This window comes from Kitasatospora purpeofusca (assembly GCF_042691725.1).
Lineage (GTDB): Bacteria > Actinomycetota > Actinomycetes > Streptomycetales > Streptomycetaceae > Kitasatospora > Kitasatospora purpeofusca_B.
In genome coordinates, this window is the sequence record NZ_CP170484.1 from 53,529 (window position 1) to 109,551 (window position 56,023).

The 56,023-nt window shown below is 71.0% G+C and carries 50 protein-coding genes, 2 pseudogenes and 2 CRISPR repeat arrays (2 of these 54 only partly in view); of the genes and pseudogenes, 21 read left to right on the top strand and 31 right to left on the bottom strand.

Annotated elements, in window-relative coordinates; translation table 11 throughout:
* From ACFCLZ_RS38275 to ACFCLZ_RS38345, 15 genes are all read right to left on the bottom strand, one after another.
* A protein-coding gene (locus ACFCLZ_RS38275) for a helicase HerA-like domain-containing protein (protein ID WP_380286552.1) crosses the window boundary here: on the bottom strand, window positions 1-209 show its start. It extends 2,104 nt beyond the left edge of the window; only the first 209 of its 2,313 coding nucleotides appear in the window; its start codon is at window positions 207-209; its stop codon lies off the left edge, out of view.
* Between the two features lie 10 nt (window positions 210-219).
* Window positions 220-594 (bottom strand): hypothetical protein, encoded by a 375-nt coding sequence (locus tag ACFCLZ_RS38280; RefSeq protein ID WP_380286553.1) that lies wholly within the window; start codon window positions 592-594, stop codon window positions 220-222.
* Between the two features lies 1 nt (window position 595).
* Window positions 596-2,839 carry a hypothetical protein gene (locus ACFCLZ_RS38285; RefSeq protein ID WP_380286554.1) on the bottom strand — a complete coding sequence of 748 codons (2,244 nt, stop codon included), beginning with the start codon at window positions 2,837-2,839 and terminating at the stop codon, window positions 596-598.
* 140 nt (window positions 2,840-2,979) lie between these two features.
* Window positions 2,980-3,558 (bottom strand): hypothetical protein, encoded by a 579-nt coding sequence (locus ACFCLZ_RS38290; RefSeq protein WP_380286555.1) that lies wholly within the window; start codon window positions 3,556-3,558, stop codon window positions 2,980-2,982.
* Window positions 3,559-3,698: 140 nt separating this feature from the next.
* On the bottom strand, window positions 3,699-3,848 hold the full coding sequence (locus tag ACFCLZ_RS38295) for a hypothetical protein (RefSeq protein WP_380286556.1): 150 nt from the start codon (window positions 3,846-3,848) through the stop codon (window positions 3,699-3,701).
* 139 nt (window positions 3,849-3,987) lie between these two features.
* Complete coding sequence (locus tag ACFCLZ_RS38300; protein WP_380286557.1) at window positions 3,988-5,733, bottom strand: DUF2637 domain-containing protein; 1,746 nt, start codon at window positions 5,731-5,733, stop codon at window positions 3,988-3,990.
* Window positions 5,734-5,865: 132 nt separating this feature from the next.
* Window positions 5,866-6,468, bottom strand: a complete 603-nt coding sequence (locus tag ACFCLZ_RS38305; RefSeq protein ID WP_380286558.1) for a hypothetical protein — start codon at window positions 6,466-6,468, stop codon at window positions 5,866-5,868.
* 49 nt (window positions 6,469-6,517) lie between these two features.
* Window positions 6,518-6,778 carry a hypothetical protein gene (locus ACFCLZ_RS38310; RefSeq protein WP_380286559.1) on the bottom strand — a complete coding sequence of 87 codons (261 nt, stop codon included), beginning with the start codon at window positions 6,776-6,778 and terminating at the stop codon, window positions 6,518-6,520.
* A gap of 109 nt (window positions 6,779-6,887) precedes the next feature.
* Entirely contained in the window at window positions 6,888-7,079 is a 192-nt protein-coding gene (locus ACFCLZ_RS38315; RefSeq protein ID WP_380286560.1) for a hypothetical protein, read from the bottom strand.
* A gap of 142 nt (window positions 7,080-7,221) precedes the next feature.
* A complete protein-coding gene (locus ACFCLZ_RS38320; protein WP_380286561.1) occupies window positions 7,222-7,476 on the bottom strand; it encodes a hypothetical protein in 255 nt (84 codons plus the stop codon).
* A gap of 254 nt (window positions 7,477-7,730) precedes the next feature.
* Complete coding sequence (locus ACFCLZ_RS38325; protein WP_380286562.1) at window positions 7,731-7,874, bottom strand: hypothetical protein; 144 nt, start codon at window positions 7,872-7,874, stop codon at window positions 7,731-7,733.
* 5 nt (window positions 7,875-7,879) lie between these two features.
* Window positions 7,880-8,299 (bottom strand): hypothetical protein, encoded by a 420-nt coding sequence (locus ACFCLZ_RS38330; RefSeq protein ID WP_380286563.1) that lies wholly within the window; start codon window positions 8,297-8,299, stop codon window positions 7,880-7,882.
* A 172-nt stretch (window positions 8,300-8,471) separates the two neighbouring features.
* On the bottom strand, window positions 8,472-8,666 hold the full coding sequence (locus tag ACFCLZ_RS38335; protein ID WP_380286564.1) for a hypothetical protein: 195 nt from the start codon (window positions 8,664-8,666) through the stop codon (window positions 8,472-8,474).
* Window positions 8,666-9,079, bottom strand: a complete 414-nt coding sequence (locus ACFCLZ_RS38340; protein WP_380286565.1) for a hypothetical protein — start codon at window positions 9,077-9,079, stop codon at window positions 8,666-8,668. The genes ACFCLZ_RS38335 and ACFCLZ_RS38340 overlap by 1 nt, the downstream gene beginning before the upstream one ends.
* Window positions 9,080-9,201: 122 nt before the next feature.
* Window positions 9,202-10,017 (bottom strand): hypothetical protein, encoded by an 816-nt coding sequence (locus ACFCLZ_RS38345; protein ID WP_380286566.1) that lies wholly within the window; start codon window positions 10,015-10,017, stop codon window positions 9,202-9,204.
* Between the two features lie 346 nt (window positions 10,018-10,363).
* Between ACFCLZ_RS38345 and ACFCLZ_RS38350 the strand changes: the two are divergent.
* A pseudogene (locus tag ACFCLZ_RS38350) lies at window positions 10,364-10,525 on the top strand (GntR family transcriptional regulator); the annotation flags it as partial.
* On the opposite strand, the gene ACFCLZ_RS38355 reads toward ACFCLZ_RS38350, so the two are convergent.
* On the bottom strand, window positions 10,526-10,870 hold the full coding sequence (locus ACFCLZ_RS38355; protein ID WP_380286568.1) for a hypothetical protein: 345 nt from the start codon (window positions 10,868-10,870) through the stop codon (window positions 10,526-10,528). It lies immediately after the preceding pseudogene.
* Between the two features lie 124 nt (window positions 10,871-10,994).
* Between ACFCLZ_RS38355 and ACFCLZ_RS38360 the strand changes: the two genes are divergently transcribed.
* The 5 genes from ACFCLZ_RS38360 (at window position 10,995) to ACFCLZ_RS38380 (ending at window position 19,074) form a co-directional block, all read left to right on the top strand.
* Complete coding sequence (locus tag ACFCLZ_RS38360) at window positions 10,995-14,504, top strand: NB-ARC domain-containing protein (RefSeq protein ID WP_380286567.1); 3,510 nt, start codon at window positions 10,995-10,997, stop codon at window positions 14,502-14,504.
* A 15-nt stretch (window positions 14,505-14,519) separates the two neighbouring features.
* Window positions 14,520-15,671: a damage-control phosphatase ARMT1 family protein gene (locus ACFCLZ_RS38365; RefSeq protein ID WP_380286441.1), complete on the top strand. Its 1,152-nt coding sequence runs from the start codon at window positions 14,520-14,522 to the stop codon at window positions 15,669-15,671.
* Between the two features lie 818 nt (window positions 15,672-16,489).
* Complete coding sequence (locus tag ACFCLZ_RS38370) at window positions 16,490-17,869, top strand: hypothetical protein (RefSeq protein WP_380286442.1); 1,380 nt, start codon at window positions 16,490-16,492, stop codon at window positions 17,867-17,869.
* Entirely contained in the window at window positions 17,869-18,699 is an 831-nt protein-coding gene (locus tag ACFCLZ_RS38375) for a DciA family protein (protein WP_380286443.1), read from the top strand. Before ACFCLZ_RS38370 ends, ACFCLZ_RS38375 begins: the two co-directional genes overlap by 1 nt.
* 132 nt (window positions 18,700-18,831) lie before the next feature.
* Window positions 18,832-19,074 (top strand): hypothetical protein, encoded by a 243-nt coding sequence (locus ACFCLZ_RS38380; RefSeq protein WP_380286444.1) that lies wholly within the window; start codon window positions 18,832-18,834, stop codon window positions 19,072-19,074.
* Window positions 19,075-19,085: 11 nt separating this feature from the next.
* A CRISPR array of direct repeats spans window positions 19,086-19,543; the repeat unit is 29 nt; unit sequence CGGCTGACCCCCGCGCCTGCGGGGAGGAC.
* A gap of 1,149 nt (window positions 19,544-20,692) precedes the next feature.
* Here the strand turns inward: ACFCLZ_RS38380 and ACFCLZ_RS38385 are convergent.
* Together ACFCLZ_RS38385 and ACFCLZ_RS38390 are read right to left on the bottom strand one after the other, a co-directional pair.
* Window positions 20,693-20,974, bottom strand: coding sequence for a hypothetical protein (locus ACFCLZ_RS38385; protein ID WP_380286445.1), 282 nt, complete (start codon window positions 20,972-20,974; stop codon window positions 20,693-20,695).
* Window positions 20,975-21,369: 395 nt separating this feature from the next.
* Window positions 21,370-22,620, bottom strand: a complete 1,251-nt coding sequence (locus tag ACFCLZ_RS38390) for a hypothetical protein (RefSeq protein ID WP_380286446.1) — start codon at window positions 22,618-22,620, stop codon at window positions 21,370-21,372.
* 500 nt (window positions 22,621-23,120) lie between these two features.
* Between ACFCLZ_RS38390 and ACFCLZ_RS38395 the strand changes: the two genes are divergently transcribed.
* Window positions 23,121-24,557: a hypothetical protein gene (locus ACFCLZ_RS38395; protein WP_380286447.1), complete on the top strand. Its 1,437-nt coding sequence runs from the start codon at window positions 23,121-23,123 to the stop codon at window positions 24,555-24,557.
* A gap of 188 nt (window positions 24,558-24,745) precedes the next feature.
* Here the strand turns inward: ACFCLZ_RS38395 and ACFCLZ_RS38400 are convergent, their stop codons facing one another.
* The gene (locus ACFCLZ_RS38400) at window positions 24,746-25,456 is read right to left on the bottom strand and encodes a hypothetical protein (protein ID WP_380286448.1); all 711 of its coding nucleotides are present in this window, start codon (window positions 25,454-25,456) and stop codon (window positions 24,746-24,748) included.
* Between the two features lie 105 nt (window positions 25,457-25,561).
* On the opposite strand from ACFCLZ_RS38400, the gene ACFCLZ_RS38405 reads away from it, so the two are divergent.
* The 3 genes from ACFCLZ_RS38405 to ACFCLZ_RS38415 all read left to right on the top strand — a co-directional run bounded on the left by ACFCLZ_RS38405 (window position 25,562) and on the right by ACFCLZ_RS38415 (window position 29,224).
* Window positions 25,562-26,305: a DnaB-like helicase C-terminal domain-containing protein gene (locus ACFCLZ_RS38405; protein WP_380286449.1), complete on the top strand. Its 744-nt coding sequence runs from the start codon at window positions 25,562-25,564 to the stop codon at window positions 26,303-26,305.
* Window positions 26,306-26,341: 36 nt separating this feature from the next.
* Window positions 26,342-26,701: a hypothetical protein gene (locus ACFCLZ_RS38410; protein ID WP_380286450.1), complete on the top strand. Its 360-nt coding sequence runs from the start codon at window positions 26,342-26,344 to the stop codon at window positions 26,699-26,701.
* A gap of 342 nt (window positions 26,702-27,043) precedes the next feature.
* The gene (locus ACFCLZ_RS38415) at window positions 27,044-29,224 is read left to right on the top strand and encodes a tetratricopeptide repeat protein (RefSeq protein WP_380286451.1); all 2,181 of its coding nucleotides are present in this window, start codon (window positions 27,044-27,046) and stop codon (window positions 29,222-29,224) included.
* Window positions 29,225-29,587: 363 nt separating this feature from the next.
* Here the strand turns inward: ACFCLZ_RS38415 and ACFCLZ_RS38420 are convergent, their stop codons facing one another.
* On the bottom strand, window positions 29,588-29,821 hold the full coding sequence (locus ACFCLZ_RS38420; protein ID WP_380286452.1) for a hypothetical protein: 234 nt from the start codon (window positions 29,819-29,821) through the stop codon (window positions 29,588-29,590).
* Between the two features lie 308 nt (window positions 29,822-30,129).
* Here ACFCLZ_RS38420 and ACFCLZ_RS38425 point away from each other — a divergent pair, with 308 nt between their 5' ends.
* The 3 genes and pseudogenes from ACFCLZ_RS38425 to ACFCLZ_RS38435 all read left to right on the top strand — a co-directional run.
* On the top strand, window positions 30,130-31,851 hold the full coding sequence (locus ACFCLZ_RS38425; RefSeq protein ID WP_380286453.1) for a GAF domain-containing protein: 1,722 nt from the start codon (window positions 30,130-30,132) through the stop codon (window positions 31,849-31,851).
* 43 nt (window positions 31,852-31,894) lie between these two features.
* Window positions 31,895-32,053, top strand: coding sequence for a hypothetical protein (locus ACFCLZ_RS38430; protein ID WP_380286454.1), 159 nt, complete (start codon window positions 31,895-31,897; stop codon window positions 32,051-32,053).
* A 43-nt stretch (window positions 32,054-32,096) separates the two neighbouring features.
* A CRISPR array of direct repeats spans window positions 32,097-32,365; the repeat unit is 25 nt; unit sequence GGCTGACCCCCGCCTGCGCGGGGAG.
* 15 nt (window positions 32,366-32,380) lie between these two features.
* Window positions 32,381-32,508 (top strand): annotated as a pseudogene (locus ACFCLZ_RS38435) (ATP-binding protein); the annotation flags it as partial.
* Between the two features lie 2 nt (window positions 32,509-32,510).
* On the opposite strand, the gene ACFCLZ_RS38440 reads toward ACFCLZ_RS38435, so the two are convergent.
* The 3 genes from ACFCLZ_RS38440 to ACFCLZ_RS38450 all read right to left on the bottom strand — a co-directional run bounded on the left by ACFCLZ_RS38440 (window position 32,511) and on the right by ACFCLZ_RS38450 (window position 34,912).
* The gene (locus ACFCLZ_RS38440) at window positions 32,511-32,843 is read right to left on the bottom strand and encodes a hypothetical protein (protein ID WP_380286455.1); all 333 of its coding nucleotides are present in this window, start codon (window positions 32,841-32,843) and stop codon (window positions 32,511-32,513) included.
* Window positions 32,844-33,193: 350 nt separating this feature from the next.
* Window positions 33,194-33,514: a hypothetical protein gene (locus tag ACFCLZ_RS38445; RefSeq protein WP_380286456.1), complete on the bottom strand. Its 321-nt coding sequence runs from the start codon at window positions 33,512-33,514 to the stop codon at window positions 33,194-33,196.
* 747 nt (window positions 33,515-34,261) lie between these two features.
* Window positions 34,262-34,912, bottom strand: a complete 651-nt coding sequence (locus ACFCLZ_RS38450) for a hypothetical protein (RefSeq protein ID WP_380286457.1) — start codon at window positions 34,910-34,912, stop codon at window positions 34,262-34,264.
* A 331-nt stretch (window positions 34,913-35,243) separates the two neighbouring features.
* Here ACFCLZ_RS38450 and ACFCLZ_RS38455 point away from each other — a divergent pair, with 331 nt between their 5' ends.
* Together ACFCLZ_RS38455 and ACFCLZ_RS38460 are read left to right on the top strand one after the other, a co-directional pair.
* The gene (locus ACFCLZ_RS38455; RefSeq protein ID WP_073810252.1) at window positions 35,244-35,792 is read left to right on the top strand and encodes a SigE family RNA polymerase sigma factor; all 549 of its coding nucleotides are present in this window, start codon (window positions 35,244-35,246) and stop codon (window positions 35,790-35,792) included.
* A complete protein-coding gene (locus ACFCLZ_RS38460) occupies window positions 35,789-36,367 on the top strand; it encodes a PASTA domain-containing protein (RefSeq protein WP_380286458.1) in 579 nt (192 codons plus the stop codon). Before ACFCLZ_RS38455 ends, ACFCLZ_RS38460 begins: the two co-directional genes overlap by 4 nt.
* A gap of 300 nt (window positions 36,368-36,667) precedes the next feature.
* Here the strand turns inward: ACFCLZ_RS38460 and ACFCLZ_RS38465 are convergent, their stop codons facing one another.
* Both ACFCLZ_RS38465 and ACFCLZ_RS38470 read right to left on the bottom strand, forming a co-directional pair.
* Window positions 36,668-37,000 carry a hypothetical protein gene (locus ACFCLZ_RS38465; protein WP_380286459.1) on the bottom strand — a complete coding sequence of 111 codons (333 nt, stop codon included), beginning with the start codon at window positions 36,998-37,000 and terminating at the stop codon, window positions 36,668-36,670.
* A 23-nt stretch (window positions 37,001-37,023) separates the two neighbouring features.
* Complete coding sequence (locus ACFCLZ_RS38470) at window positions 37,024-45,297, bottom strand: DNRLRE domain-containing protein (protein WP_380286460.1); 8,274 nt, start codon at window positions 45,295-45,297, stop codon at window positions 37,024-37,026.
* Between the two features lie 317 nt (window positions 45,298-45,614).
* Here ACFCLZ_RS38470 and ACFCLZ_RS38475 point away from each other — a divergent pair, with 317 nt between their 5' ends.
* On the top strand, window positions 45,615-45,890 hold the full coding sequence (locus ACFCLZ_RS38475) for a hypothetical protein (protein WP_380286461.1): 276 nt from the start codon (window positions 45,615-45,617) through the stop codon (window positions 45,888-45,890).
* A 133-nt stretch (window positions 45,891-46,023) separates the two neighbouring features.
* The gene (locus tag ACFCLZ_RS38480; RefSeq protein WP_380286462.1) at window positions 46,024-46,239 is read left to right on the top strand and encodes a DUF6243 family protein; all 216 of its coding nucleotides are present in this window, start codon (window positions 46,024-46,026) and stop codon (window positions 46,237-46,239) included.
* Between the two features lie 414 nt (window positions 46,240-46,653).
* Here the strand turns inward: ACFCLZ_RS38480 and ACFCLZ_RS38485 are convergent, their stop codons facing one another.
* Window positions 46,654-47,235, bottom strand: a complete 582-nt coding sequence (locus tag ACFCLZ_RS38485; RefSeq protein WP_380286463.1) for a hypothetical protein — start codon at window positions 47,233-47,235, stop codon at window positions 46,654-46,656.
* Between the two features lie 222 nt (window positions 47,236-47,457).
* Here ACFCLZ_RS38485 and ACFCLZ_RS38490 point away from each other — a divergent pair, with 222 nt between their 5' ends.
* Complete coding sequence (locus ACFCLZ_RS38490; protein WP_380286464.1) at window positions 47,458-47,739, top strand: hypothetical protein; 282 nt, start codon at window positions 47,458-47,460, stop codon at window positions 47,737-47,739.
* A 103-nt stretch (window positions 47,740-47,842) separates the two neighbouring features.
* Here the strand turns inward: ACFCLZ_RS38490 and ACFCLZ_RS38495 are convergent, their stop codons facing one another.
* The 3 genes from ACFCLZ_RS38495 to ACFCLZ_RS38505 form a co-directional block, all read right to left on the bottom strand.
* Window positions 47,843-48,118, bottom strand: coding sequence for a hypothetical protein (locus ACFCLZ_RS38495; protein ID WP_380286465.1), 276 nt, complete (start codon window positions 48,116-48,118; stop codon window positions 47,843-47,845).
* A complete protein-coding gene (locus ACFCLZ_RS38500; RefSeq protein ID WP_380286466.1) occupies window positions 48,111-48,410 on the bottom strand; it encodes a hypothetical protein in 300 nt (99 codons plus the stop codon). Before ACFCLZ_RS38500 ends, ACFCLZ_RS38495 begins: the two co-directional genes overlap by 8 nt.
* A gap of 244 nt (window positions 48,411-48,654) precedes the next feature.
* Window positions 48,655-51,459 (bottom strand): ATP/GTP-binding protein, encoded by a 2,805-nt coding sequence (locus ACFCLZ_RS38505; protein ID WP_380286467.1) that lies wholly within the window; start codon window positions 51,457-51,459, stop codon window positions 48,655-48,657.
* Window positions 51,460-51,870: 411 nt separating this feature from the next.
* On the opposite strand from ACFCLZ_RS38505, the gene ACFCLZ_RS38510 reads away from it, so the two are divergent.
* Together ACFCLZ_RS38510 and ACFCLZ_RS38515 are read left to right on the top strand one after the other, a co-directional pair.
* Window positions 51,871-52,233 carry a hypothetical protein gene (locus ACFCLZ_RS38510; protein WP_380286468.1) on the top strand — a complete coding sequence of 121 codons (363 nt, stop codon included), beginning with the start codon at window positions 51,871-51,873 and terminating at the stop codon, window positions 52,231-52,233.
* Between the two features lie 237 nt (window positions 52,234-52,470).
* Window positions 52,471-52,791 (top strand): hypothetical protein, encoded by a 321-nt coding sequence (locus ACFCLZ_RS38515; RefSeq protein WP_380286469.1) that lies wholly within the window; start codon window positions 52,471-52,473, stop codon window positions 52,789-52,791.
* Between the two features lie 7 nt (window positions 52,792-52,798).
* Here ACFCLZ_RS38515 and ACFCLZ_RS38520 read toward each other — a convergent pair whose 3' ends face one another.
* A complete protein-coding gene (locus tag ACFCLZ_RS38520; RefSeq protein ID WP_380286470.1) occupies window positions 52,799-54,568 on the bottom strand; it encodes a zeta toxin family protein in 1,770 nt (589 codons plus the stop codon).
* Window positions 54,569-54,629: 61 nt separating this feature from the next.
* On the bottom strand, window positions 54,630-55,058 hold the full coding sequence (locus ACFCLZ_RS38525; RefSeq protein ID WP_380286471.1) for a hypothetical protein: 429 nt from the start codon (window positions 55,056-55,058) through the stop codon (window positions 54,630-54,632).
* Between the two features lie 204 nt (window positions 55,059-55,262).
* Between ACFCLZ_RS38525 and ACFCLZ_RS38530 the strand changes: the two genes are divergently transcribed.
* Window positions 55,263-56,023 carry the 5' portion of a hypothetical protein gene (locus ACFCLZ_RS38530; RefSeq protein ID WP_380286472.1) on the top strand. 4 nt of this gene lie beyond the right edge of the window, so the window shows 761 of its 765 coding nt (coding positions 1-761); the start codon lies at window positions 55,263-55,265; its stop codon lies beyond the right edge, outside the window.

The window sequence follows — 56,023 nt, forward strand, 5'->3', positions numbered from 1 at the left end:
CAGCCGGCCGCGTTCGCGCCGGCGACCAGCACCGGAGCCGCGAGGAACGTCGAGACGGTGGTGGCGGCCTGCGCGTCGAGGAACGGCATCACGCCCGCGGTGACCAGCGGGGCGGCGACCTCGGCGAGCGCGAACGCCTTCTCACGCGACGCCTTCGCCACCGGCACGGCAGCGGACGCGGTCTCGGGGGTGATCTCGGGGGTGCTCATCGCTGCTCTCCTATTCCTGGGAGTACCACGTGCGGTCGGCCATGGGGACGGGGGCGACATCGCGGGCCTCCTGGATGCCGTCGTGGTCGGTGCGGGCCTGCGTCTCGGCGGCCGCGGCGCTGCGGCCCGCCTCCTGGGCGCAGGTCGCGTAGGCGATCGCCGCGTTCGACATGCCCTGCATGATCTTCGAGACCTCGGCGGTCTCGGCCACGGTGGCGGCGTCGACCTTCAGGTGAGCGATCTGCTCGGAGATCCGGTAGGTGTCGGCGGCCTCGTCCTTCTGCGCCTTGGCCAGGTCCTGGAAGGCGGCGGTATCGCGCCGCACCTCCCGGGTGAGCCTGCGCACCTCGCGCACGAGTTCGCGGTAGGTCAGTCCTGCGGCCATGTCAGCCTCCCTGCTGGTCGGTGTAGAACTGGCGCTCGGCGGGCGTGGTGAGGGGGCTGTCGACCACGGCCTGGAAGATCCCGCCGTGGCGCACCCACACGTTGGCGGACAGCACCTTGACGGCCTCCGCGCCGCGGACCGCGGTGTTCTCCGCCGCCAGGGACCGGACCTGGAGGTCACGGACCTGCTCGGCGAGCCGGTGCAGCTTGGTGACCAGGGCCACCCCGCCCCGCACGCTCTTGGCGTCCTGGGCGAGCTTCTCGGCATGCATGGCGTGGCTCGTGGCGTGTTCGCGCGCGGTCTTGCTGTCCTCGGCGATCTGCGCCAGCACCGCCGTCTTGGCCTCCAGACGCTGCTCGAACTGCCGTAGCGTGCGCACTTCGCCGCGGCTCATCGTGTGGTGCTGGGTGTCGGGACCCGTGCCGGACGTGAACGAGATGCTCTCCGCGCCGACGGCGATGTCGCGCACCGGGACGGGGCGCGGGCCCGACGCCGGACGGCTCGGGGACGCAGGCGCCGGCGGTTGCGGGGCGGCCACAGGCGCAGAAGTTGCCTGGGCCGGCGCCGTCGGCTTCACGGGAGCCGCGGGCGCGGCCTGGGGCGGTGCCACGGGCTGCGGGGGATGTGCCGGCCTGGGCGGGGTGGTCGGCTTGGGCGGCGTCGTCGCGGTGCTGCCGGTCGGGGCGTTCTTCTTCGCCAGGTCGGCGGTGGAGCCGTTCACCGGCGTCATTGCCGGGCCCGGGGGAGCGGCAGGGGCTTGCAGAGTCGTCATGGTCTTCCTCTCGGCCGTGGCCGCACCGTTCGGCGGCTGCGGCACGGCGTCCGGTGCCTGCGGGCCCGCGGTGCCGGACGGTGCGGCAGATCCGGCCGGCGTGGGCGGGTTGGTCGGGCTGATGGGCTTCCGCTTCACGGCGGAGGCCGGATCGGCCGGGTCTGCGGGCTCCGCAGCGGGGGCCGGAGCGGTCGGCGGGGCGGGCTTGGCCTGCGGAGTCGTGGGGGCGGCCGGGCGGCGGGTGCCCGCGGCCGCTCTGGCGTGCTCCTTCTCCTCCACCGTCTTCGCTCCGGTGAACTTGCTGTCCAGGCCCTTCGCGCTCGCGTCGGCACCTGCGGGAGCGGCGGCCCCTTGGCCGGGCGGCTTCGCCTCGGGCGCCGTGCCGGCCGAGTCCTTGGGCGTGGTCGCGGCACCGGTCCTCTTGGGGCGATCGGGCTTGGGCTCAACGGCCGGCTTCGCGGCATCGGACGTGCCGGTCGGGTTGTCCGGGCCCGGGCGTTTGGGCGTCTTCGCCCCGCCGCCGGCGGGCGGGGTGTCCGGGCCGGGCCGGTCCGCGCCCGTGGTCCTGGGGGCGGTGTCCCGGGAGGAGGACGTCTTCGACGCCTTGTCGTCGCGGTGGTTCTTGTCGTCACTGCTGGTGCGGGCAGCGGTGTCGTTCTTCGCGGACCGCGCGCCGGACGTCTTCGTGTCCGTGCTGTCGCGCCGGTCGGTACCGGATTTGGACGCGGCGTCGGCCTTGGTGCTCTTCAGGTCGGCGGTCTTGGTGTCCCGGGTGTCCTTGCTGTCCTGGCCGGTCCGCGACGCGGAGTCCGTCTTCGCGGTCTTGGTGTCGGCGCTCTTCGCGTCGGTGGCGTCGGTCTTCTTGACGTCCCGGCTGTCCTTGCCCTGGTGCTGGCTGGTCTTGGTGTTCAGGTCGGCGGTCTTGGCCTCACGCTGGGAGCGGCTGTTCGCCGTGCTCTCGTTCTTGGCGATCCGGTCCGACTTGCCGTTGTTGGTGTTGGTGGTGTTGGTCGAGGTCCCGGAGACCCGGGTCTCCTTGACGTCGTGGGACTTCTTGACCGTGGTGGCCGTGCCGGTGCGGCCCAGCCGCTGCGCCAGGGCCCGCACGAGGGCGCCGAGCGGGCCGTCGCGGCGCTCGTCCTTGCCGTCGGCCGCGGCCGCGGTGCTCCTGCTGCCGGTGCTCTCGCCGCCCTTCGCCGTGCCCTTAGCGCCGTCGGTGACGGTCGGCGCGTCGAGGTCGGCGGTAGTGCCGATCACGGTGGCGGGGCGGGCCGGCTGGACGGGCGCGAGGAGCTGCGCGAGGGGGCTCGGCGCGGGCACCGGCGCCGGGTTCACGGACACCGGTTCCGCCCCGGCCGTGGCTGCCGGGGGCGGGGTCGAGGCGCCGGCGCCGGCGGTGTCGGCGGGCACCGCAGGCACCGTCGGCGGGCGGCCGGGCGGCGGCGGGACGGCCGGGGCGGCGGGTGTCGCCATCACAATCTCCTTACTCTCAGTGACTTCCCTTCCTTTCCTTTCCCGGCCACAGAATGGCTTCCCGAGGCCGTGGCCTGGGTCTGGGAACGCGGGAAAGCGTTCCCAGACCGGGAAAGGAAAGGAAAGGAAGTTACGGACCGCTACTTACGGGCGAAGTTCCTCTTCAGCCAGCCGCCGGCCACGAGCACGCCCGCGCCGCCGAGAACCACCAGGCCCACCACCGAGTTCGACGCGCCGTCACCGCCCTCTGCGGTACCCGGCGCGGCCACCGTGCGGGAGGTGTTGACCATGCCCGGGGAGTCCACCGCCGGGTAGGCCTTCCCGCAGTCGGAGATCGCGTTGTAGGCGCCGCCGGCCTTCGCGACGCAGGCCTGGACCGCCTCCCGGCGGGCCCGCTGCGCGTCGCTCTCCACGCCGCCGGTCTTCGCCGTCTCGGCCGCCAGCGAGGCGTCCTGCTTCTGCCGCTCCAGCTCCACGCGGGAGGCGTCCAGGGCGATCTGCGCCCGCCTCACCTCGGCGTCGGCCTCGGTGGCGGCGTAGTGGGACCAGGCGACCATCCCGGTCGCCACCAGGACGACCGCCCCGCCGACCAGGCCGGCCTTCGCCAGCGGGGACAGTCGGGCGTTGGATGCGTAGGCGCCGTGCAGCGGCGGTGTCTTCCAGGACGGGATGCTGCTGATGTCGTATGCGGGGTCGTTGTAGACCGACTCGTCGGCCATGACGTGCTCCTTCTCAAGGATCTGAACGGGGTGGTGCTCGGCGCCGGGGCCGGACGCCTTGTCCGGCCGCCGGAAACACCCCAGGTCGGGGCGTGCCGGCGGCCGGCCGAGAGGCCCGGAACAAGGGGGCGGGCGGCTTGTCAGCGGCGGCGCAGCCGGGGGTGGCACCACCGGCAGTCGGGGCCGTGGTCGCGCTCACGGGCGTGGACCAGGAACAGCGGGGTGACCACGGTCAGGGCGACGACCAGGGCGACCAGCGCGAGGCCGGCCAGGTAGAGCAGGGTGTTCATCGGGGGAGCTCCTTCGCTGGGGTTGTGCTCGGTACGGTGGTGCTCGGCGCTTCGGCGCCTTCGGCGGTCACCAGGGCGAATCCCGCGCCCTGGTGGCCACCGGAGAGGCCGGCACTCTCGCGGCCATCCCGGGTGCCGGTCAGGGCCGGTAGCCGGAGGCGAGCAGCTCGATGGCCTCCTGGCGGTACTCGGAGGCGGTGGCGGAGGAGGAGACGTCCAGCGCGGCGTGGATTTCGGCGAGGGGCACCAGTTGCTCGGCCGAGGCCGAGTCGGGGTTGGCGGCGTGGGCGGTGAGGATCATCCGGGCGACCCGGCGAACTGCCCGCTCACGCGGCTTGAGCTTGGCGACATCCTCCGTTTCGACTGCGGCCAGCTCGATTTCGGCGGCAGCCCGACGCGTTTCGGCAGCGGCCCGGAGGGCTTCGGCGGCGTCGAGTTTGGACCGCTCGGCGGCTGCGAGAGCGGCCTCCTGGAGCGCGCGTTCCTCGTCGGCGCGGCGGTTCGTTTCGGCGGCGACTCGGCGGGTTTCGGCGACGGCCTTCTGCGTTTCGGCGGCGGCCTGGTCCGCTTCGAGGGCGGCGAGCCGGGCTTCGGCAATGGTCTGCGTCTCGATCGCCTCTGTCTCGGCGGTGGCGATCCGGTCGGCCTCCGCGGCCTGCCGGCGCTCCTCTGCTGCCAGGCGCTCCAGCTCGGCCGCCCGCAGGTCCAGGGCGGCCGTCGCCTCCCGCTCGGCGGCCTCCTGGTGCTCGGCGGCGGCGGTGCGGACGCGGGCCTCGGCAACCAGCGCCGTCTCCAGCGTCTGCTCCTCCAGCGCTGCGGCCCGCTCGGCGGCGGTGGTCCGGGCCCTGGCGTTCGCGCGGGCCTGCCCGACCTCGCCCTCGACCTCGGCCTCGACCTTCGCCAGATCACCGGCGGCGCGCACCGCCTCGGCATTTGCCCTGGCCTGCGCCTTCTTGCGGCGTGTCTCGGCCTCCAGGCGGCGGCGCTCCGCCTCCTCCTCGCGGGCCTCGGCGTCGCGTTCCTGATCGGCCGGCATGGCCAGCGCCTGGGCGACGGTGTAGCCGTGGGGCGCCATCGTCATCGGCAGCAGCTCGTCCTCGGTGGCCGCCTCCAGGTCACCGTCGTGCTTGCGCCTGAGCCACAGCTCATAGGCGATCAGGTCCTGCTCACGGCGGACCATCTCCGGGTAGGAGTGCACGTCGTACAACCGCATCCGCCGGTAGAGCCGGGACGTCGAGGGCAGCGCCAGGACCCAGCGGATCAGCGGGATGGAGTCCCGCTCGGCACGCTCGGGGCGCACGACGCGGTCGATGGAGGTGCGACCGACGTCGACCACCATGATGAACAGCACCGGCACCGTGCCGTGGGCACCGGTGGCAACGAAGTCCAGCAGCTGCCAGGCCCGGCCCTGCGGAGCGGCGCTGGCGGCGTTGAGGACGACGGTCGCGGCCGTGAGCAGCCACACCGGGTAGCGGATCCAGCCGATGGGGCGCTTGAGCCAGGCCATCAGCAGGTCGACCGCGATCATCACCATGATCCCGGTGTCGACACCGACCGCGAACAGCTTCCCCTGGTCGAGAGTGGCGAAGTGCAGGCGCTCGTGCGCGAAAGCGGCGACGTGCCCGAAGCTGAGGTACAAGCCGATGCCGGCCAGCGCGAGCGCGGCCGCCACGATCCCGGCCGCCGCAACCTTCTGCGGGGTGCTCAGGACTCCGGCCGCCGGCGTGGGCGAAACGGGATCGGCCGTCTCCGAAACCGTCTGGCTCGGGGGCGAAACGCTGCCGGGTGCCGCCGAAACCGGTGTCGGTGGTGCCGAAACGAGGCCCGGCGCGGAGCGCTGCGGGCCGGGCAGGGCCGCCGTCGGCGGCAGGTCGGTGATCGTCACGAGGGCCTCCGGAAGGCTCGTTCAGGTGGGTCCGAAACGGCGGCCGCTGCTCCCGAAACGATCCCGGGTGCTTCCGAAACGGCCGCCGTTGTCGGCGAAGAAGGGGCGGCCGGGCCCGAAACGCGGACTCGGTCAGCTGTGGGTGCCGGCCTTCGCGGCGGCGGCGGTCCCGGCCATCGCCCGGCAGGCGGCGGCGTGGTCGTTGGCCAGGCGGCGCGCGCGGTCGCGGAACCACGTACGGTGGCCGCCGCCGTCGCCGCACGTGACGCACTGCCAGCCGTAGCTGTCGTCGGCGGGGTTCTTGTCCGGCGTGCCGGTCACCACGACCAGGCCGCCGCCGACGGTGCGGAACCGCAGCACCGTGTGCTCCGGCAGCTCGGCCGGCTCCGACGCGGCCGACTCGGCGGCACGCGCCCGCTCCAGCTCGGCGCGCAGCTCGGCGATGGTCCGGTCGCGCGCGTCGGTCTGGGACTGCGCCTCGCGCAGCAGCAGCTTCTGCATGCTGTGCGAGGCGGTCTGCGAGGCGATCGCCTCGGCGGCGGTCCGCTCGGCGGAGGCGAGGTCGTCGCGCGCGGTGGCGAGGTCGGAGAACGCGGTCAGCAGCTGCTCGTCGGGGTCGCGCTGCTGGTGCAGGACGTCCTCCAGCTGCTGGGTGGCGCTGGCGAGAGCGGCCACGGCCTCGTCGCCGCGGCTGCGCAGGGCGGCGATCCTGCCGCTGGTCGTGACGATGATCATCGGAGTTGCTCCTTCGTTGTGGTGGGAGGGCGGTGGTCGTCTCCGACGCTCAGCGGCGGTGGAGCCAGCCGGCGCGGGCGGCGCTGCCGCCGTCGGCCCGCTTGACCGCCTGGACGTAGTCCAGGACCTCCTGGCCCCGCGCGTCGCGGCCCCGGGACGTCAGCGCGGCGGCCACCGTGCCCGTGCGGAACGCCTGGGCGGCCTCCTGGTCGCCGGAGGCGACGGCCTGCCTGATGTCCCGGCTGAACTCGCGGTGGCCGGCGACCTCGGTGACGGTGTCGGCGACGGCGGCACGCAAGCGCTCGAACATGAACGTTCTCCTTCTCCTGGTGGGCGGTGCGTCGAAGCCCGCCACGCCCCGCCACCCGGTGAGCCGGGGGCGGGGCGCGGCGGCCTGTAGGGGCAGGTGGCGGTGCTAGTCAGAGCAGGTCGAGCGGGATGCTGCTGACCGGCCGGCCGTCCACGACGACGGTGGTGACGGTCCCGGTGCGCAGGTCGTTGTACTGCGGGCCGGCGCCGAGGTTGATCGGGCCGGACGCGGTACCGATCTGCACGACCGGCCCGTTCGTCGTCGAGGACGAGACGTTGTTGCTGGTCTCCTGCTGCGCCATGGTGTGTGCCTCCTCGTGGGGGCCGGGACGGTCCCGGCCGCGATGCGGTGCGTGGTGGTCGGGCACCGACGAACACCGCCGCGCCCAGCCCCCTGGTGTGCGGGGGCGGGGCGCGGCGGCGAACGACAGCAACCGGCAGCGGTCAGGCTGCGGCGGCGAGACGCCAGAACGCGGCGACGGTCTCCGGGTGGGCGGCCTCGTCCAGCACGTGGCGCTGTTCCAGGAGCGCGCCGCCGGTGGCCGGCTGCTCCAGGAGCGGGTCGGCCCAGCGCGCGACGTCGCGGGCGTCGAGCTCGTCCATGTAGGCCACGTACTCGGCCTGGTCGGCCTCCTCGTAGTCGCGGTGCATCTGCTCCAGCCCGGCCTGCCAGGCGTCGTACTCCTCGGTCGTCCTCACGGGCAGTTCCCTTCTCGCGTGGTGGTGGCTACTTCTTCTGTCCGCCGGCCTTCTCGGCCTGCGCGCGCTGCTGCATCTCCCGGGCCCGCCGCAACAGCTCATCCATCTGCCGCTGCGTCCAGGCCTGGTCCTCCGGGCTGCTCACCGGCCGGTCCCGCCCTTCTTCGAGGTGATCGGCGCGGGGTCCTGCGGGGCCGGGGTGCCGGGGGTTCCGCCGCCGCCGTAGGAGCGGCACAGCATCAGGTCGGTGGAGGTCACTTCGCGGCTCCCTGGCTGGCGGCCTGCTGCTGGCGGAGCTGCTCGGCCTGCTGGCGGGCGCGCTCGGCGGCCGCGGCGGCCTCGGTGGCGGCGGCGATGCGGCGGGCGACCTCGGCGTCGCCCAGGTGCTGGCTGCTCATCGGGGTCAGCCGGCCAGGGGGAGGGAGCGGAGGGTGGCGACGGCGGCGGAGACGGTGACGGGGAGCGGCCGCACGACGCCGGTGGGGGCGGGCTCGGTGTCGGCGAGGTCGTCCAGGTCGATGACGACCTCGCGGACCGCCTCGCTCACGGCCACCGCGCGGGCGCGGACCTGGCGGACCTTGTCGCGCAGGAGGACCAGCAGGCCGTCCAGGCCGCGGGCGCCGTCGGGCCAGCTGCCGGCGGCGACGTCGTCCCACACGGCGTCGGCCAGGTCCTCGTCCAGGTCGACGGCGGCCGGGCTGATGCCGGCGAGCTCGGCGGCCGCGGCGACGAGCAGGCGGCCGGAGTACCGGCCGTACAGCTCGTCCAGGTCGTCGGCGGCGGTCTTCGGGATGCGGGCGGAGAGTGCCATCATGGGGGTCACGGTCGTTGTCCTCTCGTCCTGAGCGGGGTGGGTGGTGCGACCGACTCGGCCCCGGGGATTGCAGCCCCGGGGCCTCTTGCGTGCTGGCTGCTGTACGAGCAGGCCACGGCCCGGCGCCCACCCCTCAGATCGGGGCGGACGCCGGGCCGTGGTCGTTCGTGCAGATGGTGGGTCAGGAGGGACGACGCCCGGGCCGGACCTCCTGCGATCCGGGAGCGGGACCGAGGTACTGCCCGATGAGGAATCCGGGGACGACCGCCGCGCACTCGTGCCACGACGGCCGGCCCCGCTGCGACGGGACGCGGGCCACGCCCTGCTCGACGTCGGCGCCGGTACGGGCCAGGTAGGCGATCAGGTGGGTACGCATCAGGCTGCGGTGTGCAGCGCGCTCAGGTGCGCGAGGGCCCACCGGCTCCGGGGACGGGGGAGGGGGCCGTGGTCCGTCGCGGCGGCGGCGAGCTCGGCGACGTCGACCGCGTCGGCGGCGGTGGTCAGTCGACCCGTCAGGCGCACCTGCGGCCGGTCCCGGAGCCGGTTCACGAGCACGTCGGCGCTGAGGTCCAGGACGTCCAGGACCTCGGTGAAGGTGTAGGTGCGGATCGCCAGGAGCTCGGCCACGTGCAGCCACAGCTCACCGCACAGGTCGTCGACGGTGTCACTGCCGATGTCCAGGCCGGCATCGTCCAGCAACTCCTGGACCAGGTCGCGCAGGGCGGCCGAGTACCAGGTGTAGGCCTCGGCGAGCAGCGCGGCGGCCTTGGGGGTGAGGGTGTCGGGCATCGCGGTCTCCTCGGGATCGGTCACGCGGGGCGGGGATGCTGTGCGGGCAGAGCGACGGCCGCCGCCCACCCCGTCAGTGCGCGGGGTCGGCGGCGGCCGTGGTCGTTCGTACTGGCAGTAGGTCAGGCAGCGGTGCGCTTGCGCACCGGGCTCGCAGCGAGCACCTCGTCCGCGGTGGGCCCCTGCCCGATCGGCCGGGCCCCGACCGGCAGCGCCAGCGCGACGATCGGACCGCGCGCGCCCTCCAACGGCTTGGCCCGCCCGGCGTCGACGTCCTCGACCAGGCGCCGCACGCTCTTCCACTCCGACTCGCGGCGCTGGGGGAAACCGGCAGCCGACTCCCGGTCGAGGCGCTCACGCTCACCGCGCCGGACGGCCGCGGCCTGGCGGCGGTAGGGCTCGTACTCCAGCAGCGAGAGGTAGCGGCGGGCCAGGCGTTCCCCGTCGGGGCAGTGCTCGACACGGCGCCGGTCGTCGTTCCTCTTCTCCTTGCTGCTGGTGCAGCTGGCCGCCTCGCACCGGGCGCGGTGCGCCTCAAGGGCCCGGCGGGCGGTGTCCGCGGTGGGCTTCGCGGGGTCGAGTTGGTGGAGCGCCGGCGGCTTCGGCGCCGTGACCTTCTTCAGCACGGTGGTCGGGCGGCGGGTCTCCGCCCGCAGCGCGTCCTGCTGCTGGCGACGGCGCCGGGCCAGCCACCGCTCGGGGGTGAGGTCCGCCTGCACCTGCCGGTGGCCACCGCGGCAGCGGTCCTTCCCGTCGCCGCGTTCGTGGCCGATCACCCTGAGGTCGGTGTCGCCGACGACGCGGCGCCAGGTGAGGCAGTCCCGGCAGACGATGGAGAGCTGCACCCCGGGCAGCATGTCGATGTCGGCGGGGTTGAGCTCGCTGAGCTTGAGCGGGGCGCGGCCGTAGGTGCGGCGGGAGCGGGTGCGGGTCGACATCGGTTCCTCCCGGGGCGGGCGAGGGGACAGGGGGCGAGAGGTTGCTGCTCTCTCCGCCCGCCAGGGCGGGCCCGATGTCGGGTGGTCCTGGCGGACAGGCAGCGCAGCACGCTGCTCAAAGATCGTTCTGGTATTGCTCGATATGAGGTACGGCCGCCCCGGCGCTTGGGGGAGCTAGAGCATCGACCCCAGGACCTCGCCACCGCCCGAAGACGGGTGACCACCGCATGTTTGCTCCGGCGTTGTCAGCGCCGGCCCTGCTCAATCAAGGTAGCCATCCATGGCAACCATGTCAACATGCATGCCATGGCTATCTATGGCGGGATGCCGGATGTACGATGCGCGCATGAGTAGCGACCGGAGCCGGCAACAGGTGCCGTATCAACAGCTGGTGCAGGCTGTCCTTGCGCAGATCCGCCGCGGAGACCTTCGCCCGGGCGACAAGCTGCCCAGTACCAGCCAACTGGCCACTGAGCATGGTCTGGCGACCGGAACGGTGCAGCGGGCCCTAGCCGAGCTGCGCTCCCGCGGCGCCGTCTACTCCCAGGCAGGGCGAGGAAGTTTCGTAAGCTCGGAGGCTCAGCCATCGGCTGTCCCGACAGTGGAAGACCTGGCACGTGAGCTCGCCGAGCTTCGCGAGCGCGTCGAGGAGCTGGAACAAGCCCAGCAGGCTGAGCTTCGAAGTTCCCCGAGAACGTAGGCCGCTCACCTCCAACCGGTCGATGCGATAGCCGGAGCGGGGTGGTCCGCCTCCGACGTTCAGAAGTGTTCCTGAACTTTTCGGTGTTGTGGCTGGTGCGGTGCTGCGGCCACGCTGCGGATTGAGGATCGCGTTGATGAAGATCGAATTCATGGTCCGAACCACCCTGCAGATCAGGCGTGGCGGTGGTGCTGCGGGTCTGCTGCGGAGTAGGCGCGCGACCACGATTTAGGCACAACCCGTTGTTAGCGTCGGAGAGTCGGTCGAGGGGGTCTCGGTGGGCACAGTGCAGCGCTGGACTGGAAAGGAATCGCGCGCATTACGGGAAGCCAAGCGCCTGTCGGTGCGGGGATTCGCGGCCTACTTGGGCATCGGAAGCCGAACAGTGTCCGACTGGGAGTCACCTTCCAACCCGAAGGCGATCAGCAAACTCCTCCAGGAGGCACTGGACTCAACCTTGGAGCGATGCAGTCCGGCTGAGCAGGAGCGGTTCTGGGGAGCGATCGGCAAAATGCCTGAAGCTCCCGCGACACCGGGCAGCTTCCTCCCTATTCCGAATGCGGAGCCCAGTCTGGTGCGTAGGAAAACTGCCTTTGATGGCCTCATCTCCGTCCTTGAGGAGGCACGCAACGCCGAGGGGATCGCAACGGTTGCTGTCGTGGGTCCCGGAGGATTCGGCAAGACTACAATCGCAACACAGCTGGTCAACGACGAGCGAATTCAGGAGCTATACCCGGAGATCCTCTGGGTGGAGACTGGCGAGGACTGCACCCCGGCCCGGGTCGTGGAGCTGATCTCGGACCTCTGCGTCCACCTCAGCGGCACCCGCCCGGCACTGACCGATCCAGAGCAGGCCGGCTTTCATCTCGCACGGCTGTTGCAGGATCGGCGAGCGCTGCTGGTCATCGACAACGTTTGGTCCGCTGCCGACTTGTCTCCGCTTCTCCTCGGCGGCGAGGAGTGTGTGCGGCTGGTGACAACGCGGAACGTCCGGGTGTGTCCGTCAACCGTGCAGGTGGTGCGGCTCGGCCCGATGACGGCGGCCGAGATCAGCGAGATGCTGACCCGAAACGTTGCGTCGCTGAATCACTCGGAGGCCCAACAGCTCGCCAAGTTGCTAGGCGGTTGGCCGCTGCTTGCGCAGATTGTCGGCTCGACCGTCGGCCAGGACGTGGCTTCGGGGGCGTCCTCGGGGCGCGTTGTGGCGGAGACATCGGAGACGATCCGTGACTACGGGCCGCAGGCCTTCGACGTGCTCGACGCCGACCAGCGGCGCAGCGCGATCGGTCAGGCGATCGCATCCAGCCTGGATGGCCTGGAGGAGAGCGTCGCACTCAACGGCGCGTCGGACCTGCGGGCACGGTACATGTCGTTGGCGGTGTTCCCGCCGGCGACAGCGATCCCGGTCCGGGCGCTGACGTATTGGTGGAAGGTGGCGTTCGGTTGGTCACCGCACGCTACTAGGCAGTTCTGCCGGGTGCTCGCGGATCGCTCGCTGGTGAGCAGCTACCGGGCGGACACGGAGACGATCACGCTGCACGACGTGTTCCGGTCCTACCTGCGGCACCTGGTCGCGGATGACTGGGCGCGGCTGCACGGCTCGCTGCTAGAAGCGTTCCGCAAGTCGACCGGCGGCCGGTGGAAGGAACTGGGTGCTGAGCAGGGCTACCTGTGGCGTCACCTGCCCTACCACCTGAGCGAAGCTGGCCTGGAGGACGAACTCGTCGCGCTGTTCTCCTCTCCCTCCTACGTGGCTCGGAAGGTCGCGCTGGTGGGTGAGCAGTCGCTGGTCGCCGACGCGGCGGTCCTCGACGCCCTGCCCGCGGAGCGGCGCTCAGCCGCGTGGACGGCGGCACGGGTGATGGCAGGCGCCGGGTATCTGCTGACCGGGCTGGTGGAGCCGGCCGATGTGGCCGCGACGCTATCGATCGCCCTGCACCGCTCAGTCTCGCCGGTGGCACCGGAGGCAGTCGCCGAAGCGGCCCCGCTCGGGGCAGCGTTCACCGCAGGGTGGCTGCGCCGCGGCGCGGTAGCCGACTCGAAGGACGCTGGCCATGTGGGAGCGATCGTCAGTGTCTCCACTGCGGCGAGGATCGTCGCCTCCGGCGGCGAGGACGGCACTGTGCGGCTCTGGGACCTCGACACTCGTCAGCCGCTGCGCACCTTCCGAGCGCACACCGGCTGGGTTTTTGCCACCGCGCTTTCACCAGACGGAGCAGTTGTCGCTTCGGCCGGGGATGACGGTCTGGTCCGGCTGTACCGAACCGACGTCGGCACGCCGGTGGGCGTGCTGGCGGGGCACTCCCGCCGGATCCGGGCCCTGGCGTTCGCGCCAGACCGGCCGTTGCTCGTCTCGGGGGCCGAAGATGGGGCCGTGTGCGTGTGGGACACCGAGCGGCTGCTGCTGATCCGCCGGATGCAGACCACTGGCACGCCAGTGTGGTCTCTCACGGTCGGCGGCGGGGACGATCCAGCGATCGCTGTCGCTGGTGAGGACGAGTTCGTCCGACTCTTCGACCTGGCCACCGGGAGGCTGCTGGACGAGAAGGCCCAGCACCGGGACTGGGTACGCTCGGTGGCATTCGCCGCTAGCTCAGGCTTGCTAGCCTCCGGTTCCGGTGACCGCTCAGTGGTGGTGTGGACGACGAAGGGCGGCACACTCACCCCAGTCCGACGCACAGCAAACCTGCCCGGCCGGGTGCGGTCCGTCGCCGCTTCCCTGGACGGCCAGCTCGTGCTTGCCGCGACGGAAGAGCCGACGATCCACGCACTCACCGTCGACGGTGAGGCCGGGAAGACCGCGTTGCCGCCAGGCGTCGACTGGATCCGCTCGCTCACACGGAGCGGTGATGGCACGGTCGTGGCTGGCTGCGAGGATGGCGCTGTGCGACTGTGGCCAGCACACGGCGGTCCGTTGCAGACACTGGCCCCCGGGTCAAACACGACTTGGTCGACGGCGTACTTGAGTTCCGGCACGGTTGGGCTGATCGGCGATGGTGCGGGGCAGGTCGACCTGGTCGACGCAACCGACTCGACCCTGTTGCGCCAGCTCCCGGCAGGGCACGGACGGGTCTGGTCCCTCGCTTCCGGCACCGACCTGGTGGCGGCCGCGTGCGGTGACGGCGCCGTTCGGGTCTGGTCGCTCGGGGACGAGGCCTGGGATCTGACCCTCAACCGGGACACGAACCGTACCTGGGCAGTGGCCATGGCTCGCACCGCTCCTAGGCTGGCGGCGAGCACAGGTGACGGGCACATCCGCTGCTGGGACCTCCCGAGCGGCAATCTGCTGTGGTCGCAGGACGTCCATGCCGGCCGTCTGCGCTCGATCGCTTTCAACGCCGACGGCCAGGTCCTCGCGGCCTGCGGCGGAGACGGATCCGTCCGCATGTGGAGGGCCGCCGACGGCGAGTTCGTCTCTCGGTTCACCTGCCCGACCGGCTGGGCCCGGGCCGTCACGCTCGACGATCAGGGCGTCCGGGCTGCTGTCGGCGCTGGCACTGGCGACATCGCAGTCCGTAACCTGGCGAGCGACCAGTTCACCGCCCAGCTGAGCGGGCACTCCGGCCGCATCCTCATGGTCGCCTTCACCGGCGACCCGGACCGGCTCGTCTCCGCTGCCGCTGACGGCACCGTCCGGCTCTGGTCTCTCGCCGAGCAGCAGCAGCTCGCAGAGGTCCGAGTCGATGGCAGCCTCAACTGTGCCGCCTACGACCCGGTCCACGGCCGCATCCTCGTGGGCAGCGCCGCAGGCATCGTCGCCCTGAACCTCAACCTGAACCAGCCCTGAGAGGGATTGACGCTCATGTCTCAGCAGGCCCCGGTGATCATTTCGAGTGAGTCTCCGTTCGCCAGCGACGTGTTCGCCAAGCGGCATCCCGCGCTGATCGAACGGCTCACCGGGGCCTGGCCCTTCGGGCCTGGGCAGCGGAAGGCGCTGTCCGAGCTCGCTGAGGAGGGCGTCCACGGCGTGATCCGGCCGCTACCCGACAGCGCCGTCGACGCCCAGCTCTGGCACGAGTGGGGGAGCGCCTACTACGGTCGCCGGTGGGTGGAGGTGCCGTTCCTGTGGGCGGAGAGCTTCTTCTACCGGCGCCTACTCGAAGCCGCCAGCTTCTTCGAGCCCGGGCCCTGGCAGGGCGTCGATCTGTTCGCTCCGTTCAAGCAGGCCGAGCTCGCAGGCGAAGTGGTGTCGGCGGAGATTGCTGCACTCGACGACGTCGCCGACCTGGCCGACGACGAGCGCGGGCAGGCGCTGCTCCTGTCAAGCCTGTGGGGCAACCGCGCCGATCTGGCGCTCCAGATCACCTCAGGTCGCTATGTCCAGGCCTCCGGTCTGGTGGCCGACGACAGCGAGCGCCTTTGGAAGCTGCTCCTTTCCGCCCCAGGCGGAACGGTGGCCCTGGTCGCTGACAACGCCGGCTCTGAGATGCTCGCGGACCTGGTCCTCATCGACCACCTGCTTGCTTGTGGACTGGCCGGCAAGGTGGTGCTGCATGTGAAGCCGGCGCCGTACTACGTCTCCGACGCCACCCCTGTGGACGTCGCCGACTGCCTGCGAGCGCTCCTGCACGGCAAAGGCGAGGCCCAGGCCATCAGCGAGCGGCTGCACGCGGCCGCAGCGGTCGGCCGACTGCAAGTGCGTGCCGACGCATTCTGGTGCTCGCCGTTCGACTTCACCGTCATGCCGCAGTCACTGCGGGACGAACTCGGATCGGCCGTCACGATCTTCAAGGGCGACCTGAACTACCGCCGGCTGGTCGGCGACCGCTGGTGGGACCCAGCGACCCCCTTCGCTGAGGTGACGAACTACTTCCCCGGCCGTACCGCAGCGCTGCGCACGCTCAAGTCCGATGTGGTCGTTGGGCTGCAGACCCAGCAGGTGGGTGACTTGGACCAAGCCGGAACCAGCTGGCGGACGTCTGGCACGCACGCCCTGATCCAGGTGCACCCGTGATGTGCGTAGGCTCCGGGAATGTCGGTCCCTCGTACTTGTCGGGCCGCTAGGGCTGCGTACTGTCAAATCGACACGTACGGTCGACGGCTGCGTGCGGAACGTCCGGACGGGGTAGTCTGACTGCGCACTTGATCGACACAAAAGAATTCGCCGCCCGGACCTTGGACAAGTCCGGACGGCGCGAATGGATTGGCGCCCCCTGGCAGGGGCCCTCTCCGTGGTCGGACCTAAACCCTAGGAAGGTCGACGTGATGCAGCGTACCCGTACGCGCTCTCTGGCACACATGCGGCACCCCGCCGTGAACGCGATCGTTGGTCGGTCGCTCCGGCGGGGTGCCGTCGTCGTATGCAGGTACACCTCTCCCCCGAAGGGGGTCAGTGTGACTTAGTCGTCTTGGGGGCGCCGGCCTTTGGCGAGGCCAGCAACCCCGGGCCGCTTCCAGTGGTGTCTGCCACCGTCTGCGGTCTTGCGTGATCCGTCCGATTTGGCGATCGGACGAGGGCCCGGAAACGGGTCTCGGCTTGGCGGCCGAGGCCCGCGATGGGCGGCATTTCGGTTCGGACTGAACCAACACCCCCGAGGGGGCGCTTCTGCGTTCCCACACGTAAGAGCGGGAGGCTCTGCCATTTTGCAGCAGGTCAGGACCCCTTTCCAGTCTTCTCCGCCCACGTTTGTTGATCTTGGCGTTCTGAGCGCGGGCCTTGACGCCGATCCCGCAGGACGGGATCCGGGCGCTGCACCCTCCGTTTCCAGGGGATTCGTTGGGGGACCGGTTCACGGACCGGTTGTCGGGCTTGCTGCCCGCCGTCCCGAGACTGTGACGGACATCACCCGTTCGGGTGAGGGTGTTGATGTCGCCGTGGACGCCCCGTCGGGTGTAATCCCGGCTGCTCCGCTCGTTCCCGGTCAGCGGTCTGCAGGGTGGCAGTCCAAGATCCCGATGGGCCTGTCGGCCCGGATGCGTGCGTTGGTGGTCGAGGGCGTGGGAATGGACCGGTACCGGGAGGGCGGGTCCGATGGTGGCTCGGGTGCCGGCCGGGACACCCACCGGGTCATCTCGGCGATCGCGTTCGGGTTCGCGCGGGCCGGGGCCGACCAGCTCGCCCTGCGGGACGTCCTGCTGGCCTCGTCGGCGCCTGGTGGCGCGCTGCTGCGGGACCTGTCCCGGGCGAAGGGCTACGACCACGCCATGCGGTACCTGGACCGGGTGTGGCGGCGTGCTGTTCGTGTGACGGGTGAGTCCGCGCCGATCCGCGAGCGTCGGGACGCGATGGCGGCCCTGGCGGAGCGTCGGATCTCGATCGAGACGTTCCCGTGGGCCGGGCAGGCCGGGCAGACGGACCGGGCGAACCTACTGCACCGGCTGGAGCTGTGCGAGCGGGCCGGCGGGTTCGACCACGAGGTATCGCAGCGTCAGCTGGCGCTGGGCATCGGCGTGGGGGAGTCGACGGTGAAGCGGTCGGACGCCCGTCTGGTGGCTGCTGGGTGGCTGTGGCGGGCCGAGCAGGGGAGTGGTGGGCAGTCCTCGAAGTGGGTTCTGGGACGGCCGCTCAAGGGGGGTGCTGACGTTGTGTCGCCGGTTGACCCCAACCGCCAGGTGGGGCACGAGGCCCCCGGGTACCTGGATGGGGTCAACCAGCGACACACCCCCGCCACGACGCCCGCTGCGCCCGCTGAGCTGGACTTCCGGCTCCTCTCCGACCTGATGGCCCGGGACGCGTTCCGTGCCCGGGGGTTGGGCAAGACCGGCGCCGAGGTAGTGGCGGCTCTCGCGTACCGGGACGGGCAGAGTGCGGTGGAGCTCGCGGCCAGCACCCGGCGGCATCGCGCGACTGTCCACGCCCGCCTGGCCCCGTTGATGGAGCACGGTCTGGTCGTCAAGGTCGGCGAGTTGTACTACCTGGCCGACGGCATCCTGGACATCCCGGTCAAGCGCTCGCAGGGCAGCCGTCTGCCGTCCTGGAGGCCTGCGGACCGCTGGGACGATGTGGCCGCTGACCTGGGCGTCTTCGGCGCTTCCTACCGGCAGTGGTGCCTGTACGCGTTCGACCGGATTGCGGCGGACGAGGTGTACCGCCGAGTTCGCGAGCACGTCCGTCCGGCCCGGCCGGCCACTGAGATCACCGACCAGGACTGGGCGTTCCTGAACGCCTGGACCACAGATCTTGAGAACGCCGACCGGGTGGTGATCGCCTAATGAGTCAGCCCGTCCCCAGCGGCGCCGACCTGGCCCGCACCGCCCTGCGTGCCGCCCGCCGGGCCGCCCGCACCAGCGGCAACACCCCCGCCCAGCGCACCACCCAGCAGACCACGGCCTCGCCGTGGAGAGGCCCGCGCGAACCCGAGCCGATCGCGGAGGTGTTCCTGGCCCTGGTCGGCGCGCACGGCTGGACCCTGGGCACTGCTGGCGGAGGTCTGCGAGACCGCTGGCCCGCCATCGTCGGCCCGGACGCCGCCGCGCACTGGCACCTCGCTGGCTACGACCCCACCACCCGCCGCCTGCGCGTGGTCGCCGACTCCCCGGTCTGGGCCGCCCAGCTCCGCTACCAGACCCGACACATCCTCACCGCCCTCGACCGGCTGCGGCCCGGAACCGTGACCGCCATCGATGTCCGTGTCGGCCCCGCCCCCGCGCCGCAGCCCGACCACGACGTCGACGAGCGGCCCGCTCCCCGCCCCGCACCGACGCCGCCGGCCCGGGCACCGCTCGCCGACCACACCGCTTACCAGGAACTGCGCCGCCGGATGCGCGAGGACGCCGCGGCCCGCCAGGCCGCGTTCGACGAGGCCGCTGTCGAGCGGGAGGCCATCCTGCGCCGGAACTACAACTGGCTACGCGAGCCCGAGGACGCCCACCGGCCCGCGATCGAGACCACCCCGGCCGCCGACACCGACGGCGAGCACGACCGTCGGCAGCGCGAACGTCACCGTGCCGCACTCGCCGTCGCGCGCGCCACCCGGACCGGGGCGATCCCGCTGCGCACCGCTTGCCAGCCGCAGCCGGCTCCCGCCCGCGGTGCCGCGTGACCTCTGTTATCCGAGCCATCACCCCTGATCGAGAGGATCCAGTTGTGACCAGCACCGACATCAACGCGAGGATGGACTCGCTGCAGGTCGCCGCGACCGGCCTGATCACCGACTACTCCGACCTCGCCACCCGTGGCCACCTCGCTGAGCACCCGGACACCGTCGACCACCGGCTCGGCCTGGTCGTGGATACTCGCCGCGGTCCAGGCCGCCGTCGACACCGAGCGGGCCGGCGGCCAGTGGCCCGTCTTCCGGGCCCACCCGGGCGCCGAACACGACCAGCGCACCGCCGAGTTCGCCCACCACCGCTGCGACTGCCAGCACTGCCTCCACGGCGGCGGACCCGGCGACGACGAAGGCCCGATCTGGACGTGACCACCAGCCCGCCGATCACCCCTGCGGCGCGCGGGGAGCAGTACACCGAGGTCCTGGAGACCAGGCCGGAGCCTGGATCACCCCCGCCTGCGCGGGGAGGACGCGCCCTCCAGCGGGAGCTCGCGCAGGATGTCCGGCTGACCCCCGCGCCTGCGGGGAAGGACGTCCTCGCGCTGCGCGGCCTGCGCCTTCTCACCGGCTGACCCCCGCGCCTGCGGGGAGGACCACCCAGCAGCCACCAACCTGGCATCCGACCGCGGCTGACCCCCGCGCCTGCGGGGAGGACAGGACACCTGGGGCCCGGCCACCGGTTGGCACCGGCTGACCCCCGCGCCTGCGGGGAGGACAGGGCGCCGTGCAGCGCTGTTGAGGGGGGCGACGGCTGACCCCCGCGCCTGCGGGGAGGACTGCGGGTTCATGGGGCGGTTGTGGCCGGTGGACGGCTGACCCCCGCGCCTGCGGGGAGGACCCTTCGCGACCTGCACCGTTCTAGCGGCTTTGCCATTTCTTGACCAGCCTGCCGAGCCCGCCACCGGCCTGTTGAGGTGTCAAGGAGCAGCGCTCATCGTGGCAGATGTCGGCGGGGCTGTGCCGTGCTTCGCGGTTGGCCGCGAGGAAGGGGTGGCGGGTTCTCAAGGTCGACGGGGGGCGGGCCTGTTCGGTCGGTGGGCTCGGCCTCGTCGAGCGGGTGCCGCTCGACGAGGCCGGCCCGTCCGTGCTCGGGAGGGTCGGCGGAGTGTTCACCAGGTCGGTGTGCGGCTGGCTCCGCACTTGCGGGGAGGACCCGGTCGCAGACGACGCGCGTCCGGACAGCGCCCGGCTGACCCCCACCTGCACGGGGAGAACGACGGGTCGTCGCTGTACGACGTCTCCTCGACCGGCTGACCCCCGCAGGTGCGGGGAGGACGTCAGACCGTGTGCTTCTCGCTGGTCACGCAGCGGCTGACCCCCGCAGATGCGGGGAGGACCGGGCGACGCGCCGTTCCTGGCGCAGCGAGTCCGGCTGACCCCCGCCTGCGCGGGGAGGACCACGCCAGGAGCTGGAGGAGCGCGAAGACCGGCGGCTGACCCCCGCCTGCGCGGGGAGGACCCTTCGCGACCTGCACTGTTCGGACGGCTTTGCCATTTCTTGACCATCCTGCCGAGCGGCTCATATCGGGCCGGTCTGTTGAGGTGTCAAGGAGCTGCGCCCATCGTGGCAGACGTCGGCGAGACCGTGGTGTGTGCTCGAGGTCGGCCGCGACGAAGGGGGTGACGGGCTGCCGGCTGCCAGTCACGGCAGCCAGCTCGCCCGTACTCGGGAGGGCCGCCCGCAGCTCACCGGGTCGGTGTCCGACTGCCCCCTCGCTCGCGGAGAAGACTAACTGCGGTGGCTGACCCCCGCGGGTGCGGGAAGGACGGCGCGGGCGCTCTCCTGACGGCGGTGGGCGACGGATGCCCCCCGCGCCGGCGGGGAGGACTAGTCATCCTGTGCGAACCCGAGGTCGGGGAACGGCTGACCCCCGCGCCTGCGGGGAGGACTCCCGCAGGCCGCCGATCCGCTCCATGGCACTCGGCTGACCCCCGCCTGCGCGGGGAGAACTTCCGTGCTGACCGGCTGACCTGTGCGTGCCTGCGGTCAGCGGGCGTCGGCCTCGTCGATCAGGTACTGGAGCTCGTCGAAGACCTGGAGGACGACGACGACCAGGACGTGGTCGGCGACCATGAACTCGACCACGACCCCGGGGGCGGCGTAGGCCTTGCGCAGGTGCTCGTCGGGACCGATCGGCGCCGTCGCGGTCTTGTGGTACGGATCGCGGGCGAGAACACTCAGCGCACGCTCCAGGAGGTCACGACGTTCGGCGGGCAGGGCATCGATCGTCGCCTTCGCCTCGACGGTGTACTGCACGCGATACGTCATGCCCGCCACGATAGCCGGACCCACGACCGGACGGGAGCAGCCTGGAGGAAGACCTGCCCGGTGCCCGCCACGGCTGACCCCGCGGACGCGGGGAGGACTGCTGATCGCCACCCAGAGCTGACCGCGTGACCGGCTGACCCTCGCGAGCGCGGGGAGGACGTCGCGCCCTACCCACTGACCAGCCGCGCGGCCGACTGACCCCCGCGGGTGGGGGGAGGACAGCCCGCGGGCTGCGACGGCCAGGGCGACGGACGGCTGACCCCCGCAGGTGCGGGGAAGACTTGGCGCGGGAAGGTCAGCCCTCTGGGCGGAGCGGCTGCCCGGGCCGGCTGACCCCCGCGCCTGCGGGGAGGACCGCCGGCCGTTCGTCCGCTCGAGGGGACCGGGCTTGGGATTCAACGGCTGCCGTAGCGGGATCGGCATGGTGCGCAGGCGTGGGCGGGACGTGGTCCGTAGCGGTTGATGGGTGTTCCGCACCCCGCACATGGTCCCAGTTCCCAGGGTTTGCAGCCCGCCTGAACGGCGGCGGCCTGACGCTGGTCCCAGGTGATGTCGATGGTCGGACACTCACTGGGCGGGCGCATGGCGGCCGGGCGGGGTGGAGGAGCGGTCCGGGTGATGGTGACGGCTGGGCGGATGCTTTCGCCTGAGTCGCGGGGTGGCTGTGGTGTGGAGCGAACATCGGATTCGGTGCGGGTCCTGATGCATTCGGCATCCCGTTGCACGGGAATCCGGATCCGGTTCTTCTTCGGTGCGGGGTCGGGCTGGGCTTCCTGGCCGCCGTTCTCGGTGAAGAGATCGAAGTCCGTGTTCGATATCCAGAACCACAGGGTGCGCTGGCTCTGCTTGGTGGTGAGGGGAACGTAGTCGCCGGCGGCGATGTCGCGGACCAGGTCGTCCAGCTGACGGGCGCGAGGCTCCCAACGGGGGTGCCAGTTGCCGCAACGTCCGCTTCGGCGGACGGGGCATGGAAGCGGGTTGGTGAGGTCGCACTTGTCCAGCTCGAGGCCGCGAACACCTCCGCGCACGAGCATGTCGCGGTCATTGAGAATCGCCTCGGGCGGCAGGTTGTCGGTGCGGCTCCAGTGCACGTGGTCGATCAGCGGCGCTTTGGGGTCAAGGACATGCCAGACCGGTGTGACGCCCTGGTCGCGGGAGGCAAGGTCTCGCCGGCGGACCGCCGGGGCGGTCGAGTAGGAGAGCTGGGGCTCGAAGCCGATCTGCCGCCCGCCCGCTCCGGTGACCAGGACGTCGGTGCGGCGCCGGCCGTCCGCGGCGCGCACCTCCAGCTCGGCGTGGAAGCCGCCGCGTTCGGCCGCCCGCGCGAACCGCTCCTTCAACGCTTTGTGCTGATCGCTTTCGCCGTCGCCGTGGTCCCGCTGGTCGCGGCTGTGGTGGGCGGCGATCCTGAGGCCCCGCTTGGCGTAGAGGTACATCCATTCGATCTGGTCGGGGTTCTGCTTGTAGCAGGTCGGGCAGTAGAGGCCCCGTTCCTCGACAGGCCGCTTATCGGCGAGCAGGAGCTCCCAGAGGCCTTTGTACTGCGGGTACCCGAGGTCGGCGCGGTCAAGGTCGAGTAGTCCGTCGACCAGAACGCAGAAGACGGGGTTTCGCTTGTAGTAGGACTGGTCGGCCTTGCTGTCCATGGAGTTCCTCGTCTCAGCCGTCAACTGCAAACGGAGGGGGGACAATTGTGCCTCGCCGTACTGACAATCCGGTCGTGCTGCTCCAGTATGCAGAGCGGGCGCGCATAGCCTGCGAAATTGCCGAACAAATGAACGAATTCATACTGGGGTGAATGTGCTGCAACCCCGGCGGTCGGGCTGCCTGAACGGCTCGGCCCGAGCCGCTTCGCAGGCGCCACCTGGAGGTGTTCCGTCCTGAGCTCGCTTGGTGGACAGAGCTTGGCATCCCCGCAGGCACGGGGAGCCCCGGTCGCGCACGGGACGACGGGCGGCGGACCCCCGCGCAGGCGGCGGTCGGAGGCCCGCCGCCCTCAAGCCGTCGGCAGTCTCCTTCGGCAGGATGACCAGAAAAGATCGAACGCACGCGGATCACAACGGCGGTTACACTACGGCGCCAGACAGACGCATTTGGCTACTGGTCGGCTTGATCGGTGGCCACCTGATCAGGGGCGGGGCGAAGTATGGGCAAGCGAGCACGTCGACGTCGCCGGGAAGCCGCGGCCAAGCCCGCCGCGGCTGCGAAGCCGACGATCCTGCAGTTCCCCCACGGCGAGGATCCGGTTCTGCATGTCGAGATCGCGCCCGACACCACACCCGAGGACCTGGCCCTGGTCCACCGCTACTGGGACCTCACCACCTACGGCTGGCGATACAAGGTCCGCGAGCTGGGCTCGACCCTGACCGTGCTGAACACAGTCACCGCCCGTTCCCGTGCCTTCCTGCTCAGCGTCGAGTGCTCGCTGTGCGGCGAGCCCGTCGGAATCGCCAACCGGTCGGCCGGCACCGTTCTCGCCGGCCCCGCTCTGTCCGAACCCCGTGCCACCGGCCTCTGCCCGGACTGCCAGGACCACCACACGGCCGCGAAGGAACAGCAGCAGCGCCTGGCAGCAGAACACGCAGTGCTGGAGAAGCAAAAGGCGCAGGAGGCCGAGAAGGAGCTGCGCGCGAGGGTCACTGCGTGGACGACGCGGGAGCGAGAGGTGCCCTGCGATTCCCGGACCGTCAACGGCAACGCGGAGCTGATCCTGCTGTTGGCCTTGGCGGAGCGGGCCCGGGCCGGCCGGTCGAAGCCGCTGCCCGCACTGTCGTCCCTGGAGAACGGGTGGACTGGTGACCTGGAGCGTGATGCGAAGGCCCTGTCGAGCCTTCGAGAACAGGGGCTGCTGGTGGTCGACTCACAGTCCCCTTTGTCCGCGTTCCAGCTGGGGGACAGCGGTGGCCTGATGTACGTGCCCGCCGAGGTGCTGTGGAACCTCAAGCTCGATCCGGACGCCACGATCGACCTGGTTGCGAACACGTGTGTCCGGCGGGCCACCGCGACCGGCCAGCAGTCGGCGACTGAGATCGCCGCGCTTGCCCGACTCGTCACGACCCTCGAGGCCACCCACGTCATCGACTACCTGAACTCCCTGCTGACGAAGAAGTACGGCTATCCTCCGGCACCGGAAGCCCGCGAGGTGGAGCTCTTCGACACGATCGTCGACGGGATCACTGGCGGATATACCGCAGGCCAGATGATCGCGATCGTCTGGCGCGCCGCGGACTCGGCCGCGGGATGGAAGGAGCGCAACGCACGGATGGGGCCGGCAGAGGCCTCGTCGGCGACGGTGACCATGGTCCGCAAGAAGCTGGACGACGCCCGTGAGCGCCGACAGCCCGTCCCGGAGTACGAACCGCCGCGCTGGATGGCTGTGCCGGCGGCCCTCGGTGCGGCCCGCCAGGTGCTGGAGGCGGTGGAAGGACCCCGTCGACGGGATCGGATCATGGCGTGCGGCCAATGCGACGTCAACGGCTTCTTCTCGCAAGAGGTCGACGGCCGCGAGGTCGCAAGTCGCTGCCTCCACATTCCCACCGCCCGTCGTTCCGACGACGACCACCTTCCCGCCGACCTCGGCTGAGAACGACGAGCTGCGCACCGCCTCCGCAGGTACGGGCTGCTGCCCAGTCACTGTGAGACCTAAACGGGTCCTGGCCCGACGCCCGCGCGAGCGGGCCGGGCGCCGTACCGCTGCGCACGGACCGCTCGCTGCAGCCCGGCCCACCGAGCGGGTACTCAAACGCCACCGTCCCGCCCCGGCACCGTCCCTCAGACCGAGCGGCGAGCCCCGGGTCGGCCGCGCCCTCGCCGGACCGGGCTGGAGGGTCGCGGCACGATGACGGGGATCCCGTCCCGCTCGGCGGCCCGGCGGCGCGCCGCACCCGCGCAGAAGACGCAGGCCCCGTCGGCGGTCGGGTCGGTCGGCGCGCCGGGGTGGATCTCGCACCCGGAGGTGTTCCGCGGACGGGACAGCTCCCGGGCAATGCAGAATGCCTCGTGCAGGGCGTCGGCGACCTCGGCGAACTCGGCATCGACAGAGCGCAGCGACAGCGAGTAGGAGAGGTCGTTGACGGTGTTCATCTGTTCGCGGAGGCGGGTGAGGTCGTAGGGGCCGTCGGGCACGGGGTAGCCGAGGCCGGTGGTGCGTGCCGGCGGGGGAATGCTGGCCGGGTGGGTGCCGCGGCGCCGGGCGCTGTTGCACAGCAGGCACCGGGTCCAGCCCTGAGGCGCTTCGGGGTCGACGGCCCCGTCGGGGTGTACGGGGCAGCCGGTGCGGCTGCGGGGCGGGGCGAGGTTGCTGGCGACGCGGAACGCGGCGTACAGGTCGTCGGTGACGGCCTCGTACTCGGCCGGGTAGGCGTCCACCCACAGGCCCCGTACGGCGTCGCCGATGGACGCGAGCTTCGACCTGAGCTCGTTGAGCAGGAACGGCCGCCCCGTGGGGACGGAGTAGGTCTGGGACCGCTGAGTCTCGCTCATCGGACAAGAGTGGCACGCGGCTTGGGCCGTTCCAAACCTGGAGCATGACGATTCGGATACCGTGCCGTCATCCGGTACGCGGCGGGTGAGGGGCTGGGAGCAGCGGTGAGCGAGCGTCAGGGAACCGACAAGGCAGTGGCAGGGCTACCGACGCAACGAGGATTCGCAGGGAACCCCTTCGAACTGCTCGACGAACGCCGGTTCCCCTCCCCGTGGCCGCACCTCGACGCCGTCCTGCAACTCGGCCCCGGCCGGATGGTGGGCATCGGCGCCCACCGCGGGCACCGGGAAGCAACAGCAGGTCTCGAGATCGCGCTGCAGACCGCCAGCAGCGGACACAGCACCCTGCTCTTCGCCCCCGACCTGCCCGCCCGCAACGCCGTCCCGAACCTGCGCATCGAACGGCCAGCGCAGCTGACACCCGAGCGGATCCGCGAGATCGTCAACACCCGCATCGCTCTTCGGCAGCTCCCGGACGTCGTGGTCGTCGACCACTTCGCCCTCCTGCGTCCGGACCCGCCGGTGTACGAGCCGACCAGTTACGACCCGTGGGACGATCCCGCGGAGGACGAGCGCGACCCGGCCGTTCAGGAGGCCGACGAGATCGGCCGCCAGCTGAAGCTCCTAGCGACCCGCCACGATCTGGCGGTCGTCGTCATGGCCCACATCACGCGCCCCTTCAGCAAGACCGAGGCGCTGACCGTCGACCGCCTCGGCCTGGCCGCCTCCCTGGAGTATGACGCCGATGCCTTGCTCCTTCTCCGCCGGGCGGACGACCGGCGGGTCGATGTCCACGTGGCCAAGAACCGAACCGGACCCGCACCTCACGAGTTCACAGCGGACTGGTGAACGGACCACTTTCGCGTCGAAGGAGGAGGAACAGCCATGCACAGCAAGCAGCGGTGCGACGAGTGCGGCTCGACAGGAACAGCCAGACGTCGGCACCAGGACCTCGACCTGATCGCCTGTGACGACTGCTGGCCCCCCGAGAGGCTCACCTCGCCAGAACCCGGATGGCGCCGAGAAGACGACTACGGGTACGGATTGGAGTACGCACCGACCGAGTACGGCGACTCCTACACCCACGATCCGGTCGACGATCCCACCGGCGATCCGTTGGAAGAGGCGTTCGAGCAAGCCTGGAGAGAAGGCCACATACCAAGGGATAGTTCAGCTGCTCACGCTTGGAAGGAGCGGCGTCAGCAGAGAAGACTGGCGAGCAGCGATTCCGAGCACAGGCCGTAGCACCCATGCCGGTGACGCATGGCTGTCGCGTCCAGGCGTCGATCCAACGGCTATGCCCCCGCCCTACTGGTCCTGGCAGGGCAAGCACGGACACGACGCAACCGTGTGAACGCCCCTGCAACCGGCAGCCCGTCGGAGATCACCGATGGTCTGCGCCCGGCCGAAAGGAACGGAACACCGGCCATGAACGCGGACAGCATAGCGAGCAACAGGGTTGACAGGAGCACCATCCACGGAGACGTCTACCAAGCAGAGCACCTGACGATCAACGGACATCCGGTTCCGTCCGGCACGGCCGACGGGGACCGCCTTACACCGGGGGCCTGGCGGTGGTGGCCCACCGTGGCGGAGTTCGACGCGCTGGCCGCAGGCGTGCGCCCCAGCTGGGAGGACGGCTCCGACGCCCTTCCCGCCTACGTGAGGCGCGACCGCGAGCAGCAGCTCACCGATCGGCTGGTGCAAGCCGGCGCCCGGGGCGGCATGGTGCTGGTCGCTGGTGACACCGCGTGCGGAAAGTCCCGCCTCGCTCTGGAGACCGCCCGTCGCGTATTGCCCGAGCACCGCGTGTGCCAGGTTCCCCGGGGCGGTCTGCGAAGGGCGATCATCGCCGTGATGCACTGCCCTAAGCCCCTTCTGTGGCTGGACGGCCTCGAAGACCACGACCGCCTGCAGGGTCTCGACCTCGCTGAACTGCGGAGCCACCGCATCCCGGTCCTCGCCACCGTCCACGTCCAGCACCTGGCACCGCTGACCGCTTCCCACAGCACAAGCGGTGAGAACACCGACACGGTGCTCTCCACTGCGGTCATGAAGCAGGCCTCGGTCGTCTTCCTCGACCGGGCCTGGAGCCCAGCCGAAATGCGGCACGCCCGGACCTCCCCCGATCCGCGCGTCCGGTCCGCGGCCGACCAGTGCACCCACTGGGGGGTCAGCGAATTCCTTGCGGCAGGCCCCGAACTATGGACGATGTTGCAGGTGGCCCGGCGGATCGGCGGCAACCCCAGAGGAGCCGCCATCGTCCGCAGCGCCGTTGATCTGTTCCGCACCGGACTACGAGGCCCGCTGCCTCAGGACCTCCTCACCCGGACACACCACTACTACCTCGCCGGCGCCAGTGGCGACCAGCTGCGCCCCGAACCGCTGGAGGAGGCCTTCGCCTGGGCCGACGGCAACCGGGTCGGGATGACGAGCCTGCTTCAGCCCGTCACGGGCGGGGCGCGGCTTCCCTTCGCCGGCCTTCTCGACGATGTCCCGGACCACCTATCGCAACCCGTCCACCCGCTGGTGTGGTTTGAAGCAATCGGCTGTGCTGGGACCGCGAGAACAGCCTGGACCGTGGCATCCAACGCGCAACGTGAACAGCCGTTGATCGCCACCTGGCTGTGGCGAATCCTGCGCGAGGCCGGTCTCGCCTCCGCGCTGTGGCACCAGGCCGCGGCCCTGATCCAGGACAGCCGCAGTGAGGAGGCACTGCAGTTCCTAAGCGAACACACGGACCCCACGGACGCCTTCGCGCGACGAATCGCCGCCGTGGCACTTAGCGAACTTGATCGCCTCGACGAGGCGGAAAGGGCATGTCATGAAGCTCACGCGCGCGGCGACGTAGACAGCCTCGCCCACCTGGCAGAAATTCTGGCCCGGCGCGGACACCTTGACGACGCCGAACGCGCCTACCGGCGCGCAGCCCGAGCCGGAGCCCGCAACGCCTGGTTCAACCTGGGTGTCCTGCTCGCCGACCGTGGCGAGACCCGGCAGGCCATCCACGCCTACCAACAGGCCGCCTCCGCCGGTGACCGGGACGCCCTTGCAAACCGTGGCCGGCTCCTCGCCGACATCGGGAAGACCCGCGCCGCAGAACGGGCGTTCCGCAAGGCTAGCGACCTCGGCGACCACGAGGCGCTACTGGACCTCGCCAACCTCCTTAAACGCGAGCGCCGCACAAATGAAGCCACGCAGCTCTACCAGCAGCTTATCGAGCACGGCGACGCCCGAGCCTGGATCAACCTTGGCAACCTCTACGCTGACAACGACCGGCCAGTCCAGGCCGAGCATGCCTACCGGCAAGCCCTTGAAGCAGGTCATCCCAGCGCGCACTACTACCTGGGACGCCACCTGGCGGCCGAGCAGCGCTGGCACGACGCCGCACCACATCTGCGTCACGCCACAGACATGGGTACGACTGACGCGGGCCTCTACCTCGGCCTCGCACTCAAGGAACTGGGCAACATCCAAGAGGCCAAGACCGTGTTTAGCGCCGCCGCGCGCGCCGGCCTGCCACTCGCCGCTGTCGCCTTCGCCGCGACCGCCGACGAAACCGACGCGGACGAGCGCCGCGCACTGCTCCACCAGGCGGCCGACAGCGGAGACCCTGACGCCATGCTCCTGGTGATGGTCGACCTCGAACACGACGGAGACCTCCGGCGGGCCGAAGCTCTCCGTCGTCGCCTGGCCGACTGTGGCGACCCGGTGACTGCCGCATTCCTCGCCGCCTACAGCCCTACCCCGCGTGCCGCAGCGTGCTAACACGATGCCAGTCAGCATGCCCACCCACGTCCGATGCCCAGTGGAGCAGGAGCATCGGCTGACCCCCGTGTCTGCGGGGAGGACCGTGCGGCCTGCACCTGCGCGTCCGCCGCCGGCTGACCCCGGCGGGTACGGGAAGGGACTGGGTCGCCAAGGACGAGGACGAACTCGACCGCTACAAGGGCGCCATCGACAACCCCGAGAACCACGCCCAGTACCTGGAGGTCGACACGCCGGATCCGGCGACTGTCGGCTACTGGTAGTACCTGCTCGCCAAACATCATGTGAAGAGCAACGTGCGGGTCGTCACGATGCCCGCGCCCGAGCCCGAGGAGGGCTAGCGGCCCGGGCAGAACTACCAGCTCAGCGCCAGGTCACCTCAACATGGGCAGCCAAAAACTGCAGTCCCCAGATCACCGCGCTCGCACCGACGGTGGAGCTCACCCCGATCAGCACCTGCTCGCCCACCCGGCCGCGCAAGCACCCCCATGACCCGGACCGCCCGGCCGCCTCTTCCCGAATCGGCCGTGTACGGCGCTCCGTGCCATCCCACCCGACCGCGCCGTTCGCCTGACCGCGCGGCTCCAACTCGTTCACGCTCTACTCCGTTCGCTCTCCATCAACATCACCGACCGACACCAAGGCGGGAGCCGACGACGGCTGCCACACAGGTGTCACGGATCCACCTTCGGCCGTTCCGCGAGCCGCACGGTAGACGGTCAGGCACACCGGTCAAGTCCCTGAACCGGGTACCCGCTGTTCCCGCCGTTTTGCATTCCCTGTCGGAAGCACTCCCCGCGACGGCTTGGCCCCGTCGCCTACGCTTCCGTCAGACACTGATGTTGCGCCAGCCGCAACAGTTGCCAATCGACAGCAACAGCAAAGACACCTGATGGGGAAGTAGAGTGCTGGAGAAACGAGCCGAGCAGCTACCTGAACTCGACGAGCCAGCAGTCGAAGAGTTCACGGACTTCCTTAACCAGGTCTTCGCCACCCTGGCCACGTCCCTCACCCGATACGCCGCCCGTGTCAAGCGGGACAAGGGCTCGGTCTCCCGGTACCTCAACGGCCGGCGCATCGCACCCGAAGACTTCGTCGACGAACTTCTGAGTCAGGTGGCTGAGCTCACCGGCAACCCGGTCACCGACGAGGTCCGCCTCCGGGCGCACCAACTCCGGCTGGAGGCGTTGCGCGTCCGCAACCCCTCTCAACACGAGCTCGAACATCTTCGTGAGAGCCTTGGTGCAGCCGAACGCGAACTCCATCTCGCCAGTGTCCGCGAACGGGCCTTGCTCAAGGCCGTCGTGGCGGCTGAGGGACGAGCCAACCAGGCCGAGCAACGGTACCGCCAGCTGGAAAGCGACTGGGCCACCATCCGCTATTCGTCGGGCTCGACGGAACTCGACGTCTATACCCAGCCTGAAGGGGCCGAAGAGCTTCAGGGCGAGATCCGCAGCCTCAAGGCCGAGCTCGAAGCACTACGAATCGAGCTGTCGCGCGCTCAGGCCATGAAGCACGAGGCAGAAGAACAGTGCGTCCAGTTGGAGGGCCGCCTGCTTGCAGCCGAGGCCACCTTGCAGACCGAGCGTGCCCGCACCCACGAGCAGAACACGGGCGCCCCGGAAGAGCCAGCGCAGCCGGGGAGCCCCCGCATGGACGCCGAGTCGGAGCCGTACATCCGTCTCGCGACCCTCCGCACCTTCCACCGGATCGTGGCGGACCTCAACGCTGCCCGCAGCCTGGCGGGCACGCTGCAGGCCGTGGTCGAGGGCGCGGTGCACGGACTCGGTTTTGACACCGCCACGGTCAGCCTGGTGCGGCCGGACGGCGACCTCGTGGTGGCGGCCGTCTGGGAGCTGGAGGAGAGCACCATGTTCGGCCCCTCCGTCCTGCTCGGCCAGGTCGGCTCCCGCGAGTCCTGGGACCGGCTGCTCGGCGTGAGCGACCACTGGGGCACCCTGCGCTTCCTCCCTCACGACCGGGAACCGGCGATCACCGCTGAACTCCCGATCCACAGGGCCTTCGGCCCGCTGCCCCTCCACACCAACGACTGGCACCCACAAGACTTCCTCTGTGCCCCGCTGTACAGCGCCGGCGGCGACCTGCTCGGCGTGCTCTCGCCGTATCGCCCGCGCAGCGGCAAACGGCCCGGCGCCTGGACCCGCGAGGCCCTGGAGATGTTCTCCCTCCAAGCCGCCGTCGCGATCGGCAACTCCCGGTTGCTCGCCGAGATGCAACGCGCGCTCGCCCGCCTGGAGAAGGAGCAGCAGGCGCTGCGCGCCAGCGAGGAGAGCTTCCGCCAGACCTTCGAGCACGCCCCCAGCGGGATAGCCGTCACCGAACTGCACGGCGCCGATCGCGGCCAGCTGACCCGGGTCAACGACGCGCTCTGTCGCCTGCTCGGCCGCCCCCGGGCGGTGCTGCGCCAGCAGAGCTTCGCCGACCTCGTCCACCCCGACGACCAGGCGTTGCTGGAACGTGCCAACACCGAGGGCGGCTCCGTACAATTGCGGCTCGCTCTCCGGGACCGTGGCCACCAGCTGGTCTACCTACGCAACTCCATCCTTGCTGACCCCGATGGAACGATGTTCTGTATCACCACGGTCGACCCTGTCAACACCGCATGAATCCGCAGCACACCATCCCGAACCACATCCGACGCCCCTCATCATGCACGCCAGAGGGGCCATCACCTGCGTGGCGGGCCCCTCGCAGCCGTCCTCGCCGCTGCAGCACATGGCCAGCATCCACTACCACCGTCGTGGCGATGGCGGCATCTCACAGCGCCGCCCCTGGAAGCCCGCGAAGAAGAACGGGAAGAAGTGGTGAGATGACGTACGACAGGGAACCGGTGCAATCGGTTGCCTTCCCGTGCCGACCCCCGCCTGCGCGGGGAGAACGTGGCTGTGCGAGTCGGCTGGAATGGATGACCCGGCTGACCCCCGCCTGCGCGGGGAGGACACCCACTCCTGCAGGAACAAGCTCTTGCCGGCTGGCTGACCCCCGCCTGCGCGGGGAGAACGACCAGATCATGCCGATCTCGTCGAGCTCCGTCGGCTGACCCCCGCCTGCGCGGGGAAGATGGGCTGTAGCCGCGGGCGCCGCGCTCGCCGTCCGGCTGACTCCCGCCTGCGCGGGGAGGGCATCTCCTCTGGCGACGTGGTCGCGGCCGCGATGATCGACCGCCTGTCCACCACGCCGAGGTCCTCACTCTGACCGGTGGTTCCTACCGCACCCGCCAGCGGCGCGAGCTCCTGGCGAAGGACCGGGCTGGACGGGACTGACGCTAGTCGATGCTGAAATCCTCGGCGACGATCTCCACCTCGCTCGGACCGGTGATGGTCAGCCACTTCAGCACGGAGCGGTTGTTGTGATGGCGCAGAAGGTGGTGGGCCTCGACCGGCCATGGGCCGTCCTGAGGCAGTTCCCGCACGGCGACCTGGTCCACGAAATCGCTATCCGGGCTTCCGAAGTCGGTCCTGGCATGCACGATTCGAGCAAGGCGGAGGGTCACGCTGGCGTCCTCCGAACTCAGCACGACAACAGCCTCGTTGGGCTGCAGATCGGTGCGCAGGACAATCGCCGTCAACCAGTGGCCGCGCAAGTGCTCAAGACTCACGGCCGCACACTACCCCGGGAGAGTCCCAACACAACCACCCCACGAGACCGCCTGCGCGGGGAAGACCTCACCTCGGTCGCCACCGACGCGGCCGCCGCCGGCTGACCCCCGCGCCTGCGGGGAGGACATGGACCGCGCGCAGAAGCAGGCCTACCTCTACGGCTGACCCCCGCGGGTGCGGGGAGGACCTTCTCGACCTGCATCCTTCCGGCGGCTTTGCTGTTCCTTGACTGACCCGTCAAGACCTTCCGGCGGGCCTGGCCTGGTGTGGTGTCAAGGAACTCCGCTCATCGTCGCAGATGCCGACGTTGCGGCCCTCATGAGCCAGGACCTCGTGTAGTGGCCACACATCACATGTCGTAAAGCTCACCTTCCTCACCCTGGACCCGGGCATTCAGCGTCTTCGCCAGCCGGCACATGACCGTGACCATCTCATCCGTCGGGTTCTTGGCCTTGATCCGCCCAGCCAGCCACCACAACGGGTGGCCAGACGACTCCCCGCTCTCCCGCAGGACGAACTCGGCGACCCCCTCCGAGCTGCCTACAGGAAGCGGGACCACCACGAGGCCTGGCTCTGCGGCTACCGCCGCTCCCCACTCCGCCGCACTGATTTCCTCACCCGCTTCGTCCCACCAATACTCACGCCGCGTGATGTGCAGGTCGTAGCCCATGGCCGCCCAGCGTAGACGGACACGCAGCACCGCGGCTCCACGTCGAACCAGGTTCCGGATTCGCTGGCCACCGACTTACCCCCGCGCCTGCGGGGAGGACGAGACGTGGATGCCGGCGTTGGTGCCGTCCAGCGGCTGACCCCCGCGCCTGCGGGGAGGACGAGCGGTGAGCGGGGATCATCGAGCGGGTCAGCGGCTGACCCCCGCGCCTACGGGGAGGACTCGAAGGGCTCGCGGCTGGCAGCAAGGGCCCGCGGCTGACCCCCGCGCCTGCGGGGAGGACGAGGAGGAACTGGAGGACCTGGCGACGGAGTACGGCTGACCCCCGCGCTTGCGGGGAGGACCGTCCCCCGGCCGTGCTGCTTCTCGACCAGACCGGCTGACCCCCACGCCTGTGGGGAGGACAACTGATCGAGCCGGGTCTCGTGCTGCTCGACCGGCTGACCCCCGCGCCTGCGGGGAGGACCTCTGCGCGAACCCGCGCCTGCGCAACGGGACGGCTGACCCCCACGCCTGCGGGGAGGACTTTGCAACCTGCCCCGTTTCGCCGGCTTTGCCATTTCTTGACCGGCCTGCCAGGGAGGGGCATCCGGGCTGGCCTGTTGAGGTGTCAAGGAGCAGCGCTCATCGTGGCAGACGTTGGTGGGGCCGTGCTGCGGTTTCGTGGTCGGCGATGTGGAGGGGGTGGTCGTCAAGGAGCGGTGTTCATTGTGGCGGACGGGGTTGGTCTGTCGGGTTTGCGGGGCGTCACTGTTTGGTGTGTGGCCGGGTGAGCTCGGATGCGATCTTGGTCTGCATCTGGCCGAGGAGGTGGAGGGCCCGTGCTCGTGTCGGTGCGGTGCGTGCTGTGCCTGTCCAGTAGGAGTCGGTGAGGTCCTCGGTCGCGGTCAGGATGCGGTTGTCGTCCTGGGTGGCGAGCACGAGGACGAAGCGCGCGTAGTCGCCGATATCGGTGCCTGGGGGGTGTTCGCGGGTGAGGGGCTGCAGGCGCGGGGTGAGGGCGGGCAGGGTGCGGTCGGTGGGGAAGACGACGGCGAGGCTGGCGAGGGCCAGGCGGACCGCGGGGCATTCGGCCGACCAACGGGTCAGCAGATCCGGGGTGTGTCCCTGGACCGCGTTGCGGGCCCGGGTTTCGCTGTCGGGGTCGGCGTGTTGAGGGACGGCCGGCCAGGTCTCGGCGAGGTGGCGTTCGGCGACGGTCGCGGTCTTCAACAGCAGGCTGACGGCTTCGAACCGGTGCCGGGCGGGGATCCGGTCGTCGACGGCGAGGACCGCGAGCAGGGCGAGGCCGTCCGCGGTGTCGGGCCGGCAGGTGTCCTGGTGGAGGATCTCGTTGTAGAAGTCACCGAGGAACCTCCGGTCGTCCCAACAGGGATCGGCCTCGGCATCGAACAGCATCACCGCCTGGGGCGGCCTGCGGCCCGGCGGCAGGCGATCGGCGATGACATCCCGGAACAGTCGCCGAACGGGAGGCCCGGAAGCAGTCACGTCATGCCGGGGCCGCTCGGGGTCGACGTGTGCATTCATGGTCGACGCAGCCTACGCCTGGTGGACCCCGGCTACCCCCGCGCTCGCAGGGAAGACCGGGCGGCAGCGGCGCGAGGTCCTGGGACACCCTTCCGTCCCGGCTGTGATTCACGTCACTGCCGGCGGCTCGGTGCAGCACCCGGCCCCGTTCCGCCGTCATGGGGGCAGTGATCGGGACGGGACGAGGAGAGGAGGTCGGCGGGTGAGGTTTCGCAGGAGCGGTCCGGGCAACGGATTCACGGAGTTCGTCGCACAGCGGTCGGGAGCGTTGTTCCGCACCGCGTATGCGCTGACCGGTGACGTGCACGTGGCCGAGGATCTGGTGCAGGAGACGCTGGAGCGGGCGTGCCGACAGTGGCGGAAGGTCGCGGTGGCGGACTCGCCGGAGGCGTACGTGCGCAAAGTGCTGGTCAACCTGGCCAACGACCGCTGGCGGCGGCTGTCGCGCCGGGGCGAGCGCCCCGGGCTGTCGGGGGTGCCCGAGACGGCCGACCCCCGGGACCGGTTCGGGCAGGTGGATCTGCGCGCGGAACTGATCGAGGCACTGCTCGGGCTGCCGATGGGCATGCGCAGCGTGGTGGTCCTGTACTACCTGCACGATCTGGACGCCCGGCAGGTCGCCGACGTCCTGGACATCTCTTCGAGTGCGGTGAGGTCCCAGCTCGCCCGTGGCCTGGCCAAGCTGCGCGATTCCGTATCGGGCGCCCAGGCGCCGCACACGCCGTCGGCCGCTTTCGGAGGTACGAAGTGAGGAACACGTCGTCCGGACCGGCCCCGTTCGAGCCGGGCCTCGAAGCCGAGCTGCGTGCCGCGGTGGCCTCCTTCGCCGACGGGCCGACGGCGCCGGTCGTCGACGCGGCCGCGATCGAGCGAGCCGTCAGCCGCAGCCGCACCCGCCGGGCGCTCCTCGGCACCGCTGCGGCGTGCTGCGTGCTGGCGTGCGCCACGGTGGGGTTCTTTGTGCTGAAGCCCGTGTCGCCCGCGCCCGGCGCCTCCCCGTCCCTGTCCCCACCGGCGAACGGGGTGTGCACCCCGCTCGCCACCGGCACCCCCAAGAGCGGAAGCGCCGATGCGACTCCGACACAGGAGCAGGAGCAGACCGCGGGAGCGGGCATCGCGCTGCCGGACCTGGCCGGCATGCCGGTCGAACAGGCCGGAAGCCTGCTGCGCGGACTCGGACTGAGCTGCACGATCATGCGTCACACGGACTGGAACGTTCCCGCCGGGCAGGTGATCAGCAGTCAGCCCCGGGGCGGCGCAGAACCGGTGGCACCGGGCTCGTCCGTCCTCCTGCTGGTCTCGACGGGCAAACCCGGCGGAACCTGAGCGACCGGGCCCTTCGGCCCGCGCACCGGCCGAGTGACCCAGGGGCCGGGACCAGGCGGACTTCGGCACGCTGTCACACACGGAAACGATCTCCACCAGTCTGGGAAGCGACCTTCACCAGGGTGTAGTCGGTCCAGGTCATCCCCACTCGTGAACAGCCCTTGTAGATGTCCGCGCTGGTCGGCTGACCCCCGCGCTCGCGGGGAGGACGACCTCGTCGGAGTCGTCCCTGTTGGCTCCTGCTTCCCCGCGCGAGGTCGGGGAAGCAGGAGCCGGTTGCCACTCAGGGCCTTCGTCGGGTTAGTCTCCGATGAAGGCCACGACCGATCCCGGTCGTTCTGTGCACCGCTCAAGGAGACGCGCCAGTTCCTCGCAGAACATGCGCTCGCTCCAGGCTTCCGCCCCGAGTCGGGTCACTTCTGACAGGGCGATGGTCGCCTGCCCGCTGTCCAGGATGGTGTCCCCGTAAGGGTCCACCGCGGACAGAACCGGGTAGCTCTCGGCGTCGAGTGTGGGGAGCAGGTCCGCGAGGAGGTCGTCCTCATCGGTCACCGCTCCCAGCAGCGTCCGCCGGGACGCGTGCCAGTCGGGCAGGTCAGGGACACGCGAGTGCCACTCGACGTCCACACCCATGGAATTCCTCCTTCGGTCCATGATCAGCGCATGGGGTAGGCGGTGACTACCCGGCCGTCCTCGCCGACGACCACCTTGACACGGGTTTCACCACGGGTGCCCACCGTACGGTTGAAGGGGTGAATATGAATATGGCCGGGCCTTCCCCCCGTGTTCGGCTGGGCCTTCGACTTCTTGATCGTCTGCCGAATCAGCCGCTTCACCTTGCGCGGGTTCTGCGATTCGAACTTGGACTTGCCCCTGAAGGTGGTCCTGGAGACGTGCCGCGGGTAGATGTGCATGTCGTACACATGCTTGGTGATGGCCGCAGTCGAGCAGTTGTGAACGACCACGTCGTCGTCGGCCGCGAGCACCGTGTAGGTGTGCCGGTTGCCGACGTTCAGGTTGAAGACGAGTTGGTCCGATACCTCGCCGAGGTCGTCGACCTCGGTCACGACCGGGGTACTGCCGTCCGGAGACCACAGGCGATCGCCGGGGCGTACATCGACCGCGTCGACCCAACCTCGGTCGGTCACCCACATGGGGTGTCCGGCAGTAGCCCGGAGCGGGGCTTCGTCGGAACCGGAGCCAGTGAAGATGTCGACCAGGTGCTTTGACCCGTAACCGACGATGGCGTCGAGAACGGGCTCGGCCAGGGTCTCCCCCGTCTCCGGGTCAGTCGCGGCCACCAGATCACCTGGCCGGATCTCGCTGATCGCCCGGTACTGGCCGTCAGCCATCAGGACCAGAGTGTCCGGCGCGAAGGAGTTAGGGCAGGCGCTGGGGGTGCGCCGAACGGCCGTGCGCGCGACCGCCGCCACCTTGCCGACCCGGGCGGCGGCGCGGGTCGACTTGACTGCAACCGCTGCCGCCTTGACGACGGGCCCCGCGCCGACGGTCTGTGCAACAGCCGTCACTGCCATCTCGGCGGCCTTCTCCCAGTTGCCGACGGCGGCGTAGGACACCGAGGAGACGGCGGCCGCGACGGCGCCGATGGGGCCGGGGATGTACGACGCCACTTCGGCGACCTTGGCGACGACTTCGACGGTCTTCTTGAGCCACTTGGGCATTCCCCAGTTGCCGTCGAGGTCGGTGCAGTTGACGGGGTCGCCGGTGCAGTAGTCGTACGGGCCGGCGTTGCCGCCGGGGATCGGGTCGATCTGCAGGAAGCGGCCCAGGGCGGGGCTGTAGAGGCGGGCGCCCATGATGATGTCGCCGTCCTGGGCTTCGGCGGAGCGCTGCTTGCCACCGAGCCAGCCGTAGCGAACATTCGCCTGGCCGTCCTGGGGGATGCCGAACTCGTCGAAGTCCAGCACGACCGGCTTGGTCAGCGCGGTGTCGGTCGTGATGACCACCGAGCCGAACAGGTTGGTGAGCTGGAGCTGGACGTCACCGGTCCTGCTGGTAGTGGCCACCAGGTCGGCGTCCGGGCCCGAGACGTTTCGGGTCAGGGTGCCCTGGGTGGTGTCCTCGACGGTCCAGCGGACCTTGTCACCGTCGTCGCCGTAGTGGTTCAGCTTGGAGGTGGCGTTGGCCCAGGAGCCGTCGGCCTGCTTCTTGCTGGTGGTGAACGCGGTCAGGCGGTGGGCGGCGTCGAGGGCCCACTCCTGCTTGGTGTCTCCCTTCTCCTGGGCGGCGACGCGGTCGTTCGCCCAGTAGGTGTTGGTCGTGCCGGTCGCGGTGGTCACCGTGCGCCCGAAGGCGTCGTAGGAGAAGCCCGCGTCGGTGAGCCGGTCGGCGCTGTCGTAAGTGTGGTTCTCCGCCGTGGCTCCGGCCGTGCTGCACTCGCCCGACGCGCCCTTGGGGGAGGTCTGCTTGGACAGGCGGTTGGAGTGGTTGTCGAAGGCGTACTGGCGGGTGACGCAGCCAGTGGTGACCGTGGACTGCTCGGCCTTCACCAGCCGGCCGAGCCGGTCGTACTGGTAGGAGCGGGTGGCGGTGGAACTGGTGTCCTTCGCCACCTGGCCCTGAGTGGAGATGTCAGCGGTCTGCGCCCAGATCACCTTGTTGTCGGAGGTGCGGGTGTAGGTGCGGCTGGTGGCCTCACCGACGGCATTGGTGGTGTCCTTGCGGACGATCCCGCCCGGGTAGGTCTGCTCGACCAGCTGGCCGTCCGGACCGTACTTCGCCGTGAACTCACCGGCGACGCTGTCGTTGACGGAGGTGACCAGCCCGCGCGGCTCCTTCGCACGGTCGTAGGTGTAGGTGGTGAACCCGGTCGGGTCCGTGACCTTCACGGGCTTGCCGAACTTGTCGAACTCCGAGGTGGTGGTACCGCCGTCGGCATCCGTGTAGGAGATCAGCCGGCCGAGCTGGTCGATCACCCGGGTCAGCGCCTTGCCGCCGGCGGTCGTCCTGACGCTGTCGCCGGTGGCCGGGTCGTACTCGGTGGTGACCTTCGGCAGCGCCTTGCCCGCGTCCGAGGTGATCTCGGTGGAGGTGATCCGGTCCGAGCCGTCGTAGGTGGTGACGGTCTTGCGGGACTTGCCGGCGTTGGTCTCGGTGGTCTCCTCCGGCTCGCCGAACGGCGAGTAGCGGGTGACCCGCTTGACCGGCAGCGTGGTCGGCATCCGCGTCGCGTCCGCACCGGTGATCGCACCGCCCGGCCCGGTCACGCAGGGCAGGCCCGCCCACTCCGGACGGTTGGCGCACGCGGTGTCGTCCGGGTTGGCGCCGGCGGTGTAGAACACCGACTTCACCGTCCCGGCGTCCGAACCGGTGGAGCCCGGCTTACGCGACTCCAACGCGTGTCCGGAGGCGTCGTACTTGACCATGGATGTCAGATTGGCGCCCAGCGCGTCCGTGGTGACCGAGGTCGCCACCTTCAGCGTCCAGCCAGATGTGCCGCCGATCGGGGTGCCGTAGCCGTTCTTGGTGACGCGCAGTTCGGCGTCGTCGGCGTAGCCGTCGATGCGGGCGCCGTCGGTCTGGGTGGTGACGAGGTGGTAGGCCTGGCCGTCGGGCTTGCCTTCGTCGTAGGTGTTGGTGTTGTGGTCGCGTGCCACCACCGGGGTGCCGGCCGGGAGGGTCGGGTTGACGGTGGTCTTGGTCAGGGTGACGGTGTCCAGGCCGGCGTGGTAGCGCTCGCCTGTGCTGGCGGTGTTGGTGCCGGTGACGGTGACCGTCAGCTGGTGGTCGCCGCGGGCGAGGTGGATCGACTGGCCGACGGTGTAGGGGGCGATGGAGCCTGCGGGGTTGGCGTTGTAGGTGTCGATCGGCTGGCCGAGGTTCTGGCCGTTGATCGCGAACTGGACGATGCCGTTGTCGTTGGCCTTGGTCAGCTGGCCGGAGAGCAGGTAGTCGCCCTCCTCGGGCACGCTGACCCGCATGGTGTCGGACGCGCCGGGCTGGGTGCCGGCGAGGCTGAGCTGTGCTCCGCCGGACCAGATCAGGGCGCCGTTGTTGTTGACCACTCGCACCGGTGCGTTGGCGCCGAGCTGCGGGAGCTTCTCGGCTTCCGAGGTGACGGTGACGGGGCTGGTCTGGCCGTTGACCTGCTCGGCGAGCGAGGCGCGGTAGACGGGGCCGAGGGTTTCGACGACGTCGAGGCCGTCCGGCGTGTAGACCGTGCGGGAGTCGAGCAGGCGCGCCCTGGACGCGGAGTCCGCGGGCAGGTTCAGTTCGGCGGCGAACCGGTCCGCGTCGGGGTGGGTGCCGAGCGCGATCGCGCGGTTGGTGGCCTGCAGGGTGCGGACGGCGTGGCCGTAGCGGTCGTACTCGGTGGTGTCGATGTCACCACCGGGGGTGATGGACGGGCTGGCGGTGTTGACCTCGTTGCCGGAGGCGTTGAGGTAGTGGACGGCGGCCGGCTTGTAGCCGTCCTTGCCCGGCTTGACGGCGGTGGCGGTGTTGGTGCCCGGGTCGTCCTCGGGACCGAAGACGGCGGTGGCGTCGGTGGGGGCGTCCGTCTGCGCCCACTTGGCGACGTCGACGCCGCCCAGGTCGTACGGCCCGCCGGCCGAACCGCCGACCAGCGGCACGTCGTAGACCACGTTGGTCGCGGTCTCGCCGTTGACCTGGTCCTTGCTGCCCTGGGTGAGAGCGGCGCGGCGCACCTTCAGCAGGCGTCCCGGGTCCTGGTCGGTCGCGGCCTTGCCGTAGTCGAAGTTCCACGGCAGCTCGCCCGCGGAACCGATCTTGGTGACCCGTCCCGCGTCGTCGTAGCCGTACGTGGTCTTCAGCGGCTGGGCCAGGCGCGGGTCCCAGACCTGGACCAGGCGGCCCTTGTCGTCGTAGGCATAGTGCGTGACCTCGACGGCCTCCTGCTTGGAGGTCGCCGGGTTCCATGACCACACCTTGACCCCGCGGACACGGTCCAGGAAGTCTCCGGGCGTCGCCGCGGTCGCGGTGGTGGCCTTGGCGTAGTCGTACTCCATGACCTCGCAGCCGCGCGGCAGCGGGTTGACGGAGCAGTGGTTGACGTCGTCGACGCCCGGCTCGACCGGCGGGATGACGCGCTTGACGAGCGAGCGGCCCTCCGAGGTGTCGTACTGGTACCGGGTGGCCGAGGCCGCCTCGGGACCGCTGTCGCTGACGACCTGGTAGATGTTCGACCCGGCCTGGCGGGCGAAGACGGTCTTCGACCCGTCCAGCTCGCTCAGCTCGTAGGTGGTGGCGTTGCTCTGGACGTCCCACACCTGGTTGGGCCCGGCCCAGCAGACCCAGACGGTGGCGCCGCCGTTGTCGTCCAGGCACTTGCCGGAGTAGCGGTTGACCAGGATGCCGTTGGAGTGCACCTCCCACTGCTGGTTGTCGTTGCCGCTGCAGCTCCACAGCATCAGCCGGGTGCCGTCGCCCAGCTGGCCCCACGGGTTGTCCAGGCAGTAGCCGAGCAGGCGCAGCGTCAGGTCTTCGCCGCGGGTCCATTGCTGGTTGGCGGCGCCGGTGCAGGGTGCGGTTTGGAGGTTGGCGCCGTTGGCGGCGGCGCCGCCGGCTACCTCCAGGCATCGGCCGGTGGTGGTGAGGACGATCGCGCCGCTGGTGGCGGGTACGGCCTTGAGGGTGAGGGATTCGGCGCCGGGTTCGGGGAAGAGGGTGCCGTCGGTGCCCTTGGCGAAGGTGAGGGCGGTGTCGTCGTTGCCCTTGATCTCGACCAGGTCGGACTGCGGGAAGGACAGCGAGCGGTAGTCGGATCCGGTGCCGGCGTCGGGGCCGCCGGCCCATTGCGGGCCGAACGGTGCGACGATCTCCTTGAGGGACAGGTCGTCGAAGTAGACCTGCTTGCCCGCTGCGGAGAAGCCGTTGTACAGGCGGAACCAGGCTCCGGTGGCGCCGGTGGGGATGGTCAGGTCGACGCTCAGCTGCTGCCAGCCGTCGGTGAAGCCGGCCTTGTCGGAGGTGGCGTAGGTGTAGGCGGCCGGGGTCCTGACGAGGCCGACGAGCCGCAGCCCGCGGTCGCCGAGGTCCGGGTTCAGGCCGGTGGAGCCCGGTACGTAGATCCAGCCGGTCAGGCGGTAGGTCCGCCCCGGTGTCATGCCCTGGCCGAAGCCGTACTCAGGGCCGATGGCGGCGAAGGACTCCTGGCCGCCGTTCGCCGTGACGAGGATCGAGTCGGTCGAGCTGTCGTGGCCGCGTGCAGTGGAGCGCGACAGTGCCGCCAGTCCGGGGGTGAAGCCGTTGGTGTCGGTGGCGACCTGGCGCTGGTTGGCCGTCAGACGCTCGCCCTGGGGCTGCCAGCCGCGGTCCGTACCCCGGGAGGAGGAGGTGCGGGCCACTGACATGCCGAACTCGTTGGCGTCGGTGACGTCGGTGGAGTAGTCGCCGGTGAGCAGGTTCACCGAGCCGGGGCCGATGCCGGCTCCGGCGGCGCCGTCGGCGTTGCGGTCGACGGTGATGGTGTTCCAGACGGTGGCGTAGCCGGTGCCGGAGCCGTCCTCGGGGAAGAGCTTGGCGCGGATCTGGACGACGCCGCCGATGTTGCCGAGGGTGTCCAGGACGTTCCAGTTGGCGTGCGGGCCGAGGTCCGCGAGGCGCGGCTTGTCCTCGGTGACCGCCGTGTTGTCGGCCTTGGTCAGGTTCACCCGCGGGACGGCGTACTCGGTGGCGCCGGGGCCGCGGCGGTACTCGTAGACCACGCGCTTGAACTGGGACTGCGCGTCCACGGCCAGCTTGACGCGCTTGGCCGCCTGGGTGCCGTCGACCGGCGAGCCGAGGCCGGCCTTGCCGACCAGGAAGACGTACGGCGCCGCGGGCGGGGAGAGGTTCCCCGCGCGGTCCTTGGCCTGCACGCTGAGCACGTGCCGGCCTTCGGTGGTCGGGGTGATGCTCGTGGTGATCGCCGCGGTGGCGGGCAGGGTGACTGGTGAGGCGCCGTTGAGTGTGTAGACGTAGGCGGTCAGGTCGTTGGTGCCGGCGGCCGGGGTGAAGGTGAAGGAACCCGGCTGGTTGGCGGCGCCGTGCCACACGTCTCCGGGCGGGTAGTCGGCGGAGGTGACGGTGGGCGCACCGGGCTTGACGGTGTCGGCGATGAGCGGTGTGGTCACCCAGTTCGAGCGGGACTTGCCGTCGTCGAGCACCGCCGCGATCGTGTACTGCACGCCTTCGTCGAGCCTGGCGATGCCGTAGTCGGACGCGCGGACGGTCGCGATCGCGCCGTTGGGGGTGTCCCTGGCGATGCTGCCGAGGAAGCTTCCGCCGCGCCACAGGTCGAAGTAGACCTTGACCTGGTCCCCGTCGGCGTCGGCCGCCTGCACCTGGAAGCGCGGGTTGGCGTCCGGGGTGTACCTCGGCGTTCCCGGCTGCGACGGCTGCACCTCGACCGTGGCCGGGGTGGTCGGCACGGTGTTGTAGGTGATCGAGATGTAGGGCGGGAACTGGCCCTCCGCGGAGTCGAACTTCTTCCAGGACAGCGGACTGTTCTCGTCCGCCGCCTTCAGGGCGAAGCCGTAGGTGCCGTTGTTGTGCGCGGCGTAGAAGCGCACCATCTCGGTGACGTCGGCCTTCGCCCATGCCGAGCCGTCGTCGGCGGTGCAGTGGTGGGTGTCACTGTCGTCGACGTCGTAGGTGTCGTCGGACGTCGCCCACTTGGTCTCCAGCGCGGGCTGGTTGTTCCAGCGCGTCCACGACTCGGCGCCCCGCGAGTTCCAGACCTCCCACTGCTTCGCGATGCAGGAGGAGGAGTGGAAATTGTAGAGGTTGAGCGTGGCGCCGAGGATCTGCCTGCCGTTGAGGTCGGCGCCCGGGATCGTCAGGAACGAACGGGCCTTGACCGTGCCGTCGTAGCTGCCGAGCTTGAGGAGGTCGGCGGACGAGTTGTCGCTGTCCTCGTTGGTCTGGACGTAGGTGTCGTAGACCGTGCCGACGTCGACCACCGGGTCGATGGTGACCGGGAACTGGGTCTTCTCGTCGGCCAGGAACCCGGCGTCCGGGGTGAACACCAGTTCGGTGTCCGCGCCCTGGCCGCGCACCTCCATGGTCACGGGCGCCCGGTTCAGGTGCTCCTGCGAGGCCTGGTCGACCGCGGCGTCCCACATGACCGGCTTCGGGATCTTGACGGCCGGCTTGCCGGTGGCCTTGTCCAGCAGCTGGATCGAACCGTCCTGCTGCACGGCGAGGTCGAGGCCGGTGGTGTCGATCGGGATCGTGACCACGCCGGCCTGCGGCACGGCGGAGCGGTCCTTCACGATCAGGAACTGCTCGAAACCGGTCCGGGTCGCCTTGAGCAACAGGTCCACACCCGGGCGGGCATCGACGTACGTCGCCTTGTTGCCCTCCAGCTTCGGCGCGGGCAGCTTGCCCAGCCAACCGAAGGAGACCTGCTGGTCCCCCGTACCGATCGTGGCGAGTGGGCGCTCGACGGGCGTCGGTCCGACCGGGTTGGCCAAAGGGCTCGCCGGGGCCGGGGGCTGGCCGGCCTCCGGGGTGGCGGGGGCCGTCTTGGCAGCGGCGGTCCCGGGGGGTGTCGGCAGGCTGTCGCCGACCGTCACTCCGGCGTCGCCACCCTCGAAGACCAGGCCCTCCGGGTGCGCCTTCGGCGAGACCTTGCCGTCCGACGTCTGTACCAGTGTGGTGTCGACCGGCACCCAGGCGTCGCCGACCTTCATGCGGAGCGGACCGGTGGCCCGCTCCGAGGTCAGCGTCCCGTCAGGGTTCGCCCACAGGGTGGTGAACTCGGTCCGGGCGTTGGTGACCTCGATCCGGCGGCCCTGGAGGCGGGCCGCGAGCAGGGCGGACGCCTCGTCGGCCGCCTCGGCCGAGGGGGACGGAGTGGCGGGAGGAGTATTCGGCGCGGCCTCGGCCGGAGCCGCCGCCAGCGTGTCCAACGCGACACCCGTCTGCACCAGCAGACCGAGTGTCAGGACGCCCGATATCCGGCGCATCCAGCGCGATGAAAAAGCCCCGCCCGCGAACGCGGACGAGGCCCTGGAGTGTAGTGACATCGGCCCTTCCGAAATGTCGTCAAAGAGATTCGATGGCCTGCTTGAAGCCGGTACACAACCTCTCACTCACAGCGACATCCCGGGGAGCATTCAGGTGACAATTACATAACAGTGCGCATGCATTCGATAACGCTAGGTAGTTTTTCCTGTCAATGGCAGTTTTTTGGCAAGATCATTGCTATTGCCGTACTTTCAGATGCTTTGACGGGTTGGTCGTAGCCTGACCACGGTTTCGCCGGATTTGCCGGGAGGTCCTCATGCGCCAGCGGCACAGCTTCCACCTCGAACGGGGCGGGCACTCCTTCACGGTGCACGTGCGGTCCGGGTGGATCACCGAGACCGAGGTGCTGGTGGACGGCAAGGAGGTGGCCTTCCACCGGGTGCACGGGCACGGGGTGTATCCGCTCACGTTGGCCGCGAGACCCGCCGGGGAGCGGCAGCTGGCGGTGCGGCTCCCCCGGGCGGGCGGCGAAGGCCCGGCCGACGCCGGGGTAGCGAAAAGGTTGGTATGCGGGGCCGGCGGAACCAGGTAACGTCTTTGTCATGTTCTTCCAGACGCCGATCTACGAGTGAGCGCGTGACGGGCCCCGCTGACATCCCTCGACGTCGCCGCCCGTCCCCCACCGATGAATCCGTAGATCACTTCACATCATTAACCGGAGACCCGTGACCGTGAGCAAGAACATCAACAACCCCGTGGGCATGGGCGGCGGCCAGCGCAAGAAGCTGTCCCGCACCGAACGACAGAACAACGGCCCGCACCGCAACCTCGACCGCCAGGGCGCAGCCGACCAGAAAGCGGAACTGGTACGCAAGATGCGCGAGAAGGCAGGCACAACTGAAAGCGCCGGGCAATCGGGCGACGACACCGCACAGAGCTGACGCACCACCGCCGCAGAGAGGCACAGGCCACGGCCCGGACAGCGACCCGCGGTCCGAGCCCTGCAGCCATATCTGGGCTCTACTGCCATACCGGGCACGGCCGCTCCCGCTCAGCTCCCGGCCGCCAACCCGGCCACCACCGCCATCGCCCGCCAGAAACTGACTATCCCCAGCCGCCGCAAACCCGAGAACCAGTTCGCCCAGGCCCCCGCCGAACGCCGTTCCCACCACGACAAAGCCATCCGCACCGGTGTCATCCCGCTACGCCCTGCTCGCCTGCAGACGGCTGGCGATCATCGTCTGACCCCGCCTGCGCGGGAGGGCGGATGGTCCTGCCCGGCGCCAGATGTCCCGACCGGGCGGGCGCTCCCTCGGTGTCGTGACTTCGGTCCGGCCCGTGCCGGGCGGGCTGCCCTACGCCTTCGGCATGGTGAAGCCGAACGGGAGCTGCCGCAGGAGGTGGTGGTAGCCGGTGGCGTCCCGGACCAGGGACTCCAGGTGGAGAACGAAGTGCACCGCCGCCAGCTCGTCCCCGGTCGGGTTCATGGTGTGCCGTAAGGAACCGGACACCGGCCTGGCGCCGGCCAGCGCCGTCCGCAGGGCCGGGACGTCGACCCCGGGAAGTGCGCCGGCCTCCGCGGAGGCGAGCGCGCTGCGCAGGATGTCCATGTCCGCGCCGCGGACGTCGATCCGGGCCGGCGCCGGGTTCGGGTCCGGTTGAGGTACCGGGTTCTGCTGGAGGGCCCGGTAGGTCAGGACGGTCCGGCCGAGGCCGGTGATCCGTGCCGCCCAGTCCGGGCGCGCGCCGCCGATGGCGAGGAGGGCGGCGAGGACATCGTCGGGGGCGAGTTCGCACAGGCCGTGCCCGGCCAGGCCGCGCACGATCGTGGCGGCGCGGTACCGCTTCCCCAGCGGCCGCGTACCCGTTGCCCAGCCGTCCTCGCCGTGGTCCGCCAGGTCCTCCAGCACGATCCACTCGTCTCGACGGAGCGTCACTGACCCCTCCCGCATAGTGATGACCGGCGGCCATCCTTCCACGGCCGGTGCCGTGCTGTACGCGAAAGCCCACAGGCCCCGCTACCGGTGTGGTGGCTCCGGGGAACCCCGGGCACCGTCGGATCTGATGGTGCCCGGGGTTTCCCCAAGGAACGCGGGGCCCGGGTACCGGCCGGGGGACACTGGTACCGGTCCCGCCCGCACGAGACTTCCGGAGGAACGGTGAGCGCCCAGCCCGTGCACGGCCACCACGACGGCCGCCAGCCCATCCCACGCACCCAGGACGGCGTCGCCGAAGCCCTGCCCCCCGCGCAGCGCATGGAGTTCTACCGGGAGATGGGGGAGGCCGACGACACGACGATCGGCGGCGTGCTGAAGCGCTGGTGGCTCCGCGCTGAGCTGTACCGCGACTCGGAGGGCGACCGCATCCACGCCGCCGTCCAGGCCGGCACCGCCCCCGGCACCTCCGCATCCGCGGTCCTTCGCCGACTCGGGGCGCAGTGAGCGACGGCATCGGCTTCCCAGACGGCGAGGAATCCGTCTCCTCCTGAGCCTGGCGGTTGCAGGGTGGCCCTGGGTGACGGGCCTGGCTGGGGGCGGTGGTGTGTCAGAGGGGGATGACGCGGGTGAGGCGCACGACGTGGTTGTGGGGGTCGATGACGTATTCGACCAGGCCGCGTCCGTGGGGGATCGGGAGTCGGCGCCAGTCGCCGGCGCTGTCGCGGGCGGTGCTGTCCGGTAGCCACGGGTTCTCGGCGATCGCGACGGTGAGGGCGACGATCACGGAGAACAGGTCGACGGGCAGGTCGGGGTCGGACAGGGCGTCCTGGACGGCTTCGGATGGCAGGACCGGCCAGAGGTCGTCCGGTTCTTCGCTACTCACCCGGCAGGTCCCCGCCCCGTTCGCGGCGCAGCCGTAGGACGTCGGCCATGGTGGTGGTGGGCAGGGTGCCGTTGCGGGCGGCGGCGATGGTGCGGTCCTGGTCGGGGTCGGTGTCCATCTCCGCTTCGCACCACCAGCGGTTCAGGACCTGCTCGGCCTGATCGATCGGAGCCTGGCCGAGTTCGCGGTAGAACTCCATGCGCCGGCCGGCCTGCAGCGCGGCGGCGATGCCGTCGGGGGTGCGGGGCACTCGTGGCTGTGGGGGGTGGTGGTACACGGGTTGGACGCTCATCGGGCTCCTCCTGCCTCTGCCTCTGGGCACCACGGTATCCGGTGCCAGCCGGTCGTTGTGCCGCGCCCGCGATAGCCGTCCCCGGATCGTCGCCGGGGGCTCTGCTCCTGCCAGCACGGGGACCTCCGGTCCTCGGGGGACCTCACCGTAGGGCGACCGGTCGGTGCTGGGGAAGGGCTGTGACGTCGGCGGGAAGCGGGGCCGCTGCTGCCGGACGGTGGCGTCCCGCCGGCCCTGCCCGGTGTCAGAGGCCGAGGTGTGTGCGGCGGGCGGTGACGAGGGTGCGCCAGCGGTTGCGGACCTGGTCGGGGCCGTCGTACCAGCGGGCGGGGGAGGGGAACTGAAGGGGGAGGCCGGCCATGAAGTGGGCGATGTCTGTGTAGTAGGCGTAGTCGCGGTCGCGGGTGAGCTGGTCGAGGTCCCGGATCGCGGTGGCGAGGGCGGTCTGGTCGTCGGGGTCGTCGCGGACGGCGTGGTGGAAGCAGACGGCGAGGGCGAGCGCGGTGTGGGCGGCGCGGACGCCGGAGGCGCGGACCTCGGCGGCGAGGACGTCGGCGCGCTCGGGGATGGTGTCGCCGGGGGTACCGGCGTCGCGGACGAGGGCGGCGATGCGGGTGGTGAGGGTGGTGGCGCGCAGGTCGAGGCCGGTGAGGAACTGGTCGGCGAGGTGGAGGTCGTCGTCGGCGGCCTCGGGGTCGGTGAAGGCGCGGACGAAGGCGAGCTGGGCCTGGGAGGTGGCGGCCTCGCCAGCGACACCGTGGTGTTCGGCGTCGGTGCGGGCGGCTTCGTAGGCGGCGGCGGCCTGGTCCATCTCGGCGTGGACCCACCACAGGTCGCCGAGGACGCGGTGCTGGCGTCCGGCCCAGCCGAGGTTCTGGGCGGTGGCGAGGGCGGTGGGGAAGTCGCCGTCGAGGCGGGCGAGGTGGGCGAGGCCGCGGCGGGCGGCGGGGGCGAGGCGGGTGGTGCCGGCGGCGACCTGCTGCATGCCCTGGCGGGAGGCGGCGGCGCGGCCGAGGTCGCGGTGGGCCTTGGCCCGGTAGTAGAGGGCGAGGTCAGTCAGGTCCGCGGGCAGCAGCCGGCTGTCGATGACGCGGGTGAGGCGGTCGGCGGTGTGGGTGCGGTGTTCGCGCTGGCGGGCGGCGAGCGTGCGCAGGGCCTCGACCAGGGCGTCGGCCGGGGTCTGCAGGACCGCGGCGCCGGACGGTCCGTCCTCGGAGGTCTGCCCGGTGTCAGTGCCGGTACCGGTGCCGGTGTCGGTGTCGGTGTCGGTGCCGCTGGTGGGTGCGGGCGGGGCGATCGGTTCCCACACCGAGTCGGAGACGTAGGCCCAGGCGGCGTCGGCGAGCCAGCCGAGGCCGAGGCGGTGGTCGCGGGCGAGGACGAGGCCCTGGCGCAGGCAGCCGGTCAGCAGGGCCCGCCCGCCGGCGTCCCGGCCCGCCGCCCACTGGCCGCCAAGCGCGTCGAGGGCGCGGGCGGCGGCGTGCTGCCAGTCGTCCAGGGACCAGCGGTCGTCGGTGTGGTCGTCGGCGCGGCGGATCGTCGAGCGCACGACGGCGTGCAGGTGGTAGGGCCACAGCGCGGCCTCGTGCTCGCGGACGAAGGGCCGCTCGATCAGGCGCAGGGCGGCGGCCTGGCGGTCCAGGCCGGCGGCGGCGGTGGCGAGGGGGACGTCGAAGGCGTCCAGGAGGCTCGCGGCGCGCAGGACGTGGCGTTCGTCGGGGGTGAGGTCCTGGAGGGTGCGGGCGAGGAGGGCGGGGAAGTCGTGCTCGAAGTCGGCGGGTTCGGGGGTGCGGGTGCGGCGGATCTCCAGGAAGCGCAGCACGGCGAGGTCCAGATAGAGGGGTAGACCGTGGGAGCGGGCGGTGATGATCCGGCGCAGACGGTCGTCGATGAGGGGCCGGCCGTCGGCGGTGAGGCGGCGGGTGAGGTAGTCCTCGCAGTCCTCGGGGCTGAAGTCGCCGATCAGGATCTGCCGGCTGACGGCCGCCGCGGCCCGGTTGCCCGGGCTGGCGGATCCGGCCGGACCAGCGTTCGCCCGGTCGGCCTGGTCGGCCCGGGTGGTGGGGATGTGGGCGGCGAGCTGCGGCCAGGCGGCGGGCCCGGTGTAGTCGAGCTGGCCCTGCAGCGCGGGATCGGCCCACTGGAGGCGGGAGCGGCCGGTGACGACGAACAGCGTGTTCGGCATGAGCCACACCACCCGCTGGATCAGGCGCTCCAGGTCGCGGTTGGTGCGGTCTCCGGTGTCCTCGAAGGTGTCGAGCAGCACGATGGGCACGACGGCCTTCTTCGCGGGAAGCCGGTCGATCTCGTAGGCGAGCAGATGCGGGTAGAAGGCCAGCGCCTCGAGGTCCGGCTCGGCCTCCAGGAGGTCGGCCAGGCGCGGGCAGCCGGCCAGGGCCCGGGCGGTGGCGTGGCGTTCGCGCACCGCGCGGACGGCGGCGGTGGCGACCTGGCCGACGGCGGATCCGACCGCGCCGGGCAGACCCAGCTGCTGGGCCGCCTCCCCGAGGGCGGCCTGCAGCTGGCCGGGCAGGGCGCGTCCGGCGCGGCCGACCAGGCCAGCGCGGCGCAGGTAGTCCTCCAGCGGTTCGCCGGGGTGGTTGTGCTCCCAGTAGCGGTCGAGCGCGATGTCGAACGCGGGCAGCGGGCGGTCCAGGCCGGCCAGCGCCGCGCGCAGGGCGAGGACCAGGCGCTCGAAGTCGGTGCCGGCGGAGCGGGCCAGGTCGACACGGACCGGCAGCAGCCGCGGTGCGGCGGGCCAGGACGGCTCGCCCCACTGCGCGGGGCGCCGACCGGTGTCGGCGAGGGCCGCCTCCAGTTTGCGGGAAAGCGTGGACTTCCCGATGCCGCCGACCCCGTGGAAGACCAGCACGTTGTGCCGAGGCGCCTCCAGGTCCTGGACGTCGAAGCCGGGGGCGGCAATGCGGGCGAGGTGGCCGGTGAGCGCGGAGGAGACGGCGTCCCACTGGGCCTGGCGGTTGGTGAACGCCTCGTCCGCGTCCAGGGCCTGGTTGTTCGAGCCGAACAGCGCCCGCAGGTCTCGCGCCACGTGTGCCCTCTCCCCTGTGTCTGACCGGCCATCAACCTACGCCCTCGCCCACTTGCGGCGGTACCGGCCGGTGCTGCAGAGGCGCTTGCTCTCGGCATGTTGAACGTGGTGCAGCAAGGGCTCATACCGGCATCCGCGATGGCGGTGCCGATCCCGATCAGGAGGTGCGACTTGCCGGTGCCGGAGTCGCCGAGCAGCACCAGCGGGCGGCCCTCGCGCACCCAGGTCGGGCTCGTGAACGAGGAGGCGGTCTCCGATGGGACGTTCGGTTCGCCTCGTAGCCGGAGCTCTCCAGTCATCCGGGGTTGAGGGTTCACGAAGCCGTTGAAGGGGCTCTTCGCGACGCTGCGGACGCCGTCGGCAAGGTGATAGGGGGTGGAGGCCAGCGCACATCCGGGCGAAGATCCTCGCATGGAACGCGTCATCGACCTTGATCAAGCCGCAGCTGAGATCGCCGAACGCCGCCTGGGCTGGGAGCACACGGGTCTTGTCGTTGGGTCTGTGACCTGGAGAGATGAGGCTGCGCCATGGCCGCAGGCTCTGGAGGCGGACCGGGGCCGTGTCACTGCTCCCGGCTCGGTGGGCGTGGTGCTGGCGGGGCGGGGCGAGGCGGTGCTCGGGGTTGTGCTGTTCTGCGGGGGCTGGGCAGACGTCGACGCTCACACCCTCACGGGAGACGTGGTGACGGAAGCTCCTGCTGTTGAGTCGCCGAAGGCATTCGGGGGGTTGCTCGACAGCTGCGTGGCGCGCGTGTTCGGCGCGTCGGAACGGTAGGCGGCTCAACGGCTTTCGAGCCCGTGCTCCCGGAGTTGCCGTCGCGGTCGGCGCACTCGACCTGCAACAGGTCCAGCAGGAACCGCTTGCAGGTGTACTCCTCGGGGCGGCCTGGGCGAGCTTCTCTACAGGGCGCCCCTCCACCGGGCGTCGGGACGACCGGGCGCGGCACCGGCGGCGGGTTCGGCGTGTGAGACTGGCGGCGACCGTGACGATCCGATCCGAGGTGGTGCCACCGTGCCCGACCCCCGTCCTGAGGACGGCCCCGCCGAGAACCCCGGCCTGCCGGCCGGCTCCGGCCCGCAGGGGCCCCCCGGCAAGTGGGACCGGGCGGTGCGGGTCATCACCGCGGTGGTGGCCTGGTACAGCTCGGGCATCCGCGACCTGCGCCGAGCGGTGCGGGAAGGCGCCGACCCGGACCTGGACGTTCTGCTGGAGGCCCGGCAGCAGGCCATGACCGACCTCCAGCGGCTGAAGGACGGCGTGGACGCCGGGGAGGCCGCCCGCCTGGCCGACCACTACACGGCGGTCCTGGGCGAGCTGACCGGCGGGAGGTGACCGGCGCTCAGGCGGCCGGCACGGCGGGCAGCGGACCGGCGGGCGGCACGTCCAGCGGCAGGGGCCGCAGACGCTCCGGCAGGAGCGGGCGGGCGAGCGCCGCGATCTCCTCCACCTCCCGGCGGTGCTGCGGCAGCGCCCGGCGCACCGACTCCTGCACGGTGAGGAAGCGCCGGGCCTCCGCCTCCGTGTAGGGGCGGTTCCGCTCGACGTGCAGCGCCCACCCGGGTGTGGCGCCGGAGTGTCCTCGGCGCCACAGTGCGCGCCCGTCGCGGCCCATCACCACCAGGTCGTCCACCACGTCCGAGGAGGCGGCCTGGTCGACGGTGGCGGCCACCGCGTCGAAGCACCGGTCGTGCCCGGCCGCCGTGGTGAACCGCGCCGGAGTTCCGTGGCGCTGCGCGTCCGCGTAGCGGGCGGCGGTGCCCTGGCGGCTGTCGGCGGCGCGCACCGCCAGGGCCAGGACCTGGACGCGGTAGCTGGCGCGGTGGAACGCTTCGGCGTCGGCCAGGACGTTGCGGGCGCTGCCGGGGGCGGTCTCGATCACGATGTCGCCGCGCCGCTCGCGCACGTACGCCTGCGCCATGTCGAACCAGGCCTTGTAGTCCGCGCGGATCGCGGCCCCCGCCTCGCGGGCCTCGCAGCGCAGCAGGTCGTAGTAGTCGGGGTGCAGCATCTTGAGGTCGTCGCCGGCGAGGTGGACCGTGCCGGGGCGCATCGCGCGCTTGACCATGAGGGCGATGCTGGTCTTGCCCGCGCCGGGCTGGCCCACCACGAACACCGCCACCGGCCGCTCCCGGGCGACGGTGCCGCCCAGGAGCATCGGTGCGATGTCGAGGTCGAAGATCTCGCGGTGCTCGGCCGCGGAGAGCCGGTGGAAGTCGACGCCGGGCGGCCGGCGCAGGGCCTGCGCGACCCGGCGCACCGGTTCGGACAACGCGGCGGCCCGGCGCGCATCGCGGGCCACCGCCAGCACGCGGTCGGCCGCCACCCGGTCCTCGGCCCGGACCAGCGCCCGCTCGGTGCGGGACAGCTCCCGCTGGAAGCCCGCGCTCTCCACGGCGTCCCACCACCGGGCCCGCTCCGAGGCCACCGCCCGCGCCGCGCCCGGCGCCTTCGCCCAGGCGCCGCCGACGAGCTCGTTGCCGTACAGCGGCACCAGGCCGCGCCGCACCACGGTGACGCGGTCGGCCAGCATCTCCTCCTCGACCACCCGCAGGCTCGCGACGAGCGCGGCCGCGCACGCGTCGTGGTTCTCCCAGGACACGTACCGGCCCGCCCCGGTCGCCAGCGTCTGCGCGGTGTAGCGGGCGAGGACACCGAGCTGGCTCCACGCCTCGGCGCAGGCCAGCGCCACCACCTCGATCCGGTACCCGGCCGCCCGGTAGGCCGCCGCCTGCGCGCGCACCTCGCCGGCGTCGGCGAGCGCGGTCTCCACCAGCGCGTCGAACCGGCCCCCGCGCACCCGCTCCTCCACCGCGGCCTGCCAGCGGCGCGTGTCCGACCGCACGCCCGCACCGGCGGTGCGCACGTCCTCCTCCAGCAGAACCGGGTAGTGCCGGTGCGCGGCCTTGTACAGGTCGGCGCCCACCCGCACCGCCCCGCCCCGCGCATCGAGGACGGCGTGCAGCAGGTCCCCGAGGGTGGTCTTGCCGCTGCCGGGCTGCCCCGCCACGAGCACCACCACCGGCCGCTCCTGGGCCACCGCCCCGGCGGTGGCCGCCGGAAGGACCACCCCCTCCAGCACCGCGCGACTCTCCACCTCCGAAAGCCCCACGTCCTCCCCCTTCATCGCTCTCCCCGCTCTGACGGCCTTGTCCGCTCTTCCCCGCCCACGTTCAGAGGTGGCCGGCCGCCAGCCGCTCGCGCAGCTCGGCGAGCGTGGCGCCGCTGGGAACGTGGACGTACTGCGCCCAGCCGGACACGTCGTAGCCGACCTGGGCCTTGAGCGCGGGGGAGGGCAGCCGGAACGTCCGCCCGTCGGGGATGTCGATCCACCCGTCGCCCGCCACCGAAGCGGTGTAGGTGAACTTCAGCCGGCTCTGGATGTGCCGGAGCTGGTCGCCGGGCCGCACGAGCCCGGCCTCGATCAGCGGCATCAGCGCCCCGGTGGGCCGCGAACCCGCAGGATCGGACGCCGGCCGCTCGCCGTCGAGCAGCAGCCGCCGAAGGACATCGTTCGGCGTGTCCACCAGCGGCTCGCTGTGCCGCTGGAGGTAGGCGAAGACCTCATCGTCGATCTGAATCGTGCGGCTGGGCTGCGCCACGAGTCCCCCTCAAGACCAATCTCTTATCTCTGAACACCAGAGAAAAACAGATGTGGTGTCCAGTGTATTCCCATTGGCGTCGTCGAACCCGCGGCCGCCACCCGCAGCCGCCACGCCGCTCCAACAGCACCCCCGGGAATCGACCGACTGCAGCCAGTGTTCAATGGCACCGCCATCACCCAAGACGGGAAGGACACCCAGCACGTGGGACGCAGAAAGCCGGGCAAGCCGCGCCGCGAGCACGGACCGGTCGAGTACACCCTGCAGCAGCTCCAGCCGCCCGGCTACGACGAGTGGCTGTCCCCCGCCCCCGGCTTCGACCCCCAACGGGCCGCAGCCGACCCCAGGCTCAGCCCCCAAGCCGTCGACCTCATGCGGCGCCTGGGCCGGCTGCGCCCCGCCTACGGACCGAAGATCCCGCTGCAGGCCGCGTGGCTGGACATGGCCCTGGACCGTGGCGTCCTGCGGCTGCGCCGCCCGGACGGCAGCATCGGCAACCTGCCCGCCGGCGAACTCGCGGGCATGCTCGGCGGCAGGGCCGAGGTGGCGGACGTGCGGAACGCGGTGCACGAGCTCCACGCGGCCGGCATGCTCCTGGTCGAGCCGGACAGCGAGGACGCCGTCCTGCGCGTCGTCGTCGGCAAGCCCGCGAAGCCCGGCGATCCGTGGCTGTTCGGCGGCGACATCGCCAGCGACCTGGTACCCAAGACCTGCATCCCCGGCGACCCGCAAACCCTGGGGCACGAGGAGTTCGCCGCACTCGCCTACCTCCGCGCCCATCTCTCAGAAGGCACAGTCGGCACCGCGGAGGAGTACGCCACGTTCGAGGGCGTCGGATCCGTTGAGCGTGCCCAGGAGCTGTTCGACGCCGTCGCGGACCTGGTCGACGTCCGCGGCTGCCCGGCCTGCCCGACCGCCCACCTCTGCACGCGCGACCCCGACGCCGACCATACCGACCAGGCGGC

Excerpts from the sequence above, each read along its gene's own strand:
- ACFCLZ_RS38280 (WP_380286553.1), bottom strand. The coding sequence starts at position 594 with ATGGCCGCAGGACTGACCTACCGCGAACTCGTGCGCGAGGTGCGCAGG.
- ACFCLZ_RS38285 (WP_380286554.1), bottom strand. The coding sequence starts at position 2,839 with ATGGCGACACCCGCCGCCCCGGCCGTCCCGCCGCCGCCCGGCCGCCCG.
- ACFCLZ_RS38290 (WP_380286555.1), bottom strand. The coding sequence starts at position 3,558 with ATGGCCGACGAGTCGGTCTACAACGACCCCGCATACGACATCAGCAGC.
- ACFCLZ_RS38295 (WP_380286556.1), bottom strand. The coding sequence starts at position 3,848 with ATGAACACCCTGCTCTACCTGGCCGGCCTCGCGCTGGTCGCCCTGGTC.
- ACFCLZ_RS38305 (WP_380286558.1), bottom strand. The coding sequence starts at position 6,468 with ATGATCATCGTCACGACCAGCGGCAGGATCGCCGCCCTGCGCAGCCGC.
- ACFCLZ_RS38310 (WP_380286559.1), bottom strand. The coding sequence starts at position 6,778 with ATGTTCGAGCGCTTGCGTGCCGCCGTCGCCGACACCGTCACCGAGGTC.
- ACFCLZ_RS38315 (WP_380286560.1), bottom strand. The coding sequence starts at position 7,079 with ATGGCGCAGCAGGAGACCAGCAACAACGTCTCGTCCTCGACGACGAAC.
- ACFCLZ_RS38325 (WP_380286562.1), bottom strand. The coding sequence starts at position 7,874 with ATGAGCAGCCAGCACCTGGGCGACGCCGAGGTCGCCCGCCGCATCGCC.
- ACFCLZ_RS38335 (WP_380286564.1), bottom strand. The coding sequence starts at position 8,666 with ATGCGTACCCACCTGATCGCCTACCTGGCCCGTACCGGCGCCGACGTC.
- ACFCLZ_RS38340 (WP_380286565.1), bottom strand. The coding sequence starts at position 9,079 with ATGCCCGACACCCTCACCCCCAAGGCCGCCGCGCTGCTCGCCGAGGCC.
- ACFCLZ_RS38345 (WP_380286566.1), bottom strand. The coding sequence starts at position 10,017 with ATGTCGACCCGCACCCGCTCCCGCCGCACCTACGGCCGCGCCCCGCTC.
- ACFCLZ_RS38355 (WP_380286568.1), bottom strand. The coding sequence starts at position 10,870 with ATGAATTCGATCTTCATCAACGCGATCCTCAATCCGCAGCGTGGCCGC.
- ACFCLZ_RS38365 (WP_380286441.1), top strand. The coding sequence starts at position 14,520 with ATGTCTCAGCAGGCCCCGGTGATCATTTCGAGTGAGTCTCCGTTCGCC.
- ACFCLZ_RS38375 (WP_380286443.1), top strand. The coding sequence starts at position 17,869 with ATGAGTCAGCCCGTCCCCAGCGGCGCCGACCTGGCCCGCACCGCCCTG.
- ACFCLZ_RS38385 (WP_380286445.1), bottom strand. The coding sequence starts at position 20,974 with ATGACGTATCGCGTGCAGTACACCGTCGAGGCGAAGGCGACGATCGAT.
- ACFCLZ_RS38390 (WP_380286446.1), bottom strand. The coding sequence starts at position 22,620 with ATGGACAGCAAGGCCGACCAGTCCTACTACAAGCGAAACCCCGTCTTC.
- ACFCLZ_RS38395 (WP_380286447.1), top strand. The coding sequence starts at position 23,121 with ATGGGCAAGCGAGCACGTCGACGTCGCCGGGAAGCCGCGGCCAAGCCC.
- ACFCLZ_RS38400 (WP_380286448.1), bottom strand. The coding sequence starts at position 25,456 with ATGAGCGAGACTCAGCGGTCCCAGACCTACTCCGTCCCCACGGGGCGG.
- ACFCLZ_RS38410 (WP_380286450.1), top strand. The coding sequence starts at position 26,342 with ATGCACAGCAAGCAGCGGTGCGACGAGTGCGGCTCGACAGGAACAGCC.
- ACFCLZ_RS38430 (WP_380286454.1), top strand. The coding sequence starts at position 31,895 with ATGCACGCCAGAGGGGCCATCACCTGCGTGGCGGGCCCCTCGCAGCCG.
- ACFCLZ_RS38445 (WP_380286456.1), bottom strand. The coding sequence starts at position 33,514 with ATGGGCTACGACCTGCACATCACGCGGCGTGAGTATTGGTGGGACGAA.
- ACFCLZ_RS38450 (WP_380286457.1), bottom strand. The coding sequence starts at position 34,912 with ATGCTGTTCGATGCCGAGGCCGATCCCTGTTGGGACGACCGGAGGTTC.
- ACFCLZ_RS38465 (WP_380286459.1), bottom strand. The coding sequence starts at position 37,000 with ATGGGTGTGGACGTCGAGTGGCACTCGCGTGTCCCTGACCTGCCCGAC.
- ACFCLZ_RS38470 (WP_380286460.1), bottom strand. The coding sequence starts at position 45,297 with ATGCGCCGGATATCGGGCGTCCTGACACTCGGTCTGCTGGTGCAGACG.
- ACFCLZ_RS38475 (WP_380286461.1), top strand. The coding sequence starts at position 45,615 with ATGCGCCAGCGGCACAGCTTCCACCTCGAACGGGGCGGGCACTCCTTC.
- ACFCLZ_RS38500 (WP_380286466.1), bottom strand. The coding sequence starts at position 48,410 with ATGAGCGTCCAACCCGTGTACCACCACCCCCCACAGCCACGAGTGCCC.
- ACFCLZ_RS38510 (WP_380286468.1), top strand. The coding sequence starts at position 51,871 with ATGGAACGCGTCATCGACCTTGATCAAGCCGCAGCTGAGATCGCCGAA.